The organism is Streptomyces sp. HUAS 31, from assembly GCF_028198125.1.
GTDB classification, from domain to species: domain Bacteria; phylum Actinomycetota; class Actinomycetes; order Streptomycetales; family Streptomycetaceae; genus Streptomyces; species Streptomyces chartreusis.
On the sequence record NZ_CP116353.1, the window covers coordinates 7,293,742 to 7,351,412 of the forward strand.

Annotated in this window: 46 protein-coding genes, 1 tRNA gene and 1 pseudogene (1 of these 48 running past the window's edge); 39 read left to right on the top strand and 9 right to left on the bottom strand. The window is 68.9% G+C overall.

Annotated features, from left to right (window positions below):
• From PGH47_RS32385 to PGH47_RS32405, 5 genes are all read left to right on the top strand, one after another.
• Positions 1–908, top strand: partial view of a VOC family protein gene (locus PGH47_RS32385; RefSeq protein WP_271666316.1) — the 3' portion only. The gene continues 130 nt to the left of window position 1, outside the view; the window shows 908 of its 1,038 coding nt (coding positions 131–1,038); its start codon lies beyond the left edge, outside the window; it ends in the stop codon at positions 906–908.
• Positions 909–1,004: 96 nt separating this feature from the next.
• A complete protein-coding gene (locus tag PGH47_RS32390; protein ID WP_271666317.1) occupies positions 1,005–1,736 on the top strand; it encodes a GntR family transcriptional regulator in 732 nt (243 codons plus the stop codon).
• 168 nt (positions 1,737–1,904) lie between these two features.
• The gene (locus tag PGH47_RS32395) at positions 1,905–2,987 is read left to right on the top strand and encodes an Ldh family oxidoreductase (protein WP_271666318.1); all 1,083 of its coding nucleotides are present in this window, start codon (positions 1,905–1,907) and stop codon (positions 2,985–2,987) included.
• On the top strand, positions 2,984–3,286 hold the full coding sequence (locus PGH47_RS32400) for a putative quinol monooxygenase (protein ID WP_271666319.1): 303 nt from the start codon (positions 2,984–2,986) through the stop codon (positions 3,284–3,286). The genes PGH47_RS32395 and PGH47_RS32400 overlap by 4 nt, the downstream gene beginning before the upstream one ends.
• Before the next feature lie 14 nt (positions 3,287–3,300).
• Positions 3,301–3,738, top strand: a complete 438-nt coding sequence (locus PGH47_RS32405; RefSeq protein ID WP_271666320.1) for a cupin domain-containing protein — start codon at positions 3,301–3,303, stop codon at positions 3,736–3,738.
• A 67-nt stretch (positions 3,739–3,805) separates the two neighbouring features.
• Here PGH47_RS32405 and PGH47_RS32410 read toward each other — a convergent pair.
• Positions 3,806–3,875, bottom strand: a tRNA-Gly gene (locus PGH47_RS32410).
• Positions 3,876–4,392: 517 nt separating this feature from the next.
• Between PGH47_RS32410 and PGH47_RS32415 the strand changes: the two genes are divergently transcribed.
• From PGH47_RS32415 to PGH47_RS32475, 13 genes and pseudogenes are all read left to right on the top strand, one after another.
• A complete protein-coding gene (locus tag PGH47_RS32415; RefSeq protein ID WP_271666321.1) occupies positions 4,393–5,598 on the top strand; it encodes a beta-1,3-glucanase family protein in 1,206 nt (401 codons plus the stop codon).
• A gap of 54 nt (positions 5,599–5,652) precedes the next feature.
• Positions 5,653–6,069, top strand: coding sequence for a cysteine/serine endopeptidase inhibitor (locus PGH47_RS32420; protein ID WP_271666322.1), 417 nt, complete (start codon positions 5,653–5,655; stop codon positions 6,067–6,069).
• A 62-nt stretch (positions 6,070–6,131) separates the two neighbouring features.
• A complete protein-coding gene (locus PGH47_RS32425; RefSeq protein WP_376058191.1) occupies positions 6,132–6,866 on the top strand; it encodes a chitinase in 735 nt (244 codons plus the stop codon).
• 101 nt (positions 6,867–6,967) lie between these two features.
• On the top strand, positions 6,968–7,987 hold the full coding sequence (locus PGH47_RS32430; RefSeq protein WP_271666324.1) for a trypsin-like serine peptidase: 1,020 nt from the start codon (positions 6,968–6,970) through the stop codon (positions 7,985–7,987).
• A gap of 264 nt (positions 7,988–8,251) precedes the next feature.
• A complete protein-coding gene (locus tag PGH47_RS32435; protein ID WP_443048587.1) occupies positions 8,252–9,700 on the top strand; it encodes a sulfatase family protein in 1,449 nt (482 codons plus the stop codon).
• A 162-nt stretch (positions 9,701–9,862) separates the two neighbouring features.
• On the top strand, positions 9,863–11,350 hold the full coding sequence (locus PGH47_RS32440; RefSeq protein ID WP_271666326.1) for a sensor histidine kinase: 1,488 nt from the start codon (positions 9,863–9,865) through the stop codon (positions 11,348–11,350).
• A gap of 198 nt (positions 11,351–11,548) precedes the next feature.
• Complete coding sequence (locus PGH47_RS32445) at positions 11,549–12,406, top strand: helix-turn-helix domain-containing protein (protein ID WP_271666327.1); 858 nt, start codon at positions 11,549–11,551, stop codon at positions 12,404–12,406.
• Between the two features lie 74 nt (positions 12,407–12,480).
• Positions 12,481–12,570, top strand: a pseudogene (locus tag PGH47_RS32450) (winged helix-turn-helix transcriptional regulator); the annotation flags it as partial.
• 40 nt (positions 12,571–12,610) lie between these two features.
• Positions 12,611–13,309, top strand: coding sequence for a response regulator transcription factor (locus PGH47_RS32455; RefSeq protein WP_271666328.1), 699 nt, complete (start codon positions 12,611–12,613; stop codon positions 13,307–13,309).
• 179 nt (positions 13,310–13,488) lie between these two features.
• Positions 13,489–14,691, top strand: a complete 1,203-nt coding sequence (locus PGH47_RS32460; RefSeq protein WP_271666329.1) for an ROK family transcriptional regulator — start codon at positions 13,489–13,491, stop codon at positions 14,689–14,691.
• 88 nt (positions 14,692–14,779) lie between these two features.
• Positions 14,780–15,277, top strand: a complete 498-nt coding sequence (locus tag PGH47_RS32465; RefSeq protein WP_271666330.1) for a CAP domain-containing protein — start codon at positions 14,780–14,782, stop codon at positions 15,275–15,277.
• A gap of 18 nt (positions 15,278–15,295) precedes the next feature.
• A complete protein-coding gene (locus PGH47_RS32470; protein WP_271666331.1) occupies positions 15,296–16,126 on the top strand; it encodes a glycoside hydrolase family protein in 831 nt (276 codons plus the stop codon).
• 54 nt (positions 16,127–16,180) lie between these two features.
• Positions 16,181–16,873: a DNA/RNA non-specific endonuclease gene (locus tag PGH47_RS32475; protein WP_271666332.1), complete on the top strand. Its 693-nt coding sequence runs from the start codon at positions 16,181–16,183 to the stop codon at positions 16,871–16,873.
• A gap of 117 nt (positions 16,874–16,990) precedes the next feature.
• Here the strand turns inward: PGH47_RS32475 and PGH47_RS32480 are convergent, their stop codons facing one another.
• The 3 genes from PGH47_RS32480 to argG form a co-directional block, all read right to left on the bottom strand.
• Entirely contained in the window at positions 16,991–18,520 is a 1,530-nt protein-coding gene (locus PGH47_RS32480; protein ID WP_150499417.1) for a helix-turn-helix domain-containing protein, read from the bottom strand.
• Positions 18,521–18,585: 65 nt separating this feature from the next.
• The gene (locus tag PGH47_RS32485) at positions 18,586–18,783 is read right to left on the bottom strand and encodes a DUF4236 domain-containing protein (protein ID WP_093747609.1); all 198 of its coding nucleotides are present in this window, start codon (positions 18,781–18,783) and stop codon (positions 18,586–18,588) included.
• A 177-nt stretch (positions 18,784–18,960) separates the two neighbouring features.
• Positions 18,961–20,415, bottom strand: a complete 1,455-nt coding sequence (argG, locus tag PGH47_RS32490; RefSeq protein WP_030944892.1) for an argininosuccinate synthase — start codon at positions 20,413–20,415, stop codon at positions 18,961–18,963.
• Between the two features lie 271 nt (positions 20,416–20,686).
• Between argG and acnA the strand changes: the two genes are divergently transcribed.
• Complete coding sequence (acnA, locus tag PGH47_RS32495; protein ID WP_271666333.1) at positions 20,687–23,401, top strand: aconitate hydratase AcnA; 2,715 nt, start codon at positions 20,687–20,689, stop codon at positions 23,399–23,401.
• 241 nt (positions 23,402–23,642) lie between these two features.
• The gene (locus PGH47_RS32500; protein WP_271666334.1) at positions 23,643–25,208 is read left to right on the top strand and encodes a sensor histidine kinase; all 1,566 of its coding nucleotides are present in this window, start codon (positions 23,643–23,645) and stop codon (positions 25,206–25,208) included.
• On the opposite strand, the gene PGH47_RS32505 is transcribed toward PGH47_RS32500, so the two are convergent.
• Complete coding sequence (locus tag PGH47_RS32505) at positions 25,178–25,678, bottom strand: GNAT family N-acetyltransferase (RefSeq protein ID WP_271666335.1); 501 nt, start codon at positions 25,676–25,678, stop codon at positions 25,178–25,180. The genes PGH47_RS32500 and PGH47_RS32505 overlap by 31 nt on opposite strands.
• Positions 25,679–25,825: 147 nt before the next feature.
• Between PGH47_RS32505 and PGH47_RS32510 the strand changes: the two genes are divergently transcribed.
• The 4 genes from PGH47_RS32510 (at position 25,826) to PGH47_RS32525 (ending at position 27,954) form a co-directional block, all read left to right on the top strand.
• A complete protein-coding gene (locus PGH47_RS32510) occupies positions 25,826–26,200 on the top strand; it encodes a VOC family protein (RefSeq protein WP_271666336.1) in 375 nt (124 codons plus the stop codon).
• Between the two features lie 68 nt (positions 26,201–26,268).
• Positions 26,269–26,820, top strand: coding sequence for a GNAT family N-acetyltransferase (locus PGH47_RS32515; RefSeq protein WP_271666337.1), 552 nt, complete (start codon positions 26,269–26,271; stop codon positions 26,818–26,820).
• A gap of 191 nt (positions 26,821–27,011) precedes the next feature.
• A complete protein-coding gene (locus tag PGH47_RS32520; RefSeq protein ID WP_030954228.1) occupies positions 27,012–27,386 on the top strand; it encodes a hypothetical protein in 375 nt (124 codons plus the stop codon).
• A 208-nt stretch (positions 27,387–27,594) separates the two neighbouring features.
• On the top strand, positions 27,595–27,954 hold the full coding sequence (locus PGH47_RS32525; protein ID WP_030954230.1) for an ArsR/SmtB family transcription factor: 360 nt from the start codon (positions 27,595–27,597) through the stop codon (positions 27,952–27,954).
• Between the two features lie 64 nt (positions 27,955–28,018).
• Here the strand turns inward: PGH47_RS32525 and PGH47_RS32530 are convergent, their stop codons facing one another.
• Positions 28,019–28,468, bottom strand: coding sequence for an SRPBCC family protein (locus tag PGH47_RS32530; RefSeq protein WP_271666338.1), 450 nt, complete (start codon positions 28,466–28,468; stop codon positions 28,019–28,021).
• 387 nt (positions 28,469–28,855) lie between these two features.
• On the opposite strand from PGH47_RS32530, the gene PGH47_RS32535 reads away from it, so the two are divergent.
• Positions 28,856–29,956, top strand: coding sequence for a lytic polysaccharide monooxygenase auxiliary activity family 9 protein (locus tag PGH47_RS32535; protein ID WP_271666339.1), 1,101 nt, complete (start codon positions 28,856–28,858; stop codon positions 29,954–29,956).
• 373 nt (positions 29,957–30,329) lie between these two features.
• Entirely contained in the window at positions 30,330–33,596 is a 3,267-nt protein-coding gene (locus PGH47_RS32540) for a GH92 family glycosyl hydrolase (protein WP_271666340.1), read from the top strand.
• Here PGH47_RS32540 and PGH47_RS32545 read toward each other — a convergent pair.
• Positions 33,577–34,593, bottom strand: coding sequence for an acetylxylan esterase (locus tag PGH47_RS32545; protein ID WP_271666341.1), 1,017 nt, complete (start codon positions 34,591–34,593; stop codon positions 33,577–33,579). The genes PGH47_RS32540 and PGH47_RS32545 overlap by 20 nt on opposite strands.
• Before the next feature lie 185 nt (positions 34,594–34,778).
• Between PGH47_RS32545 and PGH47_RS32550 the strand changes: the two genes are divergently transcribed.
• Genes PGH47_RS32550 through PGH47_RS32570 form a run of 5 tightly spaced genes read left to right on the top strand, consistent with a single transcriptional unit; the run spans position 34,779 to position 41,036 of the window.
• Positions 34,779–35,771, top strand: a complete 993-nt coding sequence (locus tag PGH47_RS32550; protein WP_271666342.1) for an ABC transporter permease — start codon at positions 34,779–34,781, stop codon at positions 35,769–35,771.
• Positions 35,765–36,637, top strand: coding sequence for a carbohydrate ABC transporter permease (locus PGH47_RS32555; RefSeq protein WP_271666343.1), 873 nt, complete (start codon positions 35,765–35,767; stop codon positions 36,635–36,637). The genes PGH47_RS32550 and PGH47_RS32555 overlap by 7 nt, the downstream gene beginning before the upstream one ends.
• A gap of 13 nt (positions 36,638–36,650) precedes the next feature.
• On the top strand, positions 36,651–38,306 hold the full coding sequence (locus PGH47_RS32560; RefSeq protein ID WP_271666344.1) for an ABC transporter substrate-binding protein: 1,656 nt from the start codon (positions 36,651–36,653) through the stop codon (positions 38,304–38,306).
• A 31-nt stretch (positions 38,307–38,337) separates the two neighbouring features.
• Complete coding sequence (locus tag PGH47_RS32565; RefSeq protein ID WP_271666345.1) at positions 38,338–39,021, top strand: hypothetical protein; 684 nt, start codon at positions 38,338–38,340, stop codon at positions 39,019–39,021.
• A complete protein-coding gene (locus tag PGH47_RS32570) occupies positions 39,018–41,036 on the top strand; it encodes a beta-galactosidase (RefSeq protein ID WP_271666346.1) in 2,019 nt (672 codons plus the stop codon). The genes PGH47_RS32565 and PGH47_RS32570 overlap by 4 nt, the downstream gene beginning before the upstream one ends.
• Here PGH47_RS32570 and PGH47_RS32575 read toward each other — a convergent pair.
• Together PGH47_RS32575 and PGH47_RS32580 are read right to left on the bottom strand one after the other, a co-directional pair.
• A complete protein-coding gene (locus PGH47_RS32575) occupies positions 41,030–43,015 on the bottom strand; it encodes an alpha-glucuronidase (protein WP_271666347.1) in 1,986 nt (661 codons plus the stop codon). The two genes, PGH47_RS32570 and PGH47_RS32575, sit on opposite strands and share 7 nt — an antisense overlap.
• A 20-nt stretch (positions 43,016–43,035) precedes the next feature.
• A complete protein-coding gene (locus tag PGH47_RS32580) occupies positions 43,036–46,836 on the bottom strand; it encodes a GH92 family glycosyl hydrolase (protein WP_271666348.1) in 3,801 nt (1,266 codons plus the stop codon).
• A gap of 353 nt (positions 46,837–47,189) precedes the next feature.
• Between PGH47_RS32580 and ngcE the strand changes: the two genes are divergently transcribed.
• The 8 genes from ngcE (at position 47,190) to dxs (ending at position 57,652) form a co-directional block, all read left to right on the top strand.
• A complete protein-coding gene (ngcE, locus tag PGH47_RS32585) occupies positions 47,190–48,653 on the top strand; it encodes an N-acetylglucosamine/diacetylchitobiose ABC transporter substrate-binding protein (protein WP_271666349.1) in 1,464 nt (487 codons plus the stop codon).
• Between the two features lie 58 nt (positions 48,654–48,711).
• Entirely contained in the window at positions 48,712–49,638 is a 927-nt protein-coding gene (locus PGH47_RS32590; RefSeq protein ID WP_125524627.1) for a carbohydrate ABC transporter permease, read from the top strand.
• A gap of 3 nt (positions 49,639–49,641) precedes the next feature.
• On the top strand, positions 49,642–50,565 hold the full coding sequence (locus tag PGH47_RS32595) for a carbohydrate ABC transporter permease (protein ID WP_107907631.1): 924 nt from the start codon (positions 49,642–49,644) through the stop codon (positions 50,563–50,565).
• A 217-nt stretch (positions 50,566–50,782) separates the two neighbouring features.
• Positions 50,783–51,982, top strand: a complete 1,200-nt coding sequence (locus PGH47_RS32600) for an ROK family transcriptional regulator (RefSeq protein ID WP_271668199.1) — start codon at positions 50,783–50,785, stop codon at positions 51,980–51,982.
• A 133-nt stretch (positions 51,983–52,115) separates the two neighbouring features.
• The gene (locus PGH47_RS32605; RefSeq protein WP_271668200.1) at positions 52,116–53,216 is read left to right on the top strand and encodes a substrate-binding domain-containing protein; all 1,101 of its coding nucleotides are present in this window, start codon (positions 52,116–52,118) and stop codon (positions 53,214–53,216) included.
• A 195-nt stretch (positions 53,217–53,411) separates the two neighbouring features.
• Positions 53,412–54,203 (top strand): ATP-binding cassette domain-containing protein, encoded by a 792-nt coding sequence (locus PGH47_RS32610; protein WP_163017046.1) that lies wholly within the window; start codon positions 53,412–53,414, stop codon positions 54,201–54,203.
• Positions 54,200–55,492 carry a sugar ABC transporter permease gene (locus PGH47_RS32615; RefSeq protein ID WP_107907633.1) on the top strand — a complete coding sequence of 431 codons (1,293 nt, stop codon included), beginning with the start codon at positions 54,200–54,202 and terminating at the stop codon, positions 55,490–55,492. Before PGH47_RS32610 ends, PGH47_RS32615 begins: the two co-directional genes overlap by 4 nt.
• Before the next feature lie 231 nt (positions 55,493–55,723).
• Complete coding sequence (dxs, locus tag PGH47_RS32620; protein WP_271666350.1) at positions 55,724–57,652, top strand: 1-deoxy-D-xylulose-5-phosphate synthase; 1,929 nt, start codon at positions 55,724–55,726, stop codon at positions 57,650–57,652.
• The last annotated feature ends 19 nt before the right edge of the window (positions 57,653–57,671 follow it).

Below are 57,671 nucleotides of genomic sequence, written 5' to 3' on the forward strand. Positions count from 1 at the left end.
TCGGCATGCACCACGACGACCTCGACACCGGCCTGATGCGCTTCCGCCTGGACGGCCAGGAGTGCCGCTTCCTGCTGCGCAAAGGGCCCGCCGAGGACGTCGTGGCCACCGGTTGGCACATCGACGACCACGCGTCCTTCGAACAGATCGAGGCCCGCGTCCGCGCCCATGGCGTCCCCGTCGTGCGGGGGTCCGCCGAGGAGGCGAGGCTGCGCGGCGTCGAACGCCTGCTGCGCTTCCCGGGCCCCAAGGGCATCACCCAGGAGATCTGCACGAGCCCCGTCCTCTCGCCGCAGCCCCTCGACATGCTCGCGTCCGGCTGGGTCACGGGCGACTCGGGCATGGGCCACGTCGCCATCACCTCCACCAGACCGGCCCTGATGCGCGGCTACTTCGACACCGTCTTCGACGCCCGCCTCACCGACTACATCGACGAGACGATCAGCGGCGTCAAGCTCAAGATCCGCTTCCTGCGCGTCAACGAACGCCACCACTCCATCGCCGTCGCCGCCGTCCGCGGCCTGCCCGTCGACCCGATCCGCACCCGCGTCCAGCACCTCAACATCCAGGCCGCCACCCTCGACGACGTGGCCCGCAGCTACCAGCGCGTCCACGAACTCGGCTTCGACATGGCCCTGTCCGTGGGGCAGCACACCAACGACAAGGAGCTGTCCTACTACGCCCGCACGCCCTCGGGCTTCGAGTGGGAGGTCGGCTGGAACCCGGTCGTCATCGACGAGTCCACCTGGGAACCCGGCACCCACCAGGGCATCAGCATCTGGGGCCACACCCCCGTCGGCCAGACCATCATCGACAAACTGACCCAGTTCCGCCTCGGCGCCCGCTCCCTCACCCGCCCGGAGCGGACGGTCCCCGCCCTGAGCGGCATGGGAATCCCCGACGACTGACCGACACGGGCATCCCCGACGACTCGCGCTGTTCGCCACACCGGCCCGCTAGCCTGTATACAGCCTGGTGTACGGCGAGAGGGTGAGGGGAGTCCCATGGTGCGGGCGACGGGAAAGAGCGCGGCGGTCTACGAGCGGCTGAAGGCCGACATCGAGTCGCTGCGGCTGCGTCCGGGCGCCAAGCTCAGCGAGGTCCAGCTGGGCGAGGAACTGGGTGCTTCACGCACCCCGGTCCGCGAGGCCATCCGGCGCCTCGCGGGGGAGGGGCTGGTCGACTTCGTACCCGGTGAGGTGGCCAGGGTGGCCTCGATCTCGCTCGGCGGAGTGCGGGCCCTGTTCGAGTTCCGCATGCTCCTGGAACCCGAGGCCGCCGCGTCGGTCACGCGGGCGGGGGCGGCGGACGAGCGGGTGCTGGTGCCGTTCCGCGAACTGCTCGCGCGCCTGGAGGAGTTCGACGTGTCCTTCAGCACCCTGGACACCGCCGCGCAGACCCGCTCCTACCAGGAGTTCTACGACATCAGCGAGGTCTTCGACCAAGCCGTCGTCGCCGCCTGCCGCAACCCCTACCTCGCCCGCACGATCCGCGACCTGCGCGGCCAGACCGCCCGCCTGCGCCGGATCTCGCACAGCGGCCCGCGCCGCATGCTGACCTCGCTGGAGGAGCACCGCGCGATGCTCAGGGCGATCGTGCAGGGCGACGCCCCGGCGGCGGAGGCGGCCGGCCGACACCACCTCGCCCAGACCCAGAACGCCCTGATCGAGAGCCTGACGAGCCAGGACCTGACGACCGGGGCGGAGGCGGGGCTCCAGGTGGACATCGCGGGCTGAGGGCGGGCCGGGGGCGGGCGGCGCCTGGGCAGACCCGCCCATGGTCTTCCTGTATCCAGTGATGTATACAGAAGTGGATACAGCAGGGATGAACGCGCCCGCCACGCACTCACCCGCCCCACCCCATCCATCGATCTACCACTCACCCAGTCAGCCAGGAGGGCCACCATGCCGCACACCGTCGGTGCCCCGGACCTGCTGGAGTTCGCCGCCGCCACCGTCGAGGCGCACGGCGTCCCGGCCGCCGACGCACGTCTGCTCGCGGACACCCTGGTGACGGCGGAGCTCTGGGGCCATCCGTCCCACGGGATGCTCAGGCTGCCGTGGTACCTGGCCCGCATCGAGAGCGGCGCGACGGCCGCGGTGACCACTCCGGCCACCGTGTCCGACAGTGGCGCCGTACTCGTGGTCGACGGCCGAGACGGTCTCGGTCAGGTACTCACCGACCGCGCGATCACCTGGGGCGTGGAACGCGCCCGGTGCCACGGCATCAGCGCGATCGCGCTCCGCAACTCCGGCCACTTCGGGACGGCCGCCTACTTCACCCGCAAGGCCGCCGACCAGGGCTGTGTGGCGTTGCTGGCCACCAACGCCAGCCCGGCGATGGCCCCTTGGGGCGGCCGGGAGAAGAGGCTCGGCACCAACCCCTGGTCGATCGCGGCACCCGGCGGCCGCTACGGCACGGTCGTGATGGACATCGCCAACACCGCCGCCGCACGCGGCAAGATCTACGCCGCCGAGGAACGCGGCGAACCGATCCCGGCGGGCTGGGCGGCCGACGCGGACGGCGCTCCGACCAGCGACCCGCGCCGCGCGATCGAGGGCCTGATCCTGCCGATGGCCGGCCACAAGGGCTACGCCATCTCCTTCATGTTCGAGGTGCTGGCGGGCGTGCTGACCGGCAGCGCGTTCGGCTCCGGGGTCGTCGGCCCGTACCGCGCCACGGGCCGCAGCGGCGTCGGCCACCTGCTGATCTGCGTCGACATCCGGTCGATGGCCGACCCGGCGGAGTTCGAGGAGCGGATCGAGGCCCTGATCGAGGAGACGAAGTCCACTCCCACTGCCCCGGGCGCGGCGGAGGTGTTCGTCCCGGGAGAGCCGGAGGCCCGTACGGCCGAACGCCTGCGCACGGAGGGCATCACACTCGCCGACGACACCTGGACCGCTCTCACGAGGATCGCCGCCACCACGGCCGTACCCCTGCCCGCAGCTCGCACCGTCCCCTCCAAGTCCGAGGAGTTCCCCGCATGATCGCCCTGACCGTGTCCCTCCAGGTCGTCCCCGGCTGCCGCGACGCCTTCCTCGCGGCCATCGAGGAGAACGCCGAACGCACCTTCACCGACGAGCCCGGCTGCCGCGCCTTCGATGTCGTCTGCGACCTGGACGACGACCACCACTTCGTCTTCCACGAGATCTACGACGACGAGGCCGCCGTCGACGCCCACCGCACCGCACCCCACTACAAGGTCTGGCGCGAGGCGGCCGCGAAGTACGTCGTGCCAGGCACCCAGATCAACACCCTTTCCCGTCGTCTGTTCCACCACGCCTGATCGGAGCCGCCCACATGTGCCCCCACCGCCCCGTTGCCCCGGCGCTGCTCATCCACCCCGACGAGGTCGCCCGCTTCGACCGCGGCGGAGGTGTCGCCACCATCCCCTACGTCGGCAAATGGAACTCCGACCGGGCCACCATCACCACAGGCCAGACGGTCTTCCAGCCCGGCACCGGCCTGCCCCTGCACAGCCACAACGTCGAGGAGTCCGTCCTGATCCTCGAAGGCGAGGCCACCGTGGAGATAGCCGGCGAGTTCTTCGACCTGGAGACCGGCCGGGCGACCTGGGTCCCGGCCGGAGTCCCGCACCGCTTCTTCAACCGGGGACAGGGAGTCATGCGGATCTACTGGGTGTACGGCGGCCGCGACGTGACCCGAACCATCACCGCCACCGGCGAAACCTTCGAGCACCTCTCCACCCACGACAGGGGAGGCACCCTCACCACCTGACCCCTCCCGGCGGGGGCGCACAAAAAATCGGGCCCGCCCACACAAACCGTGGACGGACCCGAATCGGAGCGCCGGGCAGGCCTTGCACCTGCATCTCCCCACAGGAAGTGGGGCGTCTTTCCTTGGACCACCAACGCAACACCAGCCAACCGAAGTTCCGGCGACCAGCTGCTGAAGCAAGTCTAACCCACACGGCCCTATGCCTCGACCACGTTCGGATGATGCCTGGTCGTCCGGCTCGCCGAACTCCAGGCCCGGAAGCCCGTGATCGCGGCCTTGGCTGCTGAACTCCGCGAAGTCGCTCAGGTGTCCCGGAGGAGACCGGCGCCGCCCTGAAGACGAGTTGGGGAGGCGGTCGAGCCGTTCCAGCGGTCCCGCTGCCACGCTGTGCCCGCGTCGGTCGAGGATGCGACCGACGTTCTTCTCCGTGCGCCATTCCACGCTTTTGCAGGTAGTCCCGCGGGCAGGCACAGCCCTTTGTCGTTCGCGGTTCCTGTAACAGCTCTACGCACACCGGACGCGCAACAACCGTCCGTCCCGCAGCAATTTTTGATGACTGCCGCGCGACACCGCTGGCTACGTTTGACCGCGTTCAAGCAAGGAGTGTTCGAAAAAGAAACGGACATGTCCGTGGTAAAGAAAGGGATTTCCCGCATGGTGCCGCTTGATTCACCGGTGTTCTCCCGCCGCAGGGCACTTACCTCGCTGGCCGGTACCGCCGTGGCCGGCACCGCGCTCGCCGCGGGTGCGCGTCCGGCCCTCGCCGCGGACGGGGACGGCCCGGCCCTGCCGGAGGAGCGTGCCGGCGGTCTGCCTCTGGTCATCCACAACAACAGCGGTGAGTTCGCCAACCGCAACGTCCACCTGTACATAGTCGGCAGCCGGGGCGACCGTCAGGTCCGGGTCACACGTCGCGGCACGGTCGAGCCGGTCAAGGTCTCCGACAACGAGGACAACGGCTTCACCGACTACGCCATCCCGCTCGACGCCCGCGGCACCACGCGGATCCGGCTGCCGCACATGTCCGGCCGGATCTACGTGTCCCTGGGCGGCAAGCTCAAGCTCAAGGCCGTCCAGGACGGGGCCGGGCGGCCCGCGCTCCAGCACCCGGCGGGCTGGGTGAAGAACGACCCCAACTTCCCCGTGCTGCACGACTTCGTGGAGTTCACGCACAACGAGTCCGGCATGTTCTGCAACACGACCATGGTCGACATGTTCAGCGTGCCGCTGATGATCCGGCTCTCCGGGAACCGGGACCAGACCACCGGCACGATGCGGCAGGGCGGCCGGGCCCGCATTTTCCGGGCCATGGAGAACACTCCTGGATTCGGAAAGCTGGTCGTCGGCGAGCGGCGGGTCATCGCGCCGAGTCATGGACTCGACGCCGGTCGGTTCGGCAAGCACTACTTCGACCCGTACGTCGACAAGGTCTGGCAGGCCTACCGGCAGCAGCCGCTCCATGTCCGTACCGTCGCAGGTGCGTTCACCGGCCGGGTCGACAACGGCAAGCTCACCTTCCACGGCCCGGCGACGGTCTCCTTCGTCAAGCCCTCCACCCGCGACGTGCTCTTCTGCGACGGCGCGCTCGCCGCCCCCAACGACGGGGTGACCGGTCCGGTCGCCGCGATCCTGGGTGCCGGCTTCAACCGTTCCACGCTGCTCAGCCATCCGAAGCAGCCCACTACGCGCGCGGCGGACTTCTACAAGCCGGAGATCACCAACCACTACGCGCGAGCCATCCACGCCCAGATGGGCAACGGCAAGGCGTACGGCTTCGCCTTCGACGACGTCGCCGAGTGGGCGTCGTACATCCAGGACACCCAGCCGCAGGCCATGCACCTGACGCTGACCCCGTTCTGACGGGCCGGTACGGCCGCTCTCCTCTCCCGATCCACCGACGAAAGGCGATCTGTCATGCCCGTCATACGTCGTACGCAGTCGGTCCTCGCCGTCACCTTGGCGGCGGCCGTTCTCGGAGTCGCCCAGGCGTCGCCGGCGTCCGCGGTCCCGTTCGGCAAGGTCCGTCAGGGCAAGGCGACTTTCTACAACGATGCCGGCACCGGGGCCTGCGGACAGCCGCTCGACGCCGCGACCCAGATGCTCGTGGCGGTCTCACCGAAGTGGTGGAAGGCCGAAAACCCCAACAGGGATCCGCTCTGTCACGCCAAGGTCCGGCTGACCTTCCGCGGCAAGACCATCACCGTCCCGGTCAGGGACAAGTGCATGGAATGCGGACCCAAGCACATCGACCTCAGTCAGCCGGCTTTCGCGCAGTTGGCCGATCCCTCCAAGGGCGTCATTCACAAGGTCAAGTGGAAGTTCGTCCGCTGACCAGCTGATTCATTCCATCGACCAAGAGCCCATTCAATCGGGGAGTTTCCACCATGCCGAAGATGCGTACCGCTCATGCCCTTCTGACCGCCGTGCTGCTGGCGACGACGGGGGCCGGGCTCACCGCGGCGACCGCGTCCGCCGCGCCTGCCGAACTTGCCGCGCCCGCCGCCCAGGGTGACTTCGTCGTCAGCAAGGCGGAGTACAACAGGATGTTCCCCCACCACAAGCCCTTCTACAACTACGAAGCCCTGGTCAAGGCGATGAAGAAGTACCCGGCCTTCGCGGACAAGGGCAACGCCAAGACCAAGAAGCGTGAGGCGGCCGCCTTCCTCGCCAACGTCCACCACGAGACCGGCGGCGGGCGCTACATCGTCGAACAGAACCAGGCCAACTGGCCGTCGTACTGCGACACCACGCAGCCGTACGGCTGCCCGGCGGGGCAGTCCGCGTACCACGGTCGCGGGCCGATCCAGCTCAGCTGGAACTTCAACTACAAGGCCGCCGGCGACGCGCTCGGCATCGACCTGCTCCACAAGCCGGGGCTGGTGCAGAAGAACCCCGTCGTGGCATGGAAGACGGGACTGTGGTTCTGGATGACCCAGTCCGGCGCGGGCACCATGACCCCGCACAGCGCCATGGTCAAGGGCAAGGGCTTCGGACAGACGATCCGCAGCATCAACGGCGCCATCGAGTGCAACGGCGGCAACCCGGCCCAGGTGCAGAGCCGGGTGAACACGTACAAGAAGTTCACCAAGATCCTCGACGTCAAGCCGGGCAAGAACCTCGGCTGCTGACCCGCTGAGCCGGCGCCGGCCGGACGCCCGTGAAGTCTCCGGGCTGTCCGGCACCGCGACGCCATGCCGTAGCACCCCCCACCTTCTTCGGAGCCGATTCCATGAGACGTACCGCGATGCTGGTCAGCATCCTCAGCCTGGCCGCCCTGGGCGCCACCGTCGGGCCGGCGCAGGCGGGACCCGCACCCGCCGACAACGAGACCCGTGCCACCGCATTCTCCGACCAGGAGCAGGACAGCGCCCTGGAGTTCTGGACCGACGCCCGGATGAAGGCCGCCAAGGAGATGGCCGCCACCGCTCCTCAGGCGCCGGCCGTCATGTCGTCCGCCACCGACGACGGCGGGCCTCGACTGTCCGTCCCGCCGGTGGTCTTCCCGGACGCGGAGACCACCGCGCCCGTCACCGACGAGACGCCCGTGTCCACGCTCGCTTCCGAGCCGAAGCCCTGGAAGCGCGGCGGGCTGATCAGCAGGACCGCGGGCAAGGTGTTCTTCGAGAACGCCGCCGGCGACCTGTTCACCTGCTCGGCGACCGTCGCCAACAGCAACAACAAGTCGGTCGTCCTCACCGCCGGGCACTGTGTGGTGGACGCCCGCACCGGCGAGGTCTTCCGCAAGTGGATCTTCATCCCGGGCTACCACAAGGGTGAGCGCCCGCACGGCACCTTCACCGCGAAGAAGCTCTTCCATCTGAAGTCGTACGTGTCCAGCCAGGGCAATGCCAACTGGGACGTCGCGTTCGCCACCCTGCGCAAGCGTGACGGCCGCCCGCTCGCCAAGATCGTGGGTGGTGCGCAGGGCATCAAGTTCAATGCGCCGACCGGGCGTTACGTCCATTCCTTCGGCTACGGCGGTTCGCCCGCAGAGGGCAACGGCGAGCGGCTGAACCACTGTCAGGGCAAGGAACACCGCGACCTCGGGCGCCCCGGCTCCACCATGTGGGGCATCGACTGCGTGCAGACCGGCGGATCCAGCGGCGGTGCCTTCCTCGCCGAGTTCAAGGCCGACAAGGGTGTCGGTGTTCTGGCCGGCAACATCGCCGTCGGCACGGACGTAAGCGAGTACCACCCGCGTCTCGGCGACCGCGCCCGCCAGCTTTACAAGGCCGCGAGCAGGGCCTGAGCCCCGCCCGGGGGCGGCGTTCCTCTCCCTTCCTCCCGCCTCTGGGTTCCCCCGAACACCGGGCGTCGGCACGAGTTTTCGTGCCGACGCCCGGTGTTCCTCTTTTGGTGCCGGAATGGCTGGGCCACGGAGCCGGAATAAATCCCGGAATAAACCCCTCAGCACTTATGGGTGTTGACCGGCGCGGAATCACACTGCCACGCTTTCGATATGATCCGTACTCGTCAATTGCTGACTCTGATTGTCGGCGCAGCGGCACTGGCTATGGCAGCCCCGAGTGGAATGGCCGGGACAAAGAACAGTCCCGCCATCACCACACAGCCGGTCGCGGCCGCTGCGGAAAAGCCGAACATTGTCTTCGTCCTCACCGACGACATGTCCTCGAATCTCCTGCCGCACATGCCGGAGGTTCAGAAACTCCAGTCGCAGGGCATGACGTTCAGCGACTTCGTGGTCAGCAACTCGCTCTGCTGTCCGTCCCGGGCGTCCATCTTCACCGGCCGTTACCCCCACAACACCGGAGTCCTCAGCAACGAGGGGCCGAACGGCGGATTCGGCGCCTTCCACAGCGGCGGGGAGGAACGGGACACCTTCGCCACTGCCCTTCAGGCCAAGGGCTATCGCACCGCCATGATGGGCAAGTACCTGAACGGCTACAGCCCCAGCGACACGGTGGCAGGCCAGAAGCCGTACGTACCGCCGGGCTGGAACCAGTGGGACGTCGTCGGCGGCGGCTATGAGGGCTACGACTACAAGCTCGCCCACAACCACAAGATCGAGCCGCACGGCGACCGGCCCGAGGACTATCTGACCGACGTGCTGAGCAAGAAGGGCACGAACTTCGTCAAGAAGTCCGCAGCGGCGAACAAGCCGTTCCTGCTGGAGATCGCGCTCTTCACGCCGCACGGCCCCTCAACGCCGGCGCCCCGCCACGAGAACGCCTTCCCCGGCCTTGAGGCCCCGCACAGCCCCGCGTTCGACAAGCTGCCGACCAATGCCCCGGCGTGGCTGGCCCGGCAGGACCGGCTGACCCAGCACGAGAAGAACACGATCGACCGGAAGTTCCGCAAGCGCGCCCAGGCGCTCCAGTCGGTAGACGAGATGATCGGGAAGCTGCGCAACGCCCTGACCCGGGCCGGCGTCGCCGACGACACCTACATCGTCTTCGGCTCCGACAACGGCTTCCACCTGGGCGAGTACCGCCTCAAGGCGGGCAAGCAGACCGCCTTCGACACCGACGTCCGGGTACCGCTGGTGATCGCCGGACCCGGTGTGGCGGCAGGCAGGACGAGCAACGCCCAGGTGTCGAACATCGACCTCGCGCCCACCTTCCAGCGGATCGGCGGCGCCCCGGTGTCGTCCCGGGTGGACGGGCACAGCCTGCTTCCACTCCTCGACGGCGGCCCCGACTCCAACTGGCGCACGGCCAACCTGATCGAGCACCGCCACGCCGACAGGTCGCCGGGCGACCCCGACAACAACGGCGGGGAGAGCATCAGCCCGCCGAACTACCACGCCCTGCGTACCAACTCCTACACCTACGTCGAGTACGGCAGCGGAGCGAAGGAGTACTACGACCTCAGCACCGACCCCTACCAGCTGCACAACACCGTGGGGCAGCTCGGCGGGGCCCGGCTGGACCACCTGCACGACGCGCTGACGCGGCTCAAGAACTGCCGCGGCGACGGCTGTTGGAGCGCCGGGAACCCGTAGATCCGTTTTCCGCGGACGTCCCCCGCCCCGTACTGTTGGCGGGGGCCGTCCGCACGCACTGGACGGGCCGAGGCCGGCGGAGTGCGGGTGACGGGTGCAGATGGTCGACGGAGGATTCGTCCCGCGTACGGATGCCGGTGAGCGGACGACCGGTGTAGGCCCGTGAAGCTCTCCACCCGGCTCGCCCTCACCGTCGGCGGCGGCGTACCCGTGCTGATCGTGGCCTGCGGCTGGCTGCTGCTGAGCCTCATCACCGATGACCTTCGCCAGCAGCAGGACGCTCAATTGCAGGCCCGTGCCACCGTCGTGGCCAAGAACACCAAGAACTACCTGGACGCGGCCGGGACCGGCCAGCCCGTTGTGGAGTCCGCCCGCCGGCAGCGGCTCATCAAGTCCACCAGCGGTATGGGTGTATGGGTCACCGGACCCACGGGCACACTGCGCGCCGGTCCCCAACTCCCGTCCGCACAGCTGCCGTACAGCGCCCCGAAACCGCTGAAGGTGACCGTCGAAGGCCGGGACTGGCTGGTCCTCTCCCTGCCCGTAGCGATCGACCGGCAGCGGGACCGGCCCAATCTCTGGCTGTTCTCACCGGACACCGTCGAGGAGGAGCTGGCACTGGTGCGCCGACGGGTCTACGTCGGGGCCGCGGTGGCCCTGCCGATGGCGGGAGCGGCCGCCTGGGCCATCGCGAACCGCGCTGTGCTGCCGCTGCGCCGACTGCAACGGCGTACGAGCGGACTCGACCCGCGCACCAGCTCGTCCCGGCTGGAACACCGACCCACCCGCATCGCGGAGGTCGACGACCTCGCGCTCACCCTGCAGACTGTGCTCAGCCGCTACGACGAGCAGGTGGCACGTACCGCAGAGGCTTTGGCCACGGCCCGGTCGTTCGCGGCGGCGGCCTCCCACGAGCTGCGTTCGCCGTTGACGAGCATCCGAGCCAATCTGGATGTCCTGGCCGGGCCGTTCGAACTCGAACCGGCGGAACGGGCGGAGGTGCTGGCCGAGTTGGTGGCCGAACAGGAGAGGCTGGTCGGCCTGCTCTCGATGCTGCGGACCTTGGCGCAGGGCGATCTGGTCGAGGCCGAGGCGTTCGAGTCGCTGGACCTCGGGGAGTTGGTGCACTCCTGCGTCGACGGACTGCGCCGCGCCCACCCCGAGACCGAGGTGTCCGTGCGGGCGGCGTCGGGACTGATCGCGGACGGCTGGGCGGAGGGGCTGCGCTCGGCGGTGGACAACCTGCTGACCAACGCCCGCGTGCACGGCAGGGTCGGCGAACGCGCCGCCACCATCGTGGTGACCCTGCGGCAGTCCGACCGGCCGGGCGAGCGGACCGCGGTGCTCACCGTGGACGACGACGGCCCCGGCGTCCCGCCCGAACGCCGGGAGAAGATCTTCGAGCGCTTTTGGCACGGTCCGGACAGCCCCGGCTCCGGGCTGGGCCTCACCCTCGTCGCCCAGCAGATCACCCTGCACCAGGGGCAGGTCTCGATGTCGGACCGCCCGGACGGGCAACGCGGCACACGCTGCGAGGTACGGCTGCCGCTTACCGGCGTGCGGGAGTTCGAGCACACACTGCCGTTGCTGCGCCGCGACTGGTTGAGCGGCGCGGCGGAGGCACCGGTAATTAATCCCGGCCGAGGCTGAGGAATTCTGGCTCGAATCCACCTCGCCCAGGGTCGGTGAATCAGGGGTTGGTTATTGGGGCGCTGAATAAATCCCGCCCGGCGTCGATTTTTCCCGCGCGGATTCCTTGAGAACGGCACGTCTTCCTTGTCAGGCTTCTCGAAAGCACTGTCGGATCCCAGGAAGAGAGGAACGCCGACGTTGAATGGAACCACCGCGGTGGCTCCCACGATGTGGCGTGCGCTGCATGTGTGGAAGCGGACGCTGGGCAAGGGCGTGCACACGCTTCCGGTGCCGCCGTCGACGGGTATCGGGCTGAGTGTGCACGTGAGCGGCATCCTCGCCGTCCACGGAGGCCGCGGGGACGCGCGGGAGACGGTCCTGCTGCCGGAGGACGTCTGCGTCACCCCCGCGGAACCGAACCGGCCGCTGGTCGTGTCCCCGAGAGGGAACAGGCCCGCCGTGATCGCGTCCCTCGCCATTCCCGAGGCCATGGTGCGCCGGTTCGCCGGCGAGGAATTCCGGATGGGGGAGCGGCAGTCCCCGCACCCTTGTCCCGCTGTCACCTCCGACCCGGTGCTCGCCGAGATGGTGAAGGCGGTGATGGCTGCCAGTGAACTCGGCGCCGACGACGTGTACGCGGACTCGGCGGCGCGTTTCATCCTCGCCCACCTCCGCATTCCGCGGTCGCGCGCCGCCGCCCCGAGAGAGCCGGCGGGCGGTCTCACCCAGCAGCAACTGGACACCATCACCGCGTACATGAGAGCCAACTTTGCGCGGCCCATCACCCTGGACGATCTCGCCGCACTGGTCTCCTTCAGCCGCTTCCACTTCCTGCGCTGCTTCAAGAACGCCACGGGCGCCACGCCCTACCGGTATCTCACCGAGCTGCGGATCGCGTCGGCGCGGACGGACCTGGAGAACGGTACCGAGACCATCGCAGCGATCGGCCAGCGCTGCGGCTTCTCGGGCTCCGAGCACTTCTCCCGGAGCTTTCGCCGGGTCATGGGCTGCACACCGTCGCAGTACCGCGCGACACGGCCCGAGTCGCCTGCGGCCGGGCACTCTCCAGCGTAGAGTCCCCGTCGCTTCGGAGGGTTTCCGCCCCTGGATACGCTTACCGCGGCAGCTTTCCGTACTGTGACGTGCCGCGCTACACCGTGCTGTGCAGAAAGATGGAGGGCGTGAGCGAGGAGATGCTTACGCAGACACTCCGCGCGCTGGAGCGGGACGGGCTGGTTCCGCCGGACCATCCACTCGGAGCCTGGAGAGGAGCGACGCATGGTCGGCAGGGCCGGACGAGTTCTCGTGGCCGACGACGAGGTCAGCACGCGACGTTCGCTGGAACGCGGACTCCGGCTTGGGGGCTTCGAGGTGACGCTGGCCGCTGACGGCCGTTCCGCGTTGGAGTCGATGAAGAGACTCCGTCCGGACATCGTTGTCCTCGATGTCTGCATGCCCGACCTGAGCGGCATCGACGTGTGCCGGACACTGCGCGAGAACGGGGACGACGTGCCCGTGCTCATGCTCTCCGGACTGGACGAAGTGGCCGACAGGATCGCCGGGCTGCAGGCCGGCGGCGACGACTACCTGGTCAAGCCCTTCGCTCTGCAAGAACTGACGCTGCGCCTGCACGCCCTCCTGCGCCGGCGTCCCCCCGCCGCGACGGACCGGGTCCGGGTGGGCGGCCTGGTCGTGGAACCGTCCGCCCGCCAGGCGTGGCTGGACGGGCAGCTCCTGCACCTGACGCCACGCGAGTTCCACCTCCTGGAGATGCTGGCCCGGAACGCGGGCCTGGTCCTCACCCGCGGCCAACTGCTCGAACACGTCTGGGGCTACGACGCCCGCGTCCGTACGGACGCCGTGGACACGTTCGTCAGCTATCTGAGGCGCAAGACGGAGGCAGAGGGGCGTCCCCGCATCCTGCACACGGTGCGGGGGGTCGGCTTCGTGCTGCGCGTTGACAACGGCCCGACCTGACCGCCTGTCCACCGTGCCGGGAGGGGCGGTTCAGGAGGGACGGGGCGCGATCACAAAGATTCCACAAGAACGGTCCCTACTTTCCTCTTTGCGGCGGCCGGGGTCCGCCGCGGGGAGGGGGAGAAGTGCCGAACGCGACACACAACACCACATGGGCACGGGGACAGTACGGGGACCGGATGCTGCGTTTGCTCCGCGAGTTCGGCCCGCTGACACGGAGCGAGCTGGGGGAGCTGTCAGGACTGTCGCGCACCACGCTGTACGAGGTCGTCAGCAGGCTCGTGGACAGTGGCCAGGTGATCGCCGCGGTGCCGGACAGCACTCGTCGCAGGCGGGGCCGCCCGGCGGAGAAGCTGATCCTGAACCCGGAGGCCGGCCGGGTGCTCGGGATCGATTTCGGGCGGCGGGCTGTTCGGGTGGTCTCGGTGGCGGGGGACCGCGACGACTTGAGACACGGCGACCTGGACCGCGACGTCTTGGGACGCGACCACTTGGAGCGCCATGACGCCATCAGTACGGCGAGTGAAGCGCATTCCCCAACGGCTCAGTGGCCGGACCGTATTGTCATCGCACGTCGGCTCGTCGGCACCCTGACCGGCGGACGACTGCGACTCGATGCCCTGAGCGGTGTGGGAGTCGCGGTGACGGGCACGGCGACCGACGCGCGCGCCCCGCTCGACCGGCGGGCCATGGCGGTGATGATGGGCCGCAGCTTGGGCACCCGGGTGCGGATCGACAACGCCGCGCGGCTCGCGGCCCTGGCCGAGACGGTCTGGGGCGCGGCCCACGGACGGCGAGACGTGCTGTACCTGGAACTCTCGGACCCTGTCGGTGGGGCGCTGGTGAGCGGCGGCGTGCTGCACCGTGGCGCACACGGTCGGTCGGGGGAGTTCGGGCATATCACCGCGGAGCCCGGGGGCGCGAGGTGCCCCTGTGGTGGGCGGGGTTGTCTGCAGACCGTCGCCTCGACCACGGCCGTGCTGGAGGCGTACCGACCCGGGGCGGACTTACCCGACTTGCTGGCCGCGTTGGGTTCCGGAGATCCGGCCGCCCATGCGGTGCTACGCCGGGCAGGCACCTACGTGGGACGGGTCCTTGCGGGTCTGGTCAACGCGCTCGAACCCGGCATCGTGGTCGTGGGCGGCGAACTCGTCACCGCCGGCCCGACCCTGATGGAGTCGGTACAGCGTGAACTGCTGGCGAACGTCGTACGGTGCGGCTCGCGCCCGTCGCCGCTCGTCCGGCCCGCAGAGTTGGGCGACCATGCCGCCGCCCTCGGGGCCGCGTCACTCCTGCGGCAGCCCGGCAGGGATCCTTCGCATTCCCTCGGAAAAGGACTTGACGCGGCGGTCAGGATGTCGGGCGGATTGCGCGCGAATTAAAGGCCGGCAGAACCGGATTAAATTGACCGCATTCAATCTGGAATGGAAAGCTCGAATGAGAACTCCTACCGGATAAGAACGGAAAAGAATGCGCATATCCAGGTACCTCGCCACGGTTCTTACGGTCACCGCGGCCACCACCACGTTGTCGGCCACCTCCGCCGCCTCGGCATCGGCGGCACCGTCCGCTGGGTCGCTGCGAGCCGGCGTGTTCAAACTGACGAACGCCGAACGGGTCAAGGCCGGTTGCCCCAGGCTGAAGTACAACTCCGCGCTCGCCAAGGCCGCCCAACGGCACTCGGCAGACATGGCCGGGCATGACTTCGTCGACCACGTCGGCTCCGACGGCAGCACCATGGTGACCAGGGCCAGGGCGGCAGGCTACACCGGCTTCAGCGCGCTCGCGGAGAACGTCGCCGCCGGTGACAGGAGCGCCGCCGCGGTCGTCAGGGGCTGGATGAAGTCCCCGGGGCATCGGGCCAACATTCTCAACTGCTCGCTCAAGCACCTGGGTGTCGGCTACGTAAAGAAGCCCGGTACCACGCAAGGGACGTACTGGACGCAGGACTTCGGCACCAAGTTCTGACGCGGGAGCGTGGAAGCCATGCGCAAGCTGCGCTTACTCGTGGTGCTGCCGGCCGTCCTGACCATGCTCGCCTCCACCGGGAGCAACCAGGCCGACGCGAGCGCATCGACCGCCGCTGTCAAGAAGAAGGGCGTCAGCGCCTGGAGATTCAACGGGGTCACCGGCGCGATGGCCGACGCGAACGTCGGCTGGTTCTACACCTGGGCCTCGGACAAGCAGAAGATCAAGCCCCCGTCCGGCGTCGAGTTCGTACCCATGATCTGGGGCCGTGACTTCGTGACCGAACAACATCTCGGACGAGCCAAGGCGCAGGGCAGGACCCTGCTCGGATTCAACGAACCGGACCGGGCGGACCAGGCGGGGATGTCCGTGAAGGAGGCCCTCGACCTGTGGCCCCGGCTGCAGTCGACCGGAATGCGCCTCGGAGCACCCGCGGTGGCCACCGGCGGTGACCTGGCCGGCGGCTGGCTCGACCGCTTCATGAAAGGCGCCGCCGCCCGCGGCTACCGGGTCGACTTCATTCCCCTGCATTGGTACGGCTCGGACTTCAATGCCCAAGCTGCGACAGGTCACTTGAAGAGCTATCTCCGTGCCGTGCACCAGCGCTACAAGAAACCCATCTGGCTGACCGAGTACGCCCTGATCGACTTCTCCAGCGGTACGCCGAAGTATCCGACCAAGGAACGGCAGGCCGCCTTCGTGAAGGAGTCCACCGCAATGCTGGAGAAGCTGCCGTACGTCAAGCGGTATGCGTGGTTCACGCTTTCCACGCAGCGAGGCCATGGCACCGGCCTCTACAACGGCACTCGGGCCAACCGCGTGGGTGCCGCCTACCGCGCTGCGCGGTAGCGAGAAGCCTCTTCTATTTCATTCCCTCTCTTCTCTTCTCAGGAAGGACGCGAAATGCGCGATCTTCAGCCCAATGGACGTGTCCTGGCGGTACTGGCCGCCACTGCCTCTCTCGCCGTGATGGCGGGCGCCGGCTCGTCGGCCCACGCCGACACCGGGTCCCCGGACGGGGATCGGGCCGTACAGGTGAATGCGACGGACGCGGCGGAGATCCCCTGTGCCAAGTACCTCCAGAAGAAGCACACTTATCGAACGGACCCCGCGGGCCCTTCTTGGCAGACCTACAAAACGGACAAGCTTGGCAGGCCGGCCCACGCCGAGATCCGGGTCGGGGCTGTGGATCGGGACCCCAGGCTCGGCCTGTGCGAGGCCGTCGTGGGTGAGTGGGGCGGTCCCGGGCACGTTGGCGCGCGGATGATTCCCGCCGGCGTCAAAGGTGCGGGCCACCGCGCCAATGTCGTCCCGGTCGCCAAGTCGGCCGACAGGATTCTGAAGGCCGTGGAGCGCAAGACCCTGCGGTGCAACGCGGGCTACAAGATCGTCACTCTCGGGGTCACCGCCCACTACAAGAAGAACGACAACGGAGTCGTTCCGTCGAGGTTCAGTGTTTACATCGAGGCGAAGAACCGCGCCATCGAATTCGGCGCGAACTCCTTCCTGGCGTTCGACAACAAGGAGTACACCGAGGCCGGCGAGCACAGGCTGCTCGACTCCCTGGCCGACCAGGTGGAAGCGATGCGCTGCTGAAGCGTGGCCCGCAGCCCGCCACGGGCTCAAAGGCCCAGTGAAGTCCCATAGATGCCGCCGCACCCCATCCCGGCCTGCTCAGGAGCAGGTCAGGCAAGGTGCGGCGGCTTCCGTCGATCAGATGTCCCGGAAGATCTCGATCTGCGCCCCGATCGAGTTCAGGCGCTCGGCGAGGTCCTCGTAACCCCGGTTGATGACGTACACGTTCCGCAGGACCGACGTGCCGTCCGCCGCCATCATCGCCAGCAGGACGACCACGGCGGGGCGCAGCGCCGGCGGGCACATCATCTCCGCGGCGCGCCAGCGAGTCGGGCCCTCGACCAGGACGCGGTGGGGGTCCAGCAACTGGAGGCGGCCGCCGAGGCGGTTGAGGTCGGTGAGGTAGATCGCCCGGTTGTCGTAGACCCAGTCGTGGATCAGCGTCTTGCCCGACGCCACGGCCGCGATCGCCGCGAAGAAGGGGACGTTGTCGATGTTCAGGCCAGGGAAGGGCATGGGGTGGATCTTGTCGATCGGCGCCTCCAGCTTGGAGGGCCGGACCGTGAGGTCCACCAGACGCGTACGGCCGTTGTCGGCGAAGTACTCCGGCGTGCGGTCGTGGTCGAGGCCCATCTCCTCCAGGACCGCCAGCTCGATCTCCAGGAACTCGATCGGCACGCGACGCACCGTCAGCTCCGACTCCGTCACCACGGCGGCAGCCAGCAGGCTCATCGCCTCGACCGGGTCCTCGGAGGGGGAGTAGTCGACGTCCACGTCGATGTTCGGCACGCCGTGGACCGTGAGCGTCGTCGTGCCGATGCCCTCGACCCGGACCCCGAGTGCCTCCAGGAAGAAGCAGAGGTCCTGGACCATGTAGTTGGAGGAGGCGTTGCGGATGACCGTGACGCCGTCGTGCCGCGCGGCGGCCAGCAGCGCGTTCTCGGTCACGGTGTCGCCGCGCTCGGTCAGCACGATCGGCCGGTCGGGACGTACGCCGCGGTCCACCACGGCGTGGTACTGCCCCTCGGTCGCCGCCACGTCCAGGCCGAAGCGGCGCAGCGCGATCATGTGCGGCTCGATGGTCCGCGTACCGAGGTCGCAGCCGCCGGCGTACGGCAGCATGAAGCGGTCCATGCGGTGCAGCAGCGGGCCGAGGAACATGATGATGGAGCGGGTGCGTACGGCGGATTCGGCGTCGATCGCCGCCATGTTCAGCTCGGCCGGCGGCACGATCTCCAGGTCGACACCGTCGTTGATCCAACGGGTGCGCACGCCGATGGAGTTGAGCACCTCCAGCAGGCGGTACACCTCCTCGATGCGGGCGACCCGGCGCAGCACTGTGCGCCCCTTGTTGAGCAGTGAGGCGCACAGCAGTGCCACGCAGGCGTTCTTGCTGGTCTTGACGTCGATCGAACCGGACAGCCGACGTCCGCCGACGACCCTCAGATGCATCGGACCGGCGTAACCCAGCGACACGATCTCGCTGTCGAGGGCCTCGCCGATTCGGGCGATCATCTCAAGGCTGATGTTCTGGTTGCCGCGCTCGATGCGATTGACGGCGCTCTGGGAGGTGCCGAGCGCCTCGGCCAGCTGCGCCTGTGTCCAGCCACGGTGTTGCCGGGCGTCACGGATGAGCTTGCCGATGCGTACGAGGTAGTCGTCTGCCATGAGGTTGAGGCTATCTCAGATATGAGATGGCACATTCTCAGGGGGGCCGTTCGGGTGACGTGCCGTCAACGCCGCCTGGCGGTACGGGTGCGACGCCACCCGAAAGGTCCGGGCAAATCCATCGATGTCGTACGACGTCCGGTGCTGCTGTGGGTATGCCGCGGACCGTTCCTGCCGCCCGTGGTGATGGACCACGAGCGCCGGTTGATGTTCAGGCGCACGCCGGGCAAGATGCGAAAACTCTTACGAAATGTCAGGGGCATGGATGCTCCTTCCGGGGTCCGGAGTCCGACGTCGGACGTCGGGTGCGTATCTCTCGGTTACCCCGACTCGGCCGCCTGATGGCACGTCGAAATGCCGGAAGGGGATGCGGGAAGGGCCTGTTCGACGCCGGGTGCGTCGAGCAGGCCCTTCCAGTGGTCCGTCCCCTGTCCGGTATGTCAGTCCGTGCCGGACTCCATCGCCGCGCGGTCCAGGAGTGCGTCCTCCTCGGAGACCTCGCCGCGGGAGGCGATGGCCTCGGCGCCGCCCTCGGGCAGCTCCGGCATGGTGCCGATCAGACCGGTCGCGGCCGCCTGGGAGGCGCCGACGGTGGGGCTGCCGGTGCCGATCAGGCCGAGGCCGACGTACTGCTCCAGCTTGGCGCGCGAGTCGGCGATGTCGAGGTTGCGCATGGTGAGCTGGCCGATCCGGTCCACCGGGCCGAAAGCCGAGTCCTCGGTGCGCTCCATGGAGAGCTTGTCCGGGTGGTAGCTGAACGCCGGGCCGGTCGTGTCGAGGACCGAGTAGTCCTCGCCGCGCCGCAGCCGCAGCGTCACCTCGCCGGTGACGGCCGCGCCGACCCACCGCTGGAGCGACTCACGGATCATCAGCGCCTGCGGGTCCAGCCAGCGGCCCTCGTACATCAGGCGACCGAGGCGCCGGCCCTCGTTGTGGTACTGGGCGAGGGTGTCCTCGTTGTGGATCGCGTTGACGAGACGCTCGTACGCGGCGTGCAGCAGGGCCATGCCCGGCGCCTCGTAGATACCGCGGCTCTTGGCCTCGATGATCCGGTTCTCGATCTGGTCCGACATGCCGAGGCCGTGCCGGCCGCCGATGGCGTTGGCCTCCATCACCAGGTCGACGGGGGAGGCGAACTCCTTGCCGTTGATCGTGACGGGGCGGCCCTGCTCGAAGCCGATCGTGACGTCCTCGGGAGCGATCTCGATGGACTGGTCCCAGAACTTCACGCCCATGATCGGCTCGACGGTCTCGACGCCGGTGTCCAGGTGCTCCAGGGTCTTGGCCTCGTGGGTGGCGCCCCAGATGTTGGCGTCCGTGGAATACGCCTTCTCCGTGGAGTCCCGGTAGGGCAGCCCGTGGGCGAGCAGCCACTCCGACATCTCCTTGCGGCCGCCGAGCTCGGTCACGAAGTCCGCGTCGAGCCAGGGCTTGTAGATCCGCAGGTTCGGGTTGGCGAGCAGGCCGTAGCGGTAGAACCGCTCGATGTCGTTGCCCTTGAAGGTCGAGCCGTCGCCCCAGATCTGGACGTTGTCCTCGAGCATCGCGCGCACCAGCAGCGTGCCGGTGACGGCACGGCCCAGCGGGGTGGTGTTGAAGTACGCCCGCCCGCCTGAGCGAATGTGGAACGCGCCGCACGTCAGCGCGGCCAGGCCTTCCTCGACGAGGGCGGCACGGCAGTCGACCAGGCGCGCGACCTCGGCGCCGTAGGCCTTGGCGCGCCCGGGCACCGAGGCGATGTCGGGCTCGTCGTACTGGCCGATGTCAGCGGTGTAGGTGCACGGGACGGCGCCCTTGTCGCGCATCCAGGCGACCGCGACCGAGGTGTCGAGACCGCCCGAGAAGGCGATGCCGACGCGCTCGCCGGAGGGGAGGGAGGTGAGGACCTTGCTCATAGGAAGAGTATGCATCACGACGCATGGTCATGCAAAGGGGGTATGCGGAATCCAGGAAAAGAGGCATGCCGAAGCCCCAGGCATGACCATCCCGGCCCCATGTACTAGAGTTATCTCGACATCGAGATATCTGCCGAGGTGCACCGCAGCCGCGCGGGGTCACCGATCCAACGGTAAGGGTTACCTAACTTAGCCTTACCTTAGCGGATCGGCCAGGATGCCGTGGCGGCAGGATCGTGGTGGTACGCGCACATCAATGAAGGAGACTGTCGTGTCGGCGAACAGCTTCGACGCCCGCAGCACGCTGCAGGTGGGCGACGAGTCGTACGAGATCTTCCGGCTGGACAAGGTCGAGGGCTCCGCGCGCCTCCCTTACAGCCTGAAGGTGCTGCTGGAGAACCTCCTCCGCACCGAGGACGGCGCGAACATCACCGCCGACCACATCCGCGCCCTCGGCGGCTGGGACTCCCAGGCCCAGCCGTCGCAGGAGATCCAGTTCACGCCGGCCCGCGTGATCATGCAGGACTTCACCGGCGTGCCCTGTGTCGTGGACCTCGCGACCATGCGTGAGGCCGTCGCGGCGCTCGGCGGCGACCCGGCGAAGATCAACCCGCTCTCCCCGGCCGAGATGGTCATCGACCACTCCGTCATCGCCGACAAGTTCGGCACGAACGACGCCTTCAAGCAGAACGTCGACCTGGAGTACGGCCGCAACAAGGAGCGCTACCAGTTCCTGCGCTGGGGCCAGACCGCGTTCGACGACTTCAAGGTCGTCCCGCCGGGCACCGGCATCGTGCACCAGGTGAACATCGAGCACCTCGCGCGCACGGTCATGGTCCGTAACGGCCAGGCGTACCCCGACACCCTCGTCGGCACCGACTCGCACACCACCATGGTCAACGGCCTCGGCGTCCTCGGCTGGGGCGTCGGCGGCATCGAGGCCGAGGCCGCGATGCTCGGCCAGCCGGTCTCCATGCTCATCCCGCGCGTCGTCGGCTTCAAGCTGACCGGTGAGCTCCAGCCCGGCACCACCGCCACCGACCTCGTGCTGACCATCACCGAGATGCTGCGCAAGCACGGCGTCGTCGGCAAGTTCGTCGAGTTCTACGGCGAGGGTGTCGCCGCGACCTCCCTCGCGAACCGCGCCACCATCGGCAACATGTCGCCGGAGTTCGGCTCCACCGCCGCGATCTTCCCGATCGACGACGAGACCCTGAACTACCTGCGTCTGACCGGCCGCTCCGACCAGCAGGTCGCGCTCGTCGAGGCGTACGCCAAGGAGCAGGGCCTCTGGCTGGACCCGAAGGCCGAGCCGGACTTCTCCGAGAAGCTGGAGCTCGACCTCTCCACGGTCGTCCCCTCCATCGCCGGCCCGAAGCGCCCGCAGGACCGCATCGTCCTCGCGAACGCCGCCGAGCAGTTCAAGACGGACGTCCTGAACTACGTCGCCACCGCCGACGAGGCGGGCGAGGAGTCCTTCCCGGCCTCCGACGCCCCGGCCGCCACCAACGGCGTCCCGAGCAACCCGGTCGTGGTCACCGCCCCCGACGGCTCGACCTACGAGATCGACCACGGCGCGGTCACCGTCGCGGCCATCACCTCCTGCACCAACACCTCGAACCCGTACGTCATGGTCGCCGCCGCGCTGGTGGCCAAGAAGGCGGTCGAGAAGGGCCTGACCCGCAAGCCGTGGGTCAAGACCACCCTCGCCCCGGGCTCCAAGGTCGTCACCGACTACTTCGACAAGGCGGGCCTGACCCCGTACCTCGACAAGGTCGGCTTCAACCTCGTCGGCTACGGCTGCACCACCTGCATCGGCAACTCCGGCCCGCTGCCGGAGGAGGTCTCCAAGGCCGTCAACGACCACGACCTCGCGGTCACCTCGGTCCTCTCCGGCAACCGGAACTTCGAGGGCCGTATCAACCCCGACGTCAAGATGAACTACCTGGCCTCCCCGCCGCTGGTCGTCGCGTACGCCCTCGCCGGCTCCATGAAGGTGGACATCACCCGTGACGCCCTGGGCGCCGACCAGGACGGCAACCCGGTCTTCCTGAAGGACATCTGGCCCTCCGAGGCCGAGGTCAACGACGTCGTGGCGAACGCCATCGGCGAGGACATGTTCTCCAAGTCCTACTCCGACGTCTTCGCGGGCGACGCCCAGTGGCAGGCCCTGTCGATCCCGACCGGCAACACCTTCGAGTGGGACGCCGAGTCGACCTACGTCCGCAAGCCCCCGTACTTCGAGGGCATGACGATGGAGACCACCCCGGTCTCGGACATCGCCGGCGCCCGCGTCCTGGCCAAGCTGGGCGACTCGGTCACCACCGACCACATCTCCCCGGCCGGTGCCATCAAGGCCGACACCCCGGCCGGCGAGTACCTCACCGAGCACGGTGTGGAGCGTCGTGACTTCAACTCCTACGGCTCGCGCCGAGGCAACCACGAGGTCATGATCCGCGGCACGTTCGCCAACATCCGCCTGCGCAACCAGATCGCGCCGGGCACCGAGGGCGGCTACACCCGCGACTTCACGCAGGCCGACGCGCCGGTGTCGTTCATCTACGACGCCTCGCAGAACTACCAGGCCGCCGGCACCCCGCTGGTCATCCTGGGCGGCAAGGAGTACGGCTCCGGCTCGTCCCGCGACTGGGCGGCCAAGGGCACGGCCCTCCTCGGCGTCAAGGCCGTCATCACCGAGTCGTACGAGCGCATCCACCGCTCGAACCTCATCGGCATGGGCGTCCTGCCGCTCCAGTTCCCGGCCGGCCAGAACGCCGACTCGCTCGGCCTGACCGGCGAGGAGACCTTCTCCATCACCGGCGTGACCGAGCTGAACGAGGGCACCACCCCGAGCACGGTCAAGGTCACCACCGACACGGGCGTCGAGTTCGACGCGGTCGTCCGCATCGACACCCCCGGTGAGGCCGACTACTACCGCAACGGCGGCATCATGCAGTACGTGCTGCGCAGCCTGATCCGCAAGTAAGCGGTACGGCACGGCAGTTGAGGGCCGCATCCCCGATCACCGGGGATGCGGCCCTTGTCGTTCTCGTCCCGTGACATCGCCGGGGCTCAGCCGGAACACAGGGTTCCCCCAGCCCGCCGGGACAGGATCGGGACATGACCGGCATCGCAGGGCCTCGAACCGCACACGTCAGTGCGCTCATGGTCGACGACGGGCCCGTGCACGGACTCGGCCACGCCGTCCGGCCGCCGGAGAAGGGCAGATGAGCGCCCGGCGGCGCCCGCGCTCCCTGCGCACGCGCCTGCTCGTGCTCATCGCCACGGCCCTCGTCGCCGTATCCGCCGCGATGGCGCTGACCACCGTGTTCGTCCAACGCGCCTATCTGCTCGACAACCTCGACGACCGGGTCCACGACGCCGCCGGGCGCAGCCTGGGCGGCGCCCGCCTGCACCCCGGGCCGGCGGACGACCTGAGCTTCCTGGAGAGCGGGCACCCGGCCGGCATGCTCGCCGCCCGGCTCGACACCGACGGCGACATCCTCGCCGCCGGTGTCGTACGCCAGGACGCCACGCCGCGCGCGCTCACCGACGCCCAGCGGACGGCCCTCGCGGGCGTCGCCACCGACGGCTCGGTGCACACCGCTACCGTCCCGGACCTCGGCACCTACCGGATCACCGTCGCCCGGAGCGGCGGAATCCGCGTCCTCGGGGGCCTCCCGATGGACGACGTGCAGGACATGATCAGCGGCATGGCCGTGGTCGAGGCGGTCGTCGCGGTGGCGGGCCTCGCCGTCGCGGGCGGCCTGTGCGCGGTGGTCGTACGACGCCAGCTGCGGCCTCTCGGCCGGGTCGCCGCCACCGCGGCCGAGGTCTCCCGCGCGCCGCTCGACCGGGGCGAGGTCACCGGCATCGCCCGCGTCCAGGCCCGGGACACCGACCCCGCCAGCGAGGCCGGCCAGGTCGGCGCCGCCCTCAACCGCATGATCGAGCACGTCGAGTCCTCCGACACCGCACGCCGGCGCACCGAGGAACGCATGCGCCGCTTCCTCGCCGACGCCGGCCACGAACTGCGCACCCCGCTCGCCTCGATCGCGGGCTACGCCGAACTCATGAACCGCGGCACCGGCCCCGTCGAACCGGTGCTGGCCTGGCGCCGCGTCTCCGCCGAGTCCGCGCGCATGACCGGCCTGGTGGAGGACCTGTTGCTGCTGGCCCGGCTGGACGAGGGCAGGCCCCTGCACTGCGCCGAGGTGGACATGGCGGCACTGGTCGCCGAGGCGGTCCGGGACGCGCAGGCCGTCGGCAGCGGACACGACTGGCGGCTCGAACTCCGCCCGGACGGCACCCCGCCGGTCCTCGGCGACGAGGCCCGGCTGCACCGGGTGGTGGCCAACCTGCTGGCCAACGCGCGGATGCACACGCCCGCGGGCACGCGGGTCGTCGTGGTCGTGGAGACAGGGGACGAGCGGTGCGTCGTACGCGTCCGCGACGACGGTCCCGGCATCCCGCCCGCCCTGCTCCCGACGGTCTTCGACCGCTTCACCCGCGCCGACACCTCCCGTACCCGGAGCGGCCCGCACGACGGCGGATCAGGGCTGGGACTCGCCGTCGTGACGGCGATCGTCACGGCGCACGGCGGGCAGACCGAGGTCGCGAGCGAACCGGGCCGGACGGAATTCACGGTACGGCTGCCACTCGCGGCGGAGCGGCCGTACGGACCGACGATGGCCGGCACCGTCGCCCGGCTGGGCCGGCAGCGAGGTGTACGGCAGCCGGGGGCGGCCGTCCCGGCCGGTGGTCAGTCGGCCCCGACGAGATCCTTGCCGTAGCAGATCTCCACGTACGGACCAGCGCAGTACGCCGGGATCTCGCGGTAGCCGTGGCGGACGTAGAGCGAGCGGGCCTCGATCAGGTCCAGGCGGGTGTTGAGGACCATCCGGGAGGCGCCGAGCCGCCGTGCCTCGGCCTCAAGAAGCTCCAGCAGCAGGCCGGCGCCCTTCTTGCCGCGGAAGGCGGGGCGCATGTACACGCGGGTCAGCTCGGCGAGTCCGGGATCCAGCATCAGCAGACCGCCGCAGGCGGCGGCCTCGCCGTCGAACCGGCCCACCACGAACTGCCCCGTGGGCGGGGCGAGCAGCTCCACGCCGTCACCGGCCAGGCCCTCGTCGATCTCCTCACAAGTCGCGGGCCGCTTCCAGTAACGGCTGGCGACTTCGTCGTAGTAGTCGCGGCGCAGAGCGGTCGCGTCCGCCGTGTCGAAGGGTTCGGGAGCCAGCAGCCAGGAGGTCGTAAGGGTCATGAGAGTGCTATAGCCGGGGTGCGGCCCCGGCACCAACCGGTTTTGCGGGGCGGCGGCAGACCCGCGTGTGGCCCGGGGCGGAAAGTTTCCGGGAGCCCGGTTCGGGGAGTGGGGTGGGAGACGATCGATGAGCGAGGAGCGTCGGAAGTGATTCGAAAGCTGCAGGCGATCGCGCTGGACTGCGCCGATCCGGTACGGCTGGCCGAGTTCTACGCGGAGCTGCTCGGCGGCCGGGTGGTCGCGGACCCCGATGACGCCGACTGGGTCGAGGTGCACGGGTTCGAGGGGACGCCCCTGGCCTGCCAGCGGGTGGACGGCTACCGACCGCCCGAGTGGCCCGGCCAGGAGCGCCCGCAGCAGCTCCACCTCGACTTCGACGTCGACGACCTCGAAGGAGAGGAGAAGCGGGCGCTGGCCCTCGGCGCGACCGTGCTGGAGCGCACGGACCAGCTCCGCCCGGAAGCCAACTGGCGGGTCTACGCGGACCCGGCGGGCCACCCGTTCTGCCTCTGCCTCCACTGAGCCCGGGCCGGCTGAACGGGCCTTCTATTCGTTTGCCGCGGGCCGGCCCGGTCGGATAGGAAGCCTGCATGCTGAAGGGCGACAAGGTCGGGCTGAGGGCCCGGCACGAGGACGACATACCGGTTCTGCTGACCGAGCTCTACGACGACGTGGTCAACTCCTCGCGGGCCGAGAGCGGGCCGTGGCGGCCGATCAGCCCCGGCTCGAAGGACCCGCGGCTCGTGGTGGACGACAACAAGGAGCAGGGACACGTCCCGTTCTCCGTGGTGGAGCTGGACGGCGGCACGCTGATCGGCACCGCGACGCTGTGGGGCATCGACAACCACAACCGGTCCGCGCACATCGGGCTCGGCCTGCTGCCGTCCTCGCGCGGCAAGGGCTACGGCACCGATGTGGTCGCGGTGCTGTGCCACTACGGATTCGTCGTACGCGGCCTGCGGCGGCTCCAGATCGAGACGCTCTCGGACAACGCCGCCATGCTGCGCTCCGCCGAGCGCAACGGCTTCGTCCGTGAGGGCGTGCTGCGGTCCTCGGCCTGGGTGATGGGCGAGTTCCTGGACGAGGTACTGCTCGGGCTCCTCGTCCAGGACTGGAAGCCGGGCCCGGGCCCGAAGGGCTAGGGCGTCAACTTCGCTTCCCGTCACGGCAGTTGCGGTCAATCGAACGGTCGCGTCGCGACGCTGTTCGGTCGTCGGAGGTCAGTCCCAAAGAGTTCCCGCTCGCGCGCCGGCGGCGTGCCTACGGTCCGGACACCGAGGCGGGTCGGCCGGTGCCGGCCCGCCGCAGTCGAAGGCACGCAATGGGAGGCGCAGTGGCGAGTGTGGAAGTGTCGTTGAAGGAGATGATGGCCGGGGTCGAGGGAGCGTTGGGAGCCGCCGTCGTCGACTACACCAGCGGAATGGCCCTGGGCACGCTCGGTGGGGGCAAGGACCTGGACCTGACCGTCGCCGCGGCCGGGAACACGGATGTCATCCGGGCCAAGGTCCGCACCATGGAGCAGTTGGGCCTCAAGGGCCGGATCGAGGACATCCTGATCACGCTGGACCGGCAGTACCACGTGATCCGCCTGGTGACCGGTCGTACGGGCAACGGACTGTTCCTGTACCTCGTCCTCGACAAGGGCAACTCGAACCTGGCGATGGCCCGCCACCAACTCAAGCGGGTGGAGGAGGCGATCGAGATCTAGCGCGCTCGAGGAAGCCGGCGGCTACGTCTGCCCATGATGTGAAGACTTCTTCAAGTCACCACATCAGCATGGTGCCAATGTGCGTTCCTGCCGGGTCCGGGACGTGAAGGATCGACATCCGAGAGCGGTCCGCGAGGCGGCGGCGTCCTTCGACGCCGCCGCGTCGCGGCGACCGCAATCCCACCCACCCGAGCAGGAGCGAGCAGCCATGCAGGCCCCCCTCTACCAGGTCAAGGCGGAGTTCTTCCGCATGCTCGGCCACCCCGTGCGCATCCGGGTGCTGGAACTCCTCCAGCACGGGCCGGTGTCCGTACGGGACCTGCTGGCCGACATCGACATCGAACCGTCCAGCCTGTCGCAGCAGTTGGCCGTCCTGCGGCGCTCGGGCATCGTCGTGTCCATGCGGGAGGGATCCACCGTCCGCTACGCCCTCGCGGGAGGGGATGTCGCCGAACTCCTGCGCGCCGCCCGCCGCATCCTCACCGAACTCCTCGCCGGCCAGAACCAACTCCTCACCGAACTCCAACGAGCCGACGACGACACGGCGACTTTGCACACGACGAGATGACAGCGGCACCGAGCGCCACAGAAACCGAGAGTGGGAGTGTCGGGCAACAGTGAGGACGGAAGAGTCAGGCCGACGACACCAGCTTCTCCAGCTTGTTGAGACTCTGGGTCCAGCCCTCCTCGTGAAGAGCTCGGCGCGCCTCAGTGGCGAAGTCACCCTGGCTGATGACCAACTCGGTTCGGGTACCGCCGATATCGCGGAGCGACAGCGTCACCACCGTCTCCCGGTCCTCCGGATCGGGATCCTCCCACCGGAAGGTGCAGGAAAGGCGTTCCGGAGGCTCGGCCTCGACGAATTCCCCCACCAGGTAGAACAGATCGCCCTCCGGAGGCTGCATGGCGATCCGATACCTGCCGCCTGGCCGAAGGTCGCTTTCCACACTTGGGACGGTGAACCCGTCAGGGCCCCACCACTTGGCCAGTTCCTGCGGTTCGGTCAACGCTCGGAATACGACTGAGCGCGGTGCGCGGAGGACGCGCTGCAGATGCAGCCTCAGCCCGCCGTCGTGTGTCATCGCGAACCTCCTCCAACGCGAAAGCGCCGAGATTGATCAGCACGCATATCGTAAGTATCCCGGCCGTGGACCGCGATCTCGCCGGCCAGGGGCGGTGCGAGGACAGGTGCGGCCACTGGTGATCATCGCGTGCTGTGTGGACCCCTTCTCGCCGTCACCGCCGCCCACGAGCACGCCCGCCAACCGGTCCCCGACGAACTGGTCCCACTGGCGGACCCCCGCGCCGACCATTTACAACCACACCCCACGGCGCTACCTTCCGCAACAGACGGGGTGGGAGCGCTCCCATGGGTGGTGGACCGGAACCCGTCGCCCCGAACCGCTCCCACCCCGCACTCGTCCGCAATCCGCACACGGCCCGCACCTGAAGGAACGGACTGGACTGTCATGATCCTGACAGCAAAGGATGCGGCCAAGGCCGCACCCCCGCCCCGCCGATTAACCCTCCCCACCCGCACCAGAGCCCTCTTCCTCGTCCTGATCTCGCTGCTCGCGACCATCCCCGCCGTCACCCTCGTCATGAGCACCGGAGGCAGGGCGGAGGCGCACGGCACGCCCATGAAGCCCGGCAGCCGTACCTTCCTGTGCTGGCAGGACGGCCTCACCGACACCGGTGAGATCAAGCCGGTCAACCCGGCCTGCAAGGCCGCCCAGCAGGTCAGCGGCACGACCCCGTTCTACAACTGGTTCTCCGTGCTGCGCTCCGATGGCGCCGGCCGCACCCGCGGCTTCGTGCCGGACGGCCAGCTGTGCAGCGGCGGCAACGCCAACTTCACCGGCTTCAACACACCCAGCAACGACTGGCCGCTCACCCACCTGACCTCCGGCGCGACCGTCGACTTCTCCTACAACGCCTGGGCTGCGCACCCGGGTTGGTTCTACGTCTACATCACCAAGGACGGCTTCGACCCCACCCGCACACTCACCTGGGACGACATGGAGTCCCAGCCCTTCCTCGGCGTCGACCACCCGCCGCTGAACGGCTCCCCGGGCACGGTCGAGGCCAACTACTCCTGGACCGGACAGCTGCCCGCGAACAAGTCCGGCCGCCACATCGTCTACATGGTCTGGCAGCGCTCGGACAGCGCCGAGACCTTCTACTCCTGCTCCGACGTCGTCTTCGACGGCGGCAACGGCGAGGTCACCGGCATCAAGGATCCCGGGAACCCGACCGACCCGGTGCCCGGCGAGTGCTCCGCGGCCCGCCGCACGACGGGCAGTTGGTCCGGCGGGTACCAGTCCGAGGTGACCGTCACCAACACCGGCGACGTCCCGATGCTCGGCTGGATGGTCGACTGGACGCTCCCGGCCGGCCAGAAGGTCGACAGCCTCTGGAGCGGCAACGCCACCTACACCGGCCAGGGCGTGATGGTCCACAACGCCGACTGGAACGGCTCCCTCGATCCGGGGGAGAGCACGACCTTCGGCTATGTCGTGACCGGATCCGGCGGTGACAGTACGACGGCGCTGCCCTGCCGAGTGGGCTGAACAGTCGCTCCGGGCGGACCCGGTGGGCGTGAGCCGCCGTCCACCGGGTCCGCGAGCCGGACGAGCCCGAGGGGGGGAAGTGGGACCGTCCGGGTGGGTGAGTGGCTTGTGCGAGGTCGCGGTGCGACAACGTTGTCTAGTGGTCTGCCGGATGACTCTACCGCCTCAACGGACAACGATGTCAAGCCAGTTGGGAATCAAGTGACCTCCGACAACCTGCGGATCCGGTCGTTTCGCTGCCCCATCCAGGTGAGGGCCCCTCGTGCCCCGCCTCGGAACGCGCCCTTCCGTGGTACCGGTGACTCACGCTACTGTCCCTGCGGCTTGTGCGACCTGTGGTGCGCGACCCGTCCGAAGGAGGAGGGGCCGCGTCATGCGTTTCCGTCCCACGTCCCTGCTGCTTGCCGCCGTGCTCGCGGTCGGCAGCGCCACTCCCGCCCTCGCGGCGCCCACGGCGCCCCCGGATCTCGTCCAGGATCCGACCACGTACGTCGATCCGCTGATCGGCACCAGGAACGGCGGCAATGTCTTCCCGGGTGCCGTCACGCCGTTCGGCATGCTGTCCTTCAGCCCGGAGAACACCAGAGGCGACGCCACCCGCACCGCCGCGCCGGGCGGTTACCACTACGACGCCACCCGCATCCGCGGCTTCAGCCTGACCCACATGTCGGGCACTGGCTGCGCGGGCGGCAGCGGCGACATCCCGTTCTTCCCGTACGCCGGCGAGGTCACCTCGTCGCCCGCGAGCGACACCAAGGACGCCGTCTACGCCTCCGACTTCAGCCACTCCGACGAGAGCGCCGAGCCCGGCCGGTACCGGGTCCGCCTCGCGTCCGGCGTCTCCGCCGACCTCGCAGCGACTGCCCGCACCGGCTCGGCCCGCTTCACCTTCCCCGCCGACAAGCCGGCCTCGCTGCTCGTCCGCAGCGCCAACTCCGAGGTGGGGTCGACCGATTCGACCGTCCGGATCGACCCGGCGAAGCGGACGATCTCCGGCTCCGTGACCTCCGGCAACTTCTGCGGCTACCTCGACCCGGAGGGCCGGCGCTCCTACTACACCGTCCACTTCACCGCCCGCTTCGACCGCGCCTTCAAGGCCACCGGCACCTGGAAGGACGACCGGCTCACCCCCGGGTCCACCGAGGCGAGCGGCGGCACGGGCGGGTTCGGCAGCGGCGGCCGGCCCGTCGCGGGCAAGGGGGCGGGCGGCTACGTCGAGTTCGCGCCCGGCACCGGACCGGTGAACGCCAAGGTCGGCATCTCCTACGTCAGCCAGGCCGGCGCCGAGGCCAACCTCGCGGCGGAGAACCCGCCGAACCGCTCCTTCGACAGTGTGGCGGACGCGGCGCGCCGGGCCTGGCGCGAGCGCCTCTCGGCGATCCGGGTCGGCGGCGGCACCGACGCCGAGCGCGCCACCTTCTACACCGCGCTGTACCACGCGCTGCTGCACCCGAACGTCATCAGTGACGTCGATCGCAGGTACCGGGGCTCCGACAACCGGGTCCACGTCGTGGGCAAGGGCCACCGGGCCCAGTACGGCACCTTCTCCGGCTGGGACGTCTACCGAAACCAGGTGCAGCTGCTCACGCTCCTCGATCCGCGCGTCGGCTCGGACATCGGCCAGTCGCTGTACGTGCTGGCGGAGCAGAACGGCGGTGTCTGGGACCGCTGGCTGCACGGCGCGGGCGGCACGCACGTCATGAACGGCGACCCCTCGCCCATCGCCCTGGCCGGCATCCGCGCCTTCGGCGGCACGGACTTCGACCTGGGCGGGGCCCTGCGGTCGCTGGTGAAGGCGGCGACCGTACCCACCGACAAGGACCTGTCGCCGGCCGGCAAGCCGGTGCTGTCGGTCGGGCAACGTCCCTCCCTGGACAAGTACTTGAAGCACCACTACATGCCGTCCGTGTCGAACGCGTGGGGCGGTGCCGCCGAGACGCTGGAGATGTCCGGCGCCGACTTCGCCCTCTCGCAGCTCGCCGCCGAGGCGGGGCAGAAGGACACGGCGAAGACCTTCGCCGACCGCTCCCAGTGGTGGCAGAACAACTTCAACATCGCCGCCACCGAGGACGGCGGCTACATCGCCAACCGCAAGGCCGACGGCAGCTGGGTCACCGGCTTCACCCCGGCCACCGGCAACGGGTTCGTGGAGGGTACGGCCGCCCAGTACACCTGGATGGTCCAGCACGACCCGGCCGGACTCTTCGCCGCCATGGGCGGCCGTGCCGCGGCCGAGCGGCGACTCGACACGTTCTTCCACGACTCCGACGGCGGCTGGGCCTTCACCGGCAGCGGCGGCGACAAGTCCGAGATGGACAACGAGCCGTCCATCAACGTGCCCTACCTGTACGCCTACGCGGGCGCGCCGTACAAGACGCAGGAGACGGTCCGCGCGGCGATGCGCGCGCTGTGGTCCACCGAGCCCGGCGGCATCCCCGGCAACGACGACCTCGGCGCCATGTCGTCCTGGTACGTCTTCTCCGCGCTCGGCATGTACCCGCAGGTGCCCTCCCGCGCCGAACTGGTCCTCGCCTCACCGCTGTTCCCGCGCATCGAGATCGATCGTCCGGGCGGCGGCGACATCTCCGTGCGCGCGCGGGGTGCCGCCGCCGACGCCCCGTACGTCCACTCCCTGGCGGTCAACGGCCGCAGCAGTGAGCGGTCCTGGCTTCCGGCGTCCTTCGTGCGGGACGGCGGCCGACTGGACTACACGCTGTCCGCCACGCCCGACCCGGCCTGGGGCGCGTCCGAGGCGCCGCCGTCCTTCCGGTCGGGCGAGCAGCCGTACCAGATCGGCGTCGGCCCGACCGCGGCGACCGTCGCGCCGGGCGGAAGCGCCGAGGTCGGCATCCGTGCCCTGTCGATGAGCGGGGGAGCGGGCCCCGACGTGCGCTTCCGCGTCGACGCACCCGACGGGATCACCGCGTCGCCCGCCGAGGGCACCGTGACCGACGGCTCGCAGCAGATCACGCTGACCTCGGCCGAGGCCGCGAAACAGGGCTTCTACTCCGTCGAGGTCACCGTGACCTCGGGCGGCAGCTCCTACGTCCAGCCCGTGTCCCTGACCGTCGCGGCGCCGGGCACCCTGCTGGCGGCCTACAACAACACCGGAGTCTCCGACGACGCGGGCGACCACGACGAGGCCGACTTCGACGGGGGCGGCTGGAGCTACTCCCGCCAGGCCCTCGCCGAGGCCGGTCTGACGCCGGGCGGGCAGGGCACGGTGGGCGACCTCGCCTTCACCTGGCCCGACTCGCCCGGCGGCCGTCCGGACAACGTCTCGGCGGCGGGCCAGACGATCGAACTCGCCGCTCCGGCGAGCCGGTTGTCCTTCCTCGGCAGCGGTGTCAACGGCAACCAGCAGTCCAGGGCCACCGTCACCTACACCGACGGCGGCACCGACACGATCGACCTCGCCTTCACCGACTGGACCGTCGGCGGCGGCGCCGGCACCGTCCAGTACGGCAACGAGGTCGTCGCCAGGGCCGCCTACCGCAACGTCGCGGGCGCGGACCGGGACCCGGTCGACACCTACGTCTTCGCCACCAAGCCGTTCACGGCACCCGAGGGCAGGACCGTCGCGCGGGTGAAGCTGCCCGACGACACCGACCTGCACGTGTTCACACTGGCCGTGGGCTGACGGCCCCGGGCAGGTCCAGAACCCCGGCCAGCCAGTCGAGCTGGCGGCGTACGTGCACGGCGTCGCCGCCCTCGTGGCCGTTGAACGGATAGGCGTGGATCTCCTTGCGCGGGGCGACGCCCGACAGTTCCGCATAGCGGTTGAAGGCGCCGTACGCCCCGCTCGGCGGGCACACCGTGTCACGCAGGCCGACCCCGAAGTGGGCCGGTGCGTGCGCCCGCCGGGCGAAGGAGATCCCCTCCAGGTAGGAGAGCGTGTCGTAGGCGGCCCGCTCGGCGCCCCGGTGCACGGAGAGGTACGCGGTGATCTCGCCGTAGGGCGAGGCGTCGGTGAGGTCGAGCGCGCGTCGGATCCCGCACAGGAACGGCGCGGTGACCAGCAGCGCCGCCAGGTCGGGGACGAGTCCCGCGACGGCCAGGGCGAGCCCGCCGCCCTGGCTGTTGCCCACTGCCGCGACCCGTGAACGGGCAACGCCCGGCAGGGCCCGCACCGCCTGGACCGCACGGACGGCGTCCGTGATCAGGCGGCGGTGGTGGTGGTCCCGGGCGGCGAGCAGGCCGCGCACCGCCGGGCCCGGTCCGCCCGGCGCCGTGGCGTGCGGGTCCGGGGTCACGCCCCCGTTGCCGTACTGGTCGCCCTGGCCCCTGTTGTCCATCAGCAGATGGGCGTATCCGGCGTTCACCCAGGTCAGTCGCTCGTGCGGCAGACCGCGGCCACGGCCGTAGCCCGCGTACTCGACGACGGCGGGCAGGGGCTCGCGCACTGCGGCCGGTCTGCTGAACCAGGCCCGCACCGGGTCGCCGCCGAAGCCCCGGAAGGTCACGTCCCAGGTCTCCGTCAGCCGCAGCCCGGTGGTCACCGGCGTGGCCGAGACCAACACCTCCGGCCGTGCCGCCTCCTTGAGGGTGGCGTGCCAGAACTCGTCGAAATCGGTGGGCTCCCGAAGGGCCGGACGGTAGCGCTCCAGTTCCTCCGGCGGCAGGTCGAACGCGGGCAACCACGACCTCCGATTGTTGCGTTTCCAACTCTGAATGTTTCGCTGAATCAGGCGCGTTGGGATCTCTGCCGCCTCAACTGGCCCTCTCTGTCAGCCCCATTGACAGCCATTACACCCGCCCCTAACCTCGCCGCAAAGTTGCCGGTACGACTCCGAAACTTTCGGTGCCACCGGGAGGCCACCGCATGAGCACCCCCACCACGTCGGCTCCACCGCACGGCACCCGGCGGCCGCCGCCGACGAAGGCTCCACCCCGCCGCGGCCGGCGCCCGGGGCGCACCGGACTGCGGCGGGCGCTGCGCCGGGACTGGCAGCTGTACTCGCTCGCCGTGCTGCCGCTGCTGTTCTTCCTGGTCTTCCGCTATCTGCCGATGCTCGGCAACGTGATCGCGTTCCGGCGCTTCGAACCGGGCGGGTCGATCTTCGGCGAGCAGTGGGTGGGCCTGCGCTATGTCGAGATGTTCCTGAGCGACCCCACCTTCTGGCAGGTGTTCCGCAACACCCTGTGGCTCGGCGGACTCACGCTCGTCTTCTGCTTCCCGATCCCGATCGTGCTGGCGCTGCTGCTGAACGAGGTGCGCCGGCGCTCGCTGAAACGGTTCGTGCAGTCGGTGTCGTATCTGCCGCACTTCCTGTCGATCGTGATCGTCGCCGGCATCACCCTCCAGATGCTCGCCACGGACGGCCCCGTCAACCATGTGCTGGGCTGGTTCGGGCACGACCCGATCCGGTTCATCCAGGAGCCCGAGTGGTTCCGCACCGTCTACGTCGGCTCGGAGATCTGGCAGACCGCAGGCTGGGGCACGATCCTCTACCTCGCCGCGCTCACCACCATCGACGAGGACCTGTACGAGGCCGCCCGCATCGACGGCGCGGGCCGCTTGCAACAGATCTGGCACGTGACGCTGCCCGGCATCCGGCCCACGATGATCACGCTGCTGATCCTCAACGTCGGCACCTTCATGGCCGTCGGCTTCGAGAAGGTCCTGCTGCTGTACAACCCGCTGACGTACCAGACCTCCGACGTGATCTCCACGTACGTCTACCGGACCGGTGTGGAGTCCAACAGCTTCAGCTACGCCGCCGCCATCGGCCTGTTCGAGGCGATCATCGGCCTGGTCCTGATCACGTCCGCGAACCAGCTCTCGCGCCGCACGGTGGGGACCAGCCTGTGGTGAGGCCGAGCCGTTCCCAGCGCGTCTTCCACGGCGCCAACGGCGTGATCCTCACCCTCGTCGTGGTCGTCACCCTCTATCCCTTCCTCAACATCGTGGCCCGTTCCTTCAGCGGGGAACGCCAGATCCGGGCCGGTGAAGTGACCCTGTGGCCGCGGGGGTTCAACCTCACCACGTACGAGATCGTCTTCAAGGACGCGATGTTCTGGCGGAACTACGGCAACACCGTGCTCTACACGGTCGTCGCCACCGTCGTCGCCATGGTCCTGACGACCTGCTACGCGTACGTCCTGTCGAAGAAGCAGCTCAGGGGGCGCGGGGCGCTCGTCGGCATCGCCGTGTTCACCATGTTCTTCACCGGCGGACTGATCCCCAACTACGTCCTGATCACCAGCCTCGGCCTGAAGAACAGCGTCTGGGCCATCGCCCTGCCCAACGCGATCAGCGTCTTCAACCTCCTGGTCATGAAGGCCTTCTTCGAGAACCTGCCGACCGAGTTGGAGGAGGCCGCCCAGATCGACGGGCTCAGCACGTACGGCATCCTGCTCAGGATCGTGCTGCCGCTGTCCAAGGCGGTCGTCGCGACGATGGTGCTCTTCTACTCGGTGTCCTTCTGGAACTCCTGGTTCAGCGCGTTCCTGTACATGGACCGCACCGATCTGATGCCGGTGACCGTGTACCTGCGCAACCTCATCCAGGGCGCCACCGGCGGCTCCAACGCCGGTGCCGGTACGGAGCAGCTCAGCCAGGTCGGCGCGAACATCCAGGCGGTCACGATCGTGCTCACCGCGCTGCCGATCCTCTGCGTGTACCCGTTCGTCCAACGCTACTTCGTCTCCGGCGTGATGCTCGGCGCCGTCAAGGGTTGACAAGGGAGTATCCGTGAACAACGCAGAACACCTGTCACGACGTCAGCTGCTCGCCGCCGCCGGCTTCATCGGCCTGGCGACCCTCACCTCCTGCGGCAGCGGCGACGACGGAGGGGACTCCAAGGACCTCTCGAAGAAGCAGAACGGCGCCATGAAGGAGTACCGCGCCGGGCAGCAGTTCAAGGCCGCCAAGCCGCTGTCCTTCTCCATGCTGCACAACAACAACCCGGTCTACCCGACGAAGGGCGACTGGCTGTTCTGGAAGGAGGTCACCGAACGCACCGGGATCACCCTGGAGCCCGTGGACGTACCCCTGGCCGACTACGAGAAGAAGCGCAGCGTCCTCATCGGCGCCGGAGACGCCCCCTTCCTGATCCCCAAGACGTACCACCCCTCCGAGGTCGCCTTCGTGTCCTCCGGCGCGATCCTCCCCGTCAGCGACTACGTCCACCTGATGCCGAACTACCGGGACAAGGTCAAGCGGTGGAGGCTGGAGCCCGAGCTCGACTCCGTCCGCCAGTCCGACGGCAAGTACTACCTGCTGCCCGGCCTGCACGAGAAGGTCAAGTCCGGCTACTCGCTCGCCCTGCGCACCGACGTCCTCGAAAAGCACGGCCTGGCCCTGCCGATCACCTGGGACGAGGTGTACGACGTCCTGACGGCCCTGAAGGGCGAGTACCCCGACAAGTACCCCTGGACCGACCGCTGGAGCACCAACACGCCCTTCCCGTGCGGTGCCCTGTTCAGCTACCTCGGCCAGGCGCACGGCGTGAAGGCGGGCTGGTCGTACGACAACATCAGCTTCGACACCGGGGCGCGGAAGTTCGTCTTCACCGGCGCCCTGGACGGCTACCGCCGGATGATCGAGTACCTCGGAAAGCTCGTCGCCGAGAAGCTGCTCGACCCGGAGAGCTTCACCCAGCAGGACGAGCAGGCGGTGCAGAAGCTGCTCGCCGAGAAGTCCTACGTCATCAGCGCCAACCCGCAGGAGCTGGTGCAGAACTACCGCTACAACCTCCACAAGCAGGTCAAGGGCGCCGAGATCGAGATGGTGCCGGTGCCGCTCGGCCCGGCGGGACCCGTCGTCCTCGGCGGCCTCCGGCTGGAGAACGGCATGATGATCTCCAGCAAGGCCCTCAAGAGCGACACCTTCGTCGCGATGATGCAGTTCGTGGACTGGCTCTGGTACTCCGACGAGGGCCAGAGACTCTGCAAGTGGGGCGTCCCCGGCGTCACCTACACCGAGTCCGGCGACACCTACGAACTCAAGCCCGGCATCTCCCTGATGGGCTCCGACCCCGACGCCCCGAAGGACCTCCAGAAGGACTACGGCTTCTTCAACGGCGTCTTCACCTACGGCGGCAGCTGGCCCCTGGTCTCCTCCTCCTTCAGCCCGGACGAGAAGAAGTTCCAGGACGCCATGTCCCAGCGCGAGCAACTGCCCGTCGACCCCGCCCACCCGCTGCGCTCCGTCGAGCAGGAACAGGCCACGCTCTGGGACACCCCGCTCAAGGACCACACCATCCAGAACACCCTCAAGTTCGTCCTCGGCAAGCGCCCGATGTCCGAGTGGGACGCCTACGTCGCCGAGCTGAAGGCCAAGAACATGGACCGGCTCGTCGACCTGCACAACAAGGCGTACGAGCGCTTCGAGCAGGAGAACGGATGAGCGGCGCCCCGGGCCACGGCAGGAGGGTGTCATGAGCGGCGTGGGCACGGCCGGCTTCGGCACCGGAGTCCTCTCCCGTGCCGCAGCCCTGATCCACACCCTGGTCACCGTCGAGGCCCTGCTGCTCCTGGCCGCCTCGCCCGGTCTCGCCGCGCTGCTCCTCCTCGGCGCCGACCCGGCCAACCTCCCGCTGGCCGCCGTATGCCTCCTCCCGCTCGGCCCGGCCCTGTCCGCCGCCCTGTACGCCCTGCACCACCGCACCGGCGACCTCACCGACCTCCACCCGGCCCGCGCCTACGCCCGCGGCTGGCGGCTCAACGCCTGGCCCGCACTGAAGCTTTGGACGCCCCTGCTGACCTGGCTGACGGTCATCGCCTTCACCCTCACCCACTTCTCCGCCACCGGGCTGCCCGGCTGGTGGGCGCTGCTGCTCGCCGCGATCGGTGCCTGCTCCCTGCTGTGGGGTGCGCACGCGCTGCTGCTGACCTCCCTGTTCACGTTCCGGGCCCGCGACACCGCCCGCCTCGCCGGGTACTTCCTCCTCCGGCACGCCCGCGCCACCCTCGGCGCCGCCTCCCTGCTCGTACTGGTGGCCGCGTCGACCGCCCTGCTGACCGAGGCCCTGCCCGCCCTGCTGGCCGCCCCGCTGCTGCTCTCCCTGCTGCACAGCGGCCGCCCGGTGATCGCCGAGACCCAGGAGGAGTTCACCGCATGACGGCGCCGCGCACCCCGAAGATCCCGTACGGCGGCGACTACAACCCCGAGCAGTGGCCGCAGCCCGTCCAGGACGACGACCACCGCCTGTTCACCCGGGCCCGCATCGACACCCTCACCGTCGGCGTCTTCTCCTGGTCCCTGACCCAACCCGCCCCGGACACCTACGACTTCACGTTCCTCGACGGCATCCTCGACCGCGCCGCCGCCGAGAACCGCCGGGTCTGCCTGGCCACCGGCACCGCGGCCCTCCCGCCCTGGCTCGCCAGACGGCACCCCGACGTCAACCGCACCGACTTCGAGGGCCGCCGGCACCGCTACGGCCAGCGCCACAACTTCTGCCCCAGCTCACCGGCCTACCGCGAGCACGCCACGGCACTGGCCGCCCGCCTCGCCGAACGCTACGCGCACCACCCCGCGCTGCTCGCCTGGCACATCAACAACGAGTACGGCGGCACCTGCTACTGCGACCTGTGCGCCGAGGCGTTCCGCCACTGGCTGCGGGACCGGTACTCCACCCTCGACGCCCTCAACGACGCGTGGTGGACGGCCTTCTGGTCGCACCGCTACACCGACTTCGCCGAGATCGAGCCGCCGAACGCCCTCACCGAGCACTGGCGCGGCCCCGACCACACCGCCTTCCAGGGCATCACCCTCGATTACTTCCGGTTCACCACCGACGCCCTGCTCGGCTGCTTCCTCGCCGAGAAGGAGGCGATCCGCGCCCATGACCCGGACACGCCCGTCACCACCAACTTCATGGGCATGTTCCGCCCCCTCGACTACCACCGCTGGGCGCCCCACCTCGACTTCGCCTCCTGGGACAGCTATCCGCCCCTGGACGCCCCACCGACCTGGCCCGCCCTCGCCCACGACCTGATGCGCGGCCTGAAGGGCGGCGCCCCCTTCTGGCTGATGGAGCAGACGCCGTCCACGACGGCCTGCCGGGACGTCAACCCGCTGCGCCGCCCCGGCGAACTCCGCCTCGCCACCTTCCAGGCCATCGCCCACGGAGCCGACGCCGCCCTCTACTTCCAGATGCGAGCCTCACGCGGCGCCTGCGAGAAGTACCACGGCGCCGTCATCGGCCACGCGGGCCGCGACGACACCCGCGTGTTCCGCGAAGTTTCCGCCTTGGGCGCGGAGTTGGAGGCGCTCGGTGACGCCACCCTCGGCGCCCGCACCCCGGCCCGCACCGCCCTCCTCTTCGACTGGGACAGTTGGTGGGCCCTGGAGATCTCCGACGGCCCCTCCCGGCTCGTCAGGTACCAGGAGGTGGTGCACTCCTACTACCGGGCCGCCCGCGAGGCCGGCGCCGACGTGGACGTCGTCCCGGTCACCGCGGACCTCACCGCGTACGACGTGGTGCTCGCCCCCGCGCTGTACATGGTCAAGGGCGATATCGCGGCCCGCCTGGAGGCCGTGGCGGAGCGTGGCGGCACCGTGCTCGCCACCTTCCTCTCTGGCCGCGTCGACGAACACGACCGGGCCTTCCTCGCCGACGTCCCGGGCCCGCTGGCGCCGCTCATGGGCGTGCGTGTCGACGAATGGGACTCCCGGCCCGGCGAGTTCGTGCAGCCCGTGAGCATGGGGGACTTCGAGGCGGAGGCGCGGCTCGTCTTCGAGATCGTGCAGCCGCGCGGCGCCGAGCCGGTCGGCTCCTACGGCACCGACTTCTACGCGGGCACCCCGGCCGTGACCCGGCACGCCTACGGCAAGGGGGAGGGCTGGTACGTGGCTACGGCCCTCGACCGGCCCGGCGTCGACCGGATCGTCCGCCGGATCCTCGCCCGCCACGACCTCCTCGGCCCCTGCGCCGACCGGCCGACCGTCGAGACCGCGACCCGTGTGGCCCCCGACGGCACCCGCTTGCTCTTCCTCCTCAACCACGCCCCCGAACCGGCCCGCTTCACCGCCCACGCCACCGGCACCGACCTCCTCACCGGCAAGCGGGTCGAGAAGGGCGAGCAGCTCACCCTCGATCCGCTGGGCACACTCGTCCTGCGCATTCAGTAGATGCGGCGCCCATGTGCGTCGGCCACACCCGACTTGCGCAAGAAGTAGCTGTTGATCTGGTCGCGCCACTCGCGGGCACTGCGGAGCTGCTCCTCGTACCGCTCCGCCACCCGCGCATGGCGCACCGGGTCGATGAGCCCAGCCAGCGACGCCCACACCTCGCGGGCCCGCTCCACCTCCTCCACGCCCTCGAAGTGCGTGTCGTACATGTGCTGGATCACCGTCTTCCCGCTGCGCAGCACATGGTCGTACGACACATGGTGGAAGAACAGCAGCAGCTCGTCGGGGCAGGAGGACAGCGACTCGTACACCTCGGCCCACGGCTTCGCGTACTGCCCCGCGTACCCGGTGCCGGTCGCCACGGTGCGGTCGACGCCGATGCCGTCGCGGTCGGCGAAGTGGTAGGTGCCCCAGGGGCTGTACTCGTAGCCGTCCACGCTCGGCCCGTAGTGATGGCCGGGCTGCACCATCCAGCCGACGCCGAGCGGCGCCGTGTACTTCTCGTACGTCCGCCACGAACCGTCGAGCACCGCGTGCAGCCCCGCCGCCGGTCCGTCCCCGAAGGTGAGACCGATCCACTCGTCGAGGATCCGGCCAGGATCGGCGTCCGGCTGCCAGGCCAGCCGCCCGAAGGTGTACAGGTTCGCCTGGGCCAGCGGATGCCCGGTCCAGAACGGGTCGTCACCGACGTTGGACACGGCGACCATCGTGTCGGCCAGCTCCGCGACGGGCACCCCGTCGGGCCGGAACCGCAGCACCTCGCTCCACATCGGCCCGAGCCAGCACACGTGCCGCTGCTGCCCGGTGTACTCCTGCGTTGCCTGCACCTCGACCGCGAGCCTGGTGCGCGGCATCGCGCCGATCAGCGGGGACACCGGCTCGCGCACCTGGAAGTCCATCGGACCGTGCTTGACCTGGTGGACCGCGTTCGGCGCGAACTGCCCGTCCATTGGCACGAAGTGGTCGTACGCGGCCCGCGCCCGGTCCGTCGTACGGTCCCGCCAGTCCTGCCGGTGGTCGTAGACGAACGCCCGCCAGTGCACCGTGCCGCCGAACGGCTCCAGGGCGGCGGCCAGCAGGTTCGCGCCGTCCGCGTGACTGCGCCCGTACGCGAACGGTCCCGGCTGCCCCTCGGAGTCCGCCTTCACGACGTACCCGCCGAAGTCGGGGATCGCCTCGTACACCCGCGCGGTCGTCCGCGCCCACCAGTCGCGCACGCCCTCGTCCAGCGGATCGGCCGTGGGCAGCCCGCCGAGCACCATCGGCGCGGCGAACGTCACCGACAGATGGGTCCGGACGCCGTACGGGCGCAACGCCGCCGCGATCCCGGCGACCTCGCCGACGCGGTCGGTGAGCAGCCGCGCCTCGGTCTCGTGGACGTTGACGTTGTTGACCGACAGCGCGTTGATCCCGCACGCCGCCAGCAGCCGTCCGTACGCCCGCACCCGGCCCAGCAGCTCCCCGCGGGCCCGGCCGTCCGCCCAGAACAGCGACCCGCCGGCGTAGCCCCGCTCCACCTGGCCCATCACCGGGTGCACCGCCACGTTGTCCCAGTGGTCGAGCATCCGCAGGGCCACCGCCGGCCGGTGCGCCTGCCGGGGCCACTCGCCCCGGAACGCCTCCTCGCCGAGCCGCAGGACGTGGAACAGCCCGTACAGCAGCCCGCGCCGACCCGAGGCCGTGACGGTGGTCGTCGTGCCGTCCTCACGCCCGCACACGAACTCCTCGGACCCGTCGTCCTCCCCGGCCCCGGACAGCCGCAGCACCAGGTCGTACGAAACGCCGTCGCCCGGCCCGGGGTCGCGTACGACGCGACCACCGAACCGGGCGACGGCTTCCGCCACTTCCCCGTGCACCGTCTCCGCCCGCGGACCCGATCCGAGGATCAGCGTCCGCCGGGACCCGAGAGCCCGGAAGGCGTCCGGCGACAGCCAGGCCGGGTCGACGCCCTCGGGGAGGACGGGCACGGGAAGCGGCATGGGACTCCCAACTCCGTTGTTCAGCCGAGTAGTTCGACCTCCGCCAGAGTCGCCTCACCGTCGAGGACCAGGCGGTACTTCTCGTACGTACCCGGTGACCTCACGGAGAACGCCCGTGTCTGCCGGTCCCAGGCGAAGGACTGACCGGAGCGCTCGTCGAGCGTCCGCCATGTGGTGCCGTCCTTCGACGCCTGGAGCTTCCAGCCGGTCGGCGCCTTCGTACGGTCCGACGGGGACGTCAGGGTGTACTGCACGGCCTTGGTGCCCCCGGAGACCGGCAGGTCCACCGAGGTGGCGTTCGCCTGGGTCGCCGAGGTGTTGTCGAACAGCGCCCCGTCGCCCTTCAGCGCGTCCGCCCGGGGCGTCGGCACCTTGTCGTCCTGGGCGATCGACACGGGCGCCGCGTTCTTTCCGGTGCCCCAGGTGGAGGGCCGCGAGCCCATGTCGAACTCCAGCACGCCGCCCTTCGCGAGCATCGAGTGGGGGAGCGCGGTCGACTTCCACGGCACGCCGTTGAGCTTCACGCCCTGGACGTACACATTGCGGGCGCTGTTCTTCGGCGCCTTGACGACCAGCTCCCGGCCGTTCTCCAGATGGACGGTCGCCTTGGTGAACAGGGGCGAGCCGATGGCGTACTCGCCGCTGCCCATCACCAGCGGGTAGAAGCCCAGCGCGGAGAACAGGTACCAGGCCGACTGCTCGCCGTTGTCCTCGTCGCCGTGGTAGCCCTGTCCGATCTCGCTGCCGACGTACAGCCGCGACAGCACCTCACGGACGTTCTTCTGGGTCTTCCAGGGCTGCCCCGCCGCGTTGTACATGTAGTTCGCGTGGTGGGCGACCTGGTTGGAGTGGCCGTACATGCCCATCCGGACGTCCCGCGCCTCCGTCATCTCGTGGATGACACCGCCGTAGGAGCCGACGAAGTCGGGCGAGGCGGTCTCCGGGGTGTCGAAGTACTCGTCGAGCTTGTCCGCGAGGCCGCTGCGGCCGCCGTAGAGGTTCGCGAGCCCCCGGCTGTCCTGCGGGGCGGTGAAGGCGTAGCCCCAGCCGTTGGTCTCGGTGTAGTCGTAGCCCCACACGCGCGGGTCGTACTTCGAGGACTCGACGCGCCAGTCGCCCTTCTCGTCGCGGCCCTGGAAGAAGCCGGCCTTGGAGTCGAAGAGGTTGACGTAGTCCTGCGCGCGGTTGAGGAAGTATGCCGACTCCTCCTTGTACCGCTTCTCACCGGTCTTCTTGTACAGGGCCTGGCCCATCTTCGCGATGCCGTAGTCGTTGAGGTAGCCCTCCAGCGCCCACGACAGGCCCTCGTGCGTCTCGGCGCTGGTGTAGCCGAGGAAGGGCGAGGTCGACATGCCCTTGCGGCCCACACCGGACGACGGGGGCACCACGGTCGCGTTCTTCACGGCCGCGTCGTACGCCGACTTCGCGTCGAAGTCGACGCCCTTGACGTAGGCGTCCGCGAAGGCGACGTCCGAGGACGTTCCGGTCATCAGGTCCGCGTAGCCGGGAGAGGACCAGCGGGAGGTCCAGCCGCCGTCCTTGTACTGCTGCACGAAGCCGTCGACCATCTCACCCGCCTGGCTCGGTGTGAGCAGCGAGTACGCGGGCCACGTCGTCCGGTAGGTGTCCCAGAAGCCGTTGTTGACGTACACCTTGCCGTCGACGATCTTCGCGCCGGTGTGCGTCGGGGTGTCCGGATTCGGCATCGGCGAGAACGGCGACGCGTACTGGTACTTCGAACCGACCTTCTCGAAGCCGGAGTTGGGGTACAGGTACAGCCGGTACAGGCTGGAGTACAGCGTGGTCAGCTGGTCCTGCGTCGCGCCCTCGACCTCGACCTTGCCGAGGAGCTTGTCCCACTGGCGCTGGGCGCGCGACTTCACCGTCTCGAAGGAGGCGCCGTCGACCTCCTGGCGCAGGTTGTCCTTCGCCTGGTCGATGCTGATCAGCGAGGTGGCGAGACGCAGCGTGACGGTCCGGTCGTCCCCGGCGTCGAAGCGCAGATGGCCCTTCACCCCACTGGAGGAACCCTCGGTCACCGGCTTGTCGAAGGTGCCGTACACGAACAGCCGGGTCGCGCCGGTCGACAGCCCGGACTTCACGTCCGAGTAGCCGGTGACGACCCCGTTCTCCTTGTCGAGGGTCAGGCCCGCCTGGTCCGTCACGTTGTCGAAGAGGACGCTCGCGTCGTCACCCGGGTAGGTGAAGCGCAGCACCGCCGCGTGGTCGGTGGGCGCCATCTCGGCCTTCAGCCCGTTCTCGAACCGCACGCCGTAGTAGTAGGGCCGCGCGGTCTCGTTCTCGTGCCGGAAGGCCAGCTCGCGCGCCTCACGCCCGGTGTCCGGGGTGCCGGCGGCGGCCGACGGCATCACCTGGAAGGTCTGCCGGTCACCCATCCAGGGGCTGGGCTCATGGCTGGCGCTGAACGCCTGGATCGTCGGCAGGTTGTCGGCGTTGTTCGAGCGGGCGTAGTCGTACAGCCAGCTCAGCGAGCCCGCGTTCGTCACCGGCGTCCAGAAGTTGAAGCCGTGCGGCACGGCCGTCGCCGGGAAGTTGTTGCCGCGCGAGAAACCGCCGCTGGAGAGGGTCCCGCGGGTGGTGAGCGCATAGTCGGACAGATGCGCCTTGGGCTTCTCGGGAGCCACCTGCTTCAGCGCGATGTCGTCCAGCCAGCCCCGGAACTTCGCCGGGCCCTTGGGGGAGTCGTAGGCCACGAGTATCCGGTCGACGGTCTTGCCCGCCGCGACCGTCCCGATCCGCGAGGCGACGTTGTTCCACTGATTGACGTAGAGCACCTTGGCGGCGCCCTGCCCGCGCGGCGTCAGCGGGAAGCCGTGCTGGTCGGTGGCGCCGAGGTCGCTCAGATGGGTGCCGTCGGTGAAGGCGAGGTCGACGGAGACGTTCGTGGCGTCGTAGTCGAGGTCGCCGTCCGCCATCGACGGGAAGACGCGGTAGGACAGCCGGGTGTCGCGGCCGACGGCGACGTTCACGTCGTAGACCTTGTTGTACGAGTACGCCCGACCGTCCGCGGTGTGCCGGCCGGCGTACTTGAGCGCCCGCTTGCCGGTGAAGCCGGCGCCCGCCTTCGCGGTCGGCGAGCCGCTCGGGCCCCGGTCGACCAGGGACAGCATGTCCTGCGGTATCGGTGTGTCGCTGCCGCCCGTGGAGAACTGGACGTCGGCGAGCTGGAGGATGCCGGAGGCACCGTTGTTCCTGGTGACCTCCAGCCGGAAGTGCTGGTATTCGGCCGATTCCGCGAGATCGTACGTCTTTGTCTGGAACCGTTCGGAGAACGTCTCACCCGAGCGGGTGTCGACGGTCTTCCAGTCCTTGCCGTCGGAGGAGCCCTTCAGGGTCCAGTCCCGCGGGTCGCGCTCCGCGTAGTCATTGGCCGAGGTGAGGGCGTACTTGGCGATCTTCACCGGCTTGTCCAGGTCGAACTCGACCCACCCGGTGGTCTCGAAAACCAGCCACTTGCTGCTGGGCTCCCCGTCGACGAGGTTCTCCTTCACCTCACCGCCGCCGGAGTTCTCCCCGTTCGCCCGTACGTCCGTGACATGGTCGGTCACATTGCCCGGGATGCCGCTGCTGTAGCCGCCGTCCACACCGGAGGCGCGCTTGCCGCCGTCCGCGGTGGTGTCGACGGTGTTGAGCCAGTCGGGTGCCGGGTCGTCCGCCTCGAAGGACGACGCGAACTCCCGGTCCGCCGCGGCGGGCGCTTGGGGCAGGGCGACCGCCGCGCCCTGCGAGCCCACGGCCAAACAAAAGGCGGTCGCCGACACGACCGCCGTACCCCATCTGTGCCGAGCTCTCTGCTGCATAAGCCGGTACCCTCCCTGCGCACGGGACAACGTTGTCAATTCGCTGCGCAAGGATCAGTTGTGGCTCAAGTGCCAAGTATTGTCAAGGGTGTTGGCTGTGGCATTCGGGGCTTATGTCGCGGATTTTTCGGGCAAGCGGCGCACAGGCCCCTCATATTTCCGTGAGGTCTCAACTCGGAAAAGACCACCGGCGAACCTTGCATTCGATCTTGCTCCGCTGGCGGGAAGTGGACTATACCTGTCGGCACTTCGCACGATTCCGTACTTCCTGCACGACCCCAGCTTGACCCGATAGCGGTGCCGGCGGTGATCCGGTTCACCGCCTGAGTCCTGGAGAAGGCGAGGACTTGAGCATGGGATCCACTTCCGCCCAGAACCACGAGTACAACGGCTCCGCACGCGTCGGACGTCGCGATCTGATCAAGCGGTCCGCCGCGCTCGGCCTGATCTCCGTACCCACGATGAGCTTTCTTTCCGCCTGTGCCAGCGGCGGGGGAGGGGGCAACGGGGACAAGGCCAAAGAAGGCAAGAAGACCGCGAAGAACCCGCTCGCCGTCAATGACACGGCGCAGATGGAGTTCGTGCTGTTCGACGGCGGCTTCGGCAAGGAGTACGCCGAGGACGCCGTCAAGATCTACGAGAAGAACTTCCCGAAGGTGACGGTCAAGTTCGCCGCCACCCAGAAGATCCAGTCCACCCTGCAGCCCCGTTTCAACCAGGGCACCCCGCCGGACCTCATCGACAACTCCGGCGCCGAGCAGATGGACATGGGCGTCCTGGTCGGCAAGGACCAGCTCGCCGACCTCACGCCCCTGCTGGACGCCCCGTCGTACGACGACCCGAGCAAGAAGGTCCGCGACACGCTGCGCCCCGGCATCGTCGAGATGGGCCAGTTCGACGGCGAGAAGGTCTGGATCCTCTACTACGCCTACACGGTGTACGGCGTCTGGTACTCGCAGAAGGCCCTGGACTCGCTCGACGAGCAGTACCCGGAGACCTGGGACCAGATGCTCGCGGTCTGCGAGAAGGCCAAGAAGAAGGGCATGGCGGGCTGGACGTACGCGGGCAAGTACCCGTACTACCTCCCCTTCTCGCTCTACCCGATGATCGGCAAGGTCGGCGGTGTCGAGGTCCTCGACGCCATCGACAACCTGGAGCCGAACGCCTGGAAGCACCCGGCGGTCAAGGCCTGCTTCGAGGCCTACTACGAGCTCTACAAGAAGGGCTACGTCCTCAAGGGCACCCCCGGCCTGGACCACATCCAGTCGCAGACCGCGTGGGCCCAGGGCAAGGCGCTGTTCATCCCGAACGGCTCCTGGGTGGAGAACGAGTCGGCGAACGTCATCCCGAAGGACTTCGACCTCGCCGTCTCCGCCCCGACCGGCATCGACTCCTCCGACAAGATGCCCTTCGGCACGATCTGGGCGTCCGGCGGTGAGCCCTTCATCGTCCCGGCCAAGGCGAAGAACACCGCGGGCGGCATGGAGCAGCTGCGCATCATGCTGAGCGAGGCCAGCTCCAAGAACTTCACCGGCAAGGTCAAGTCGCTCACCGCCTACAACGGCGGCACCGACGGCATCACGCTCACCCCCGGTCTGAAGTCCGGCGTCGCGGCGCTGGACAAGGCCGGCCAGAACGTGGTGAACCCGCGTCTCCAGGACTGGTACGTGCAGCTCCAGAAGGAGAAGATCGGTGTCTCCGGTCTCGGCGAGATGATGGCCGGACGCCTCACCCCGGCCGAGGCCATCAAGAAGATCCAGGGCTTCGCCGACGAGGCGGCCAAGGACACGTCGATCAAGCACTACAAGCACCAGTAGGTCCCGTGAGGACCTGTCACCAGCGGCTGCACCCGCGCGCAGATCGGGGTCGATAGCAATGCAGCACGGCAAGTACAAGTTCATCGTGGGGTTCCTCGCGGTGCCCCTGGGGCTGTACGCGCTCTTCGTCGTCTGGCCGTTCATCCAGTCCATCTACTACTCGTTCACGGACTGGACCGGGCTGAGCCCCGAATTCAAGATGGTCGGCTTCGACAACTACGAGAGGATGCTCGACGACGACATCTTCTGGAAGTCGTTGCAGCACAGCCTGCTGTTCGCGTTGTTGCTGCCGCTGGTGACACTCAGTTTCGCGCTGTTCCTCGCCTTCATGATCAATGTGGGCGGCCGGCGCAGAAAGGGCGGCCCGGCCATCACCGGTGTCCGCGGGTCCTCGTTCTACAAGATCGTCTATTTCTTCCCGCAGGTGCTCTCGATCGCGATCGTCGCGCTGCTGTTCGCCTTCGCGTACAACCCGGACAGCGGAGCGATCAACTCGATCCTGCGCGGCATCGGACTCGACAGCGTCCAGCCGCTCTGGCTGGGCGACCCGAATCTCGCGCTGTGGGCCGTGATGGGAGTGATCGTCTGGTCCACGGTCGGCTTCTTCGTGGTCCTGTTCTCCGCGGGCATGGCCTCCATCCCGGCGGATCTGTACGAGGCCGCGCTGCTCGACGGGGCCGGCCGCGCCAGTACGTTCTTCCGGATCACCCTGCCGCTGCTGTGGGACACCGTGCAGTCCGGCTGGGTCTACATGGGCATCCTCGCCCTCGGCGCCGAGTCGTTCGCGGTCGTACACATCATGACGACCGGACCCGGTGGCCCCGACTACTCGACCACGGTCATGGTCCTGTACGTGTACCAGAAAGCGTTCCGTGACGGGCAGGCCGCCTACGCCACCACGATCGGTGTGGCCCTGCTCGTCGTCACGCTGGCCTTCGCCGCGGTCGTCATGCGGCTGGGGCGTCGCGAGCGGCTGGAGTTCTGACAGATGAAGACGACCGAGACCACCGCTCCCGTACCGGCCGAGTCCGGGATGCCCATCACCAAGACCGGGGTGCCGGCGAAGGCGCCCGCCAAGGAGAGGAAAGAGGGCACCGTCCTCAACGTCTTCTCCCACGGCGTGCTCGTCATCTGGGCGTTCATGGTCGCCATGCCGCTGCTCTGGGCGGTGATGACGTCCTTCAAGGACGACGCCTCGATCTTCAGCTCGCCCTGGTCACTGCCGGACAAACTGCACTTCTCGAACTGGTCGCGGGCATGGACCCAGGCCAACATGAGCGACTACTTCCTCAACACCATCCTGGTGGTGGGAGGTTCGCTGATCGGCACCCTGGTGCTGGGTTCGATGGCGGCCTACGTGCTCGCCCGGTTCGACTTCCCGGGCAACCGCTTCATCTACTTCCTGTTCATCGGCGGTATGAGCTTCCCGATCATGCTCGCGCTGGTCCCGCTCTTCTACGTCGTGAACAACATGGGGCTGCTGAACACGATCCACGGGCTGATCCTGGTCTACATCGCGTACTCGCTGCCGTTCACCGTGTTCTTCCTCACGGCGTTCTTCCGAACGCTGCCGACATCGGTGGCGGAGGCGGCCTTCGTCGACGGTGCCTCGCACAGCCGTACGTTCTTCCAGATCATGCTCCCGATGGCCAAGCCGGGTCTGATCAGCGTGGGCATCTTCAACTTCCTGGGCCAGTGGAACCAGTACATGCTGCCCACGGTCCTCAACACCGATCCCGACAAGCGGGTCCTCACCCAGGGCCTGGTGCAGCTGGCCGTCAGCCAGGGCTACAAGGGCGACTGGTCCGGTCTCTTCGCCGGTCTGGTGATGGCGATGCTGCCGGTGCTCGCGGCCTACATCATCTTCCAGCGCCAGGTGGTGGCGGGGCTGACGGCGGGAGCTCTGAAGTAGTCCGGGGCCGCGATGTGACGTAAGTCGAACGTAGCGCTCCGAAACCGCTCGCGTGCACGCCGTTCCCCTCCCTGGGAGCGGCGTGCACAGGTGTGTGCACGTACCCGGATCCGGTTCAACCTCTTGACGGGAGGCAACCCGAACGGCTCAGCTTAGAGTTCACTAGTTGGACACGAACGGGGCCTCATCGATGCGGTCCCGCGCGCAGGAGGTCGTCGTGGAGACTCCGGGGTCGCAGTCGTCGCTGCACCGAGCCAATCTGGAGCGGGTCGTGCGGGCCGTACGGCTGGCCGGATCTCTCACCCAGGCGGAGATCGCGAGGACCACCGGTCTGTCCGCGGCCACCGTCTCCAATATCGTCCGTGAGCTCAAAGACGGCGGAACGGTCGAGGTCACACCCACCTCGGCGGGTGGGCGGCGGGCTCGCAGCGTCTCGCTGAGCGGGGACGCCGGCATCGTCATAGGGGTCGACTTCGGCCATACGCATCTGCGCGTCGCGGTCGGGAACCTCGCCCATCAGGTGCTGGCGGAGGAGTCCGAGCCGCTGGACGTGGACGCCTCCTCGACGCAGGGCTTCGACCGCGCCGAACAGCTGGTCAACCGGCTGATCGCGGCGACCGGCGTCGACCGTTCCAAGATCGCCGGGGTGGGTCTGGGCGTGCCCGGCCCGATCGACGTGGAGTCCGGCACGCTGGGCTCCACCGCCATCCTGCCGGGCTGGACCGGCACCAAGCCCGCCGAGGAGCTGCGCGACCGCCTCGGGGTGCCCGTGCACGTCGACAACGACGCCAACCTGGGCGCCCTCGGAGAGCTGGTCTGGGGCAGCGGGCGGGGCGTGCGCGACCTCGCGTACATCAAGGTCGCCAGCGGTGTCGGCGCCGGTCTGGTGATCAGCGGCAAGATCTACCGCGGCCCGGGTGGCACTGCGGGAGAAATCGGGCATATTACTCTGGATGAATCCGGCCCGGTCTGCCGCTGCGGAAACCGGGGCTGCCTGGAGACCTTCGCGGCCGCGCGGTACGTGCTCCCGCTGCTCCAGTCCAGCCACGGCACCGATCTGACCATGGAGGGCGTCGTACGGCTGGCCAGGGACGGAGACCCGGGCTGCCGTCGTGTGATCGCCGACGTCGGCCGTCACATCGGCAGTGGAGTCGCCAATCTCTGCAACCTCCTGAACCCGAGCCGGGTGGTCCTCGGCGGTGATCTCGCCGAGGCCGGTGAGCTGGTCCTCGGGCCCATCCGGGAGTCTGTCGGCCGCTACGCGATCCCCAGCGCGGCGCGCCAACTGTCCGTTCTTCCCGGGGCACTTGGCGGCCGTGCCGAGGTGCTCGGCGCACTCGCGCTCGCACTCAGTGAGATGGGTGATTCGACCCTTTTGGATGGCACGCTGCACGCCGCCGCCCCTGCCTTCACTTAGAGAACGGATGGCACCGTTGCCAACCCGTTAAGGATTTACTTCTTGACGTCGCACGCGTGGCCGAGTTGACTTCCAGCCACCTCGGCCGCAAGGACGCGGCCTCGTCAGGGAGGTTTCTGAAGTGAACACGCGCATGCGTCGTGCCGCCGTTGCCATTGCCGCTGGTGCGATGGCTGTCTCGCTGGCTGCCTGCGGCAGCGCCGAGGAATCGGGCGGCAGCGACTCCACCGCCTCCGCGGCCAAGGGCGACGACATCAAGGTCGGTCTCCTGCTCCCGGAGAACCAGACGGCCCGCTACGAGAAGTTCGACCGGCCCCTGATCGAGCAGAAGATCAAGGAGCTGACGAACGACAAGGCCACGATCGACTACAACAACGCCAAGCAGGACGCCAACCTGCAGGCGCAGCAGGTCGACACCATGATCACCAACAAGGTGGACGTCCTGATCCTGGACGCCGTCGACGCCAAGGCGATCAAGAACTCCGTCCAGAAGGCCGTGGACGCCGGCATCAAGGTCGTCGCCTACGACCGCCTGGCCGAGGGCCCGATCAGCGCCTACACGTCCTTCGACAACGTGGCGGTCGGCAAGACCCAGGGTGAGGCCCTGCTGAAGGCCCTGGGTGACAAGGCCACCAAGGACTCCAAGGTCGTCATGATCAACGGTTCGGTGACCGACCCCAACGCCGCCATGTTCAAGGAGGGCGCGCACTCCGCCCTCGACGGCAAGGTCACCATCGCCAAGGAGTACGACACCAAGGAGTGGAAGCCGGAGAACGCCAACTCCGAGATGGAAGCGGCGATCTCCGCGGTCGGCAAGAACAACATCGCCGGCGTGTACTCCGCCAACGACGGCATGGCCGGCGGTATCATCACCGCGCTCAAGGCCGCGGGCATCAACGTCCCGGTCACCGGTCAGGACGCCGAGCTGGCCGCCGTGCAGCGCATCGTCACCGGCGAGCAGTACATGAGCGTCTACAAGCCGTACGCCCCCGAAGCCACCGCCGCCGCCGAGATGGCTGTCGCGCTCGCCCAGGGCAAGTCGCTCGACTCCATCGCCAAGGACAAGGTCGACAGCGGCAGCGAGAAGGGCATCCCGGCGGTCCTCGTCCCCGTCACCTCGCTGACGAAGGACAACATCAACGACACCGTCATCAAGGACGGCGTCTACACCGCGGACGAGATCTGCACCGGCAAGTACAAGGCCGCCTGCGACAAGGCCGGCGTCACCGGCTGACGTAGCGGTACAGCAGCCCCAGGTCCCTTTCCAAGTGCGGGAATTCGTCCTTGAATTCCCGCACGGGACATGACTGCACAAGACTCCTCCGGCGTCCCGCGTATACGTCAGCCCCGCAAGCTCGGCGCGGGGCGCCGGACGGAACCCCCAACTTTTCATTGCACAACCCTTCCGCCGGGTCAGGCGGCGAAGGAGATGGTTCACGTGTCCGCTACGCCCGTGCTGGCGTTGCGCGGGGTCTCCAAGCGGTTCGGTGCCGTTCAGGCGCTCACCGACGTAGAGCTTGAGGTCCACGCCGGTGAAGTGGTCGCCCTGGTCGGCGACAACGGCGCCGGAAAGTCCACGCTGGTCAAGACGATCGCCGGCGTGCACCCCATCGATGAGGGCGTCATCGAATGGGACGGCAAGGCCGTCTCGATCAACCGGCCGCACGACGCCCAGGCCCTGGGCATCGCGACGGTCTACCAGGACCTCGCGCTGTGCGACAACATCGACGTCGTCGGCAACCTGTACCTGGGCCGTGAGGTCCGCAAATGGGGTGTCCTCGACGAGGTCGAGATGGAGCGCCGCTCGCGCGAGCTGCTCCAGACCCTGTCGATCCGCATCCCCAGCGTGCGTATCCCGATCGCCTCGCTCTCCGGCGGTCAGCGCCAGACCGTGGCCATCGCCCGTTCCATGCTCGGCGAGCCCAAGCTGGTCATCCTCGACGAGCCCACCGCCGCCCTCGGCGTCGAGCAGACCGCGCAGGTCCTCGACCTGGTCGAGCGGCTGCGTGAGCGCGGGCACGCCGTGATCCTCATCAGCCACAACATGGCCGACGTGAAGGCTGTCGCGGACAAGGTCGCCGTGCTGCGCCTCGGCCGCAACAACGGCGTCTTCGAGGTCAAGACGACCTCGCAGGAGGAGATCATCTCCGCCATCACCGGCGCCACCGAGAACGCCGTGACCCGCCGTGCGGCGCGCACGAACGGGGAGGTTTCCAAGTGAGCATCGACAAGACCTCCGCGACGGCGCAGGACCACGAGGTACTCAACACCGAGGCCGCCTCGGCCGCGGTGACCGCGGTCGACCCGCGCCTGCTGGTGCAGGAGCAGGGCCTGGCCGGCTACCTCACCGAGTTCCGGCGCAAGCTGAAGGCCGGTGAGCTCGGCTCCCTGCCGGTCATCCTCGGCCTGGTCGTCATCTGCGTCATCTTCCAGAGCCTGAACTCCGCGTTCCTGTCCGCGCAGAACATCAGTGACATCACCGTCACGATGGTCGGCACGGGCATGATCTCGGTCGGCATCGTCTTCGTGCTGCTGCTCGGCGAGATCGACCTGTCCGTCGGTTCGGTCAGCGGCGCGTCCAGCGCCATCGCGGCCGTCCTCGCGGTGAACCAGGGCTGGCCCGAGTGGGCGGCCGTGCTCATCGCCGTCGCGGCGGGTGCCGTCATCGGTGCGGCCCACGGCTTCTTCTTCGCGGTGCTCGGCGCCCCGGCGTTCGCCGTGACGCTGGCCGGTCTGCTGTTCTGGCTCGGCTTCATGCTCCAGACGCTGGGCGAGAACGGCACGATCAACCTCGACAGCGACGGCCTGATCGGCAAGCTGACGACGTACTTCTTCACGGACGTGGCTGCCGCGTACGGCCTCGCGGCCGTGGTGACCGCGGTGTTCTTCATCACCTCGTTCCTGGGCAACCGCCGCCGCGAGGCCGCGGGCATCCCGTTCCGGCCGATGAGCGACACCCTCCTGCGCACGGGTCTGCTGGGCATCGTCTCCTTCGCCGCGGCGATCATGTACAACCAGTACAAGGGCCTGCCGCTGGCCACGGTGATCTTCTTGGTCTTCCTGGTCGTCACGGACTTCGTCCTCCGGCGTACCGCGTACGGCCGCAAGATCTTCGCGCTCGGTGGCAGTGTCGAGGCCTCGCGCCGTGCCGGTATCAACGTGACCACGGTGCGGATCACCGTGTTCGCCATCTCGGGTGGCTTCGCCGCGATCGGCGGCCTGTTCCTGGCCTCGAAGATCGCCTCCGCGAACCAGAGCGCCGGTACCGGTGACCTGCTGATGAACGCCATCGCGGCGGCCGTCATCGGTGGTACGTCCCTGTTCGGTGGACGTGGCCGCACGTGGAACGCGCTGCTCGGTGTGCTGGTGATCGTCTCGATCCAGTACGGCCTCCAGCTGGAGTCCATCGCCGAGCCGGTGAAGTACATGATCACCGCCGGTGTTCTGCTCACGACCGTCGTGATCGACTCGATCACCCGGAAGACGCAGAAGACCGCGGGTCGCGCATAGCGCGGAACACAGTAGCGCCGCAGGGGCGCGGGAGAACTGGCGAGTGCCGGTCCGTTGTGGCCGGTCGCGCAGTTCCCCGCGCCCCTTCGCGGTGTTGTGGTACAGGGCGTCACCGGGTAGAGCCGAATGCGTGATGTACGTCGCCGGGGCCGGGAACCTTCCGGCTGAGCGGAACATTAGACTCGACAAGCCCGGCAACAGCTCGAACAGCTCTACTGCAAGGAGGCACGGGTGCCGCTGCTGACCCGCATCACGGGACCGCGCGATCTGGACCGGCTCAGCCCTGAGCAGCTGGACCAGCTGGCCGAGGAGATCCGGACCTTCCTCGTCGAGGCGGTTTCCAAGACCGGCGGCCACCTCGGCCCCAACCTCGGTGTGGTGGAGCTGACCATCGCCCTGCACCGGGTCTTCGAGTCGCCGAAGGACAAGGTCCTCTGGGACACCGGCCACCAGTCCTACGTCCACAAGCTGCTCACCGGCCGCCAGGACTTCAGCCGACTGAAGATGAAGGGCGGCCTGTCGGGCTACCCCTCGCAGGCCGAGTCCGAGCACGACGTCATCGAGAACTCGCACGCCTCGACCGTCCTCGGCTGGGCCGACGGCCTCGCGAAAGCCAACGAGCTGCAAAAACGCGACGCCCATGTCGTCGCCGTCATCGGTGACGGCGCGCTGACCGGCGGCATGGCCTGGGAGGCGCTGAACAACATCGCCGAGGCCAAGGACCGCCCCCTGGTCATCGTCGTCAACGACAACGAGCGGTCGTACGCGCCGACCATCGGCGGCCTCGCGAACCACCTGGCGACGCTGCGCACCACGGACGGCTACGAGCGCTTCCTGACCCGCACCAAGGAGATCCTCGACCGCACCCCGGTCGTCGGCAGGCCCCTCTACGAGACCCTGCACGGGGCGAAGAAGGGCCTGAAGGACTTCATCGCCCCGCAGGGCATGTTCGAGGACCTCGGCCTGAAGTACGTCGGTCCGATCGACGGACACGACATCGAGGCCCTGGAGTCCGCGCTGGCCCGCGCCAAGCGCTTCGGCGGCCCGGTCATCGTGCACTGCCTCACCGAGAAGGGCCGCGGCTACCAGCCCGCCCTCCAGGACGAGGCCGACCGCTTCCACGGCATCGGCCCCATCCACCCCGACACCGGCCTGCCGATCAAGGCCTCGGGTGCCGACTGGACCTCCGTCTTCGGCGACGAGATGGTGAAGCTGGGCAAGGAGCGCGACGACATCGTGGCGATCACCGCCGCGATGCTCCAGCCGGTCGGCCTGAAGAAGTTCGCGGACACCTTCCCTGACCGCATCTACGACGTCGGCATCGCCGAGCAGCACGGCGCCGTGTCGGCCGCCGGCCTCGCCCACGGCGGGGTGCACCCCGTCTTCGCCGTGTACGCCACCTTCCTCAACCGCGCCTTCGACCAGGTCCTCATGGACGTGGCCCTGCACAAGTGCGGCGTCACCTTCGTGCTGGACCGCGCCGGTGTCACCGGCACCGACGGCGCCTCCCACAACGGCATGTGGGACATGTCGATCCTCCAGGTCGTCCCCGGCCTCAGGCTCGCCGCGCCGCGCGACGCCGACCAGGTGCGTGCCCAACTGCGCGAGGCCGTCCAGGTGACGGACGCGCCGACCGTCGTCCGCTTCTCCAAGGGCGCCGTCGGCCCCGCCGTGCCCGCCGTGGGCCGCGTGGGCGGCATGGACGTCCTGCGCGAGCCCGGCACCGACACCCCGGACGTGCTGCTGGTCTCCGTGGGCGCCCTCGCGCCGATGTGCCTGGAGATCGCCGGCCTGCTCGACAAGCAGGGCATCACCACGACCGTCGTCGACCCGCGCTGGGTCAAGCCCGTCGACGAGGCCATGGCCCCGCTCGCCGAGCGCCACCGCGTCGTCGTCACCGTCGAGGACAACTCCCGCGTCGGCGGCGTCGGCTCGGCCGTCGCCCAGGCCCTGCGCGACGCGGGCGTCGACGTCCCGCTGCGCGACTTCGGCATTCCGCCGCGCTTCCTCGACCACGCCTCCCGCGGCGAGGTCCTGGCCGAGATCGGGCTCACCGCCCCCGACATCGCCCGCCAGGTCACCGGTCTCGTCTCCAGGCTGGACGGCCGGTTCGACCGCACGGCCGCCGAGGTCGACTCGGTGGAGCCCGCGCGCGACTGACAACCGCTGACGGCCGGAT

What these genes read in the sequence shown, in the direction of transcription:
- PGH47_RS32390 (WP_271666317.1), top strand. Translation starts at nt 1,005, where the DNA reads ATGGTGCGGGCGACGGGAAAGAGCGCGGCGGTCTACGAGCGGCTGAAG.
- PGH47_RS32395 (WP_271666318.1), top strand. Translation starts at nt 1,905, where the DNA reads ATGCCGCACACCGTCGGTGCCCCGGACCTGCTGGAGTTCGCCGCCGCC.
- PGH47_RS32400 (WP_271666319.1), top strand. Translation starts at nt 2,984, where the DNA reads ATGATCGCCCTGACCGTGTCCCTCCAGGTCGTCCCCGGCTGCCGCGAC.
- PGH47_RS32405 (WP_271666320.1), top strand. Translation starts at nt 3,301, where the DNA reads ATGTGCCCCCACCGCCCCGTTGCCCCGGCGCTGCTCATCCACCCCGAC.
- PGH47_RS32415 (WP_271666321.1), top strand. Translation starts at nt 4,393, where the DNA reads ATGGTGCCGCTTGATTCACCGGTGTTCTCCCGCCGCAGGGCACTTACC.
- PGH47_RS32420 (WP_271666322.1), top strand. Translation starts at nt 5,653, where the DNA reads ATGCCCGTCATACGTCGTACGCAGTCGGTCCTCGCCGTCACCTTGGCG.
- PGH47_RS32425 (WP_376058191.1), top strand. Translation starts at nt 6,132, where the DNA reads ATGCGTACCGCTCATGCCCTTCTGACCGCCGTGCTGCTGGCGACGACG.
- PGH47_RS32430 (WP_271666324.1), top strand. Translation starts at nt 6,968, where the DNA reads ATGAGACGTACCGCGATGCTGGTCAGCATCCTCAGCCTGGCCGCCCTG.
- PGH47_RS32435 (WP_443048587.1), top strand. Translation starts at nt 8,252, where the DNA reads ATGGCAGCCCCGAGTGGAATGGCCGGGACAAAGAACAGTCCCGCCATC.
- PGH47_RS32455 (WP_271666328.1), top strand. Translation starts at nt 12,611, where the DNA reads ATGGTCGGCAGGGCCGGACGAGTTCTCGTGGCCGACGACGAGGTCAGC.
- PGH47_RS32460 (WP_271666329.1), top strand. Translation starts at nt 13,489, where the DNA reads ATGCTGCGTTTGCTCCGCGAGTTCGGCCCGCTGACACGGAGCGAGCTG.
- PGH47_RS32465 (WP_271666330.1), top strand. Translation starts at nt 14,780, where the DNA reads ATGCGCATATCCAGGTACCTCGCCACGGTTCTTACGGTCACCGCGGCC.
- PGH47_RS32470 (WP_271666331.1), top strand. Translation starts at nt 15,296, where the DNA reads ATGCGCAAGCTGCGCTTACTCGTGGTGCTGCCGGCCGTCCTGACCATG.
- PGH47_RS32475 (WP_271666332.1), top strand. Translation starts at nt 16,181, where the DNA reads ATGCGCGATCTTCAGCCCAATGGACGTGTCCTGGCGGTACTGGCCGCC.
- PGH47_RS32480 (WP_150499417.1), bottom strand. Translation starts at nt 18,520, where the DNA reads ATGGCAGACGACTACCTCGTACGCATCGGCAAGCTCATCCGTGACGCC.
- PGH47_RS32485 (WP_093747609.1), bottom strand. Translation starts at nt 18,783, where the DNA reads ATGCCCCTGACATTTCGTAAGAGTTTTCGCATCTTGCCCGGCGTGCGC.
- argG (WP_030944892.1), bottom strand. Translation starts at nt 20,415, where the DNA reads ATGAGCAAGGTCCTCACCTCCCTCCCCTCCGGCGAGCGCGTCGGCATC.
- PGH47_RS32500 (WP_271666334.1), top strand. Translation starts at nt 23,643, where the DNA reads ATGAGCGCCCGGCGGCGCCCGCGCTCCCTGCGCACGCGCCTGCTCGTG.
- PGH47_RS32505 (WP_271666335.1), bottom strand. Translation starts at nt 25,678, where the DNA reads ATGACCCTTACGACCTCCTGGCTGCTGGCTCCCGAACCCTTCGACACG.
- PGH47_RS32515 (WP_271666337.1), top strand. Translation starts at nt 26,269, where the DNA reads ATGCTGAAGGGCGACAAGGTCGGGCTGAGGGCCCGGCACGAGGACGAC.
- PGH47_RS32525 (WP_030954230.1), top strand. Translation starts at nt 27,595, where the DNA reads ATGCAGGCCCCCCTCTACCAGGTCAAGGCGGAGTTCTTCCGCATGCTC.
- PGH47_RS32530 (WP_271666338.1), bottom strand. Translation starts at nt 28,468, where the DNA reads ATGACACACGACGGCGGGCTGAGGCTGCATCTGCAGCGCGTCCTCCGC.
- PGH47_RS32535 (WP_271666339.1), top strand. Translation starts at nt 28,856, where the DNA reads ATGATCCTGACAGCAAAGGATGCGGCCAAGGCCGCACCCCCGCCCCGC.
- PGH47_RS32540 (WP_271666340.1), top strand. Translation starts at nt 30,330, where the DNA reads ATGCGTTTCCGTCCCACGTCCCTGCTGCTTGCCGCCGTGCTCGCGGTC.
- PGH47_RS32550 (WP_271666342.1), top strand. Translation starts at nt 34,779, where the DNA reads ATGAGCACCCCCACCACGTCGGCTCCACCGCACGGCACCCGGCGGCCG.
- PGH47_RS32565 (WP_271666345.1), top strand. Translation starts at nt 38,338, where the DNA reads ATGAGCGGCGTGGGCACGGCCGGCTTCGGCACCGGAGTCCTCTCCCGT.
- PGH47_RS32570 (WP_271666346.1), top strand. Translation starts at nt 39,018, where the DNA reads ATGACGGCGCCGCGCACCCCGAAGATCCCGTACGGCGGCGACTACAAC.
- PGH47_RS32575 (WP_271666347.1), bottom strand. Translation starts at nt 43,015, where the DNA reads ATGCCGCTTCCCGTGCCCGTCCTCCCCGAGGGCGTCGACCCGGCCTGG.
- PGH47_RS32580 (WP_271666348.1), bottom strand. Translation starts at nt 46,836, where the DNA reads ATGCAGCAGAGAGCTCGGCACAGATGGGGTACGGCGGTCGTGTCGGCG.
- ngcE (WP_271666349.1), top strand. Translation starts at nt 47,190, where the DNA reads ATGGGATCCACTTCCGCCCAGAACCACGAGTACAACGGCTCCGCACGC.
- PGH47_RS32590 (WP_125524627.1), top strand. Translation starts at nt 48,712, where the DNA reads ATGCAGCACGGCAAGTACAAGTTCATCGTGGGGTTCCTCGCGGTGCCC.
- PGH47_RS32595 (WP_107907631.1), top strand. Translation starts at nt 49,642, where the DNA reads ATGAAGACGACCGAGACCACCGCTCCCGTACCGGCCGAGTCCGGGATG.
- PGH47_RS32605 (WP_271668200.1), top strand. Translation starts at nt 52,116, where the DNA reads ATGCGTCGTGCCGCCGTTGCCATTGCCGCTGGTGCGATGGCTGTCTCG.
- PGH47_RS32610 (WP_163017046.1), top strand. Translation starts at nt 53,412, where the DNA reads ATGGTTCACGTGTCCGCTACGCCCGTGCTGGCGTTGCGCGGGGTCTCC.